Here is a 50094-nt window from a genome sequence, read left to right on the forward strand (position 1 = left end):
GGCACCAAAAAACAACAAATCCGTTGTCTACAACCCAATCGCCGTGTTGAGGTGCAGATTTATGTTGAGCAGTAGTTTTTGGTAGAATTGTTTAAAAAGATGCCACCCTAATGGGTGGTGTTTTTTATACATGGTAGATTGATACATGGTAAAACAATCTACCACCTTTTATTATGACATAGACCAAAATAAACATTTCATACACTCCAAAATTTTGTTAGAATAGGCAGTTTGGGCTTATTTATTTTTAATGAATGCCCAATTTGTATTTATTCTGATACTTTTTGATATTTCGATAGTTTTATCATTGGCTTTTGGTATTTTTTTAGTAAGGCATTTTTGTGTTTGATTTACACGGCTACGGTCCGATTTTACTCAAAGGCACATGGCTGACCATTCAGCTAGGAGCGACAAGTTTGCTGTTTGGTCTGCTATTTGGTTTGATGGGTGCAGGTGCCAAACTCTCTGGCATCTGGCCTCTGCAGCGTCTTGCTGACATTTATACAACGGTCGTGCGTGGCGTGCCTGAACTACTCATGGTGTTTTTTGTTTATTTTGGGGGCGAGGCATTACTACAACTCATCGCCAATCAAATGGGCTATACCGGTCGCACTGATTTGAGTAGGTTTTGGGCAGGTGTGACGGCATTGTCTTTGATGTTTGGTGCTTATGCCACCGAAGTCTTTCGCATGGCAATCCAAGACATTCCAAAGGGTCAATGGGAATCCGCCCAAAGTCTTGGCATGAGACCTGTTCAGACCATCAGACGCATCATCTTGCCACAGATGTGGCTGGTCGCCCTGCCTGGTCTTGGCAATCTGACTTTGGTTTTGCTCAAAGACACCGCCCTTGTCTCCTTGATTGGTTTGCAAGATTTGATGTACTATGCCACTCGTGCCGTTCAAAGCACCCAACAGCCTTTTACTTTTTATATCGTTGCAGCACTCATTTATTTGGCATTAACCACCGTCATCACTTTACTTTTGACGCATTTTGAGTGGCGTGCCAACCCCGCTGCTCGCTACGCCAAGTCCATGACCAAACACAAAGGGGGGCAAGCATGAGCCTAAATTGGGGTGCTATTATTGACCAACTGCCCACCATGCTACAAGCATCGGTTCTAACCATTGAGCTTGTGGTGCTGTCGTGTTTGTTTGGTTTGATTGTTGGCGTGGTTTTGGGGCTGATGCGTTCATCTAGGCATTTATGGATAAAAGCCCTGCCCTTTGCTTATATTTTCTTTTTTCGTGGCACCCCGCTACTCATTCAGATTTTCTTGATTTATCAAGGGCTAGGTCAGTTTGACTTCATCAAAGACAGCTTTCTGTGGGATCCGATTTTCTCCAAAGCCTACTGGTGTGCCATCATTGCGTTTACCCTAAATACCGCCGCTTATATCGCTGAGATTATCAGAGGCTCTATCGCTGCCATTCCTAAAGGCGAGCTTGAAGCAGCTGATGCCATCGGTATGTCAAATACCCAAAAAGTACGCCGCATCATCTTGCCTCGTGCCTTTGGTATCATGATTCCTGCATACAGCAACGAGGTGCTATTTATCCTAAAAGGCAGTGCATTGGCGGCATCCATCACACTGGCGGAACTGACTTATACCGCCAAAAATTTGGGGGCGGTCAATTATATGCACCTTGAAATGTACACCGCAGCAGGCATCATCTACCTACTGCTTGCGTGGATTTTGATGATTGGTTTTAGACTATTTGAAAACCACATCAATAAGCACAAACGCTACATACCACCAACCACCTAGCATCACAGCCAAACAAAAAGAGCGTTCCAAACGCTCTTTTTTAGTGCCAATACAGCCAAGGTTAAATGAACAAGGCGTTAATTTTCGCCTCATCAAATTGATACGACTGCCCACAAAAACCGCAGTCAAGTGCCAACACGCCACCATGTGCGTCCAACGCATTCAAGGCTTCTTCATGCCCTAACTGCAAAATCGCCCCCTCACTTTTTTGGGCAGAACAAGTACAACCAAAACTCAGCGGATTCGCCTCAGGAGTGACCACTTCTTCTTCATGATATAGACGATATAAAATTTCATCTGCCTGCAATTCTGTCAGCTCATCGGTCTTGATGGTGCCAGTCAATGCACTCATACGCTCCCATAGGTCTGGATCGTTTTCACGGTCTTCGTCCGTCTGCGGTAGTAGTTGCACCAAAATCCCACCTGCCACTTCATCACTGGTAGCAAGTTTTAAGAGAGTAGGAATCTGGGCTGACTGCTTTTGATAATGTGCCAAGCACTCTGCCAAATCATCACTGACACGCTCTACAATGCCTTGATACGCCTCGCCTCGCTCTGGATGGATACTGATGAACAGCACCCCCTGCCCTAGCTGACCGAACGCCTGACGACTGGTGTTGATATTCTGCCATGCCTGATTCTCTTTAAAACCTGCTAACGCACGCACGCACCCTGTGTGATCACACTCCGCCATCGCCCATGACAGCAGGCTTGTCTCATCTGATGATTGTAATTGTACAGACAGCCTGCCATTGATTTTTAGAGTACCAATCAATAAACTTGCCGCCACTAGCATCTCGCCAAGCAGTGCTTTGACGGCGGTGGGATAATTTTTTTTGGTGATGATGGTCTGATATGCCTCCGTTAAGCGTACCACATCACCACGCACAGGCGACCGCTCAATAAAAAATCGCTGGCGGTATTGGTTGGCAGAATTTGGGGTTTGAATGTCGGTCATAAGATTGCTTCTTTATTAGATACAGATGATGACTAAATGGGGACGACTTAAAAAAATACAAATCTGCATCCAACGGCTGACCGCCCTGCCATATTTTGTTATGAATACTGCCCATGACTGTGCTAAAATAGAACAAATGTAAGCTGATTTTATGTTTTGGTTTGATAAAATTTTGGCAATACCAAACCAAGCACACACCACCCCGTCACAACAATCAACAAGGTCATTTATGAGCATCCGCACAGACAAACAACCCCATTGGAAAAAATTCATCTGCCTTGCCTGCGGATATATTTATGATGAGCAAGCTGGCGACCCCACCAGCGGACTACCTGCTGGCACTCGCTTTGATGATATCCCTGACGACTGGCATTGCCCTGTGTGTGGCGTTACTAAAGATGGTTTTGAGCCTTATGATGAGCATCAAATCAGCAGTACTGACAGCACGCATAAACAAGGCGTTGTCATCATCGGTGCAGGCTTGGCTGGTTGGAGCGTGGTTGATGCCCTACGCACGCTAAATAAAGACATTCCCATCACGCTCATCTGTGCTGACTTGGGCGACCGTTATCATAAACCCATGCTATCTGTCGCCATCTCTCAGGGCAAGACCGCCCAAGAGCTTGTTCGAATCACAGCGGTACAATCAGCTAAAGACAACCAAATCACACTATTGGCAAACACTGTCGTTACTAGCATTGATACCGCCACACAAACAGTGCATACGCCTAGCGACAGCATAAGCTATGATCATCTGGTGCTTGCCATTGGGGCGACACCTGCCTATCCGCCTACCATCAACCCAAAAGCGACTTGGCATGTCAATAATCTTGAGCAATTTAGCAAACTACAAGCAACTCTTAATCAACAAGACACACCAAGACACATCGCCATCATCGGTGCTGGCATGGTTGGCACCGAACTTGCCGAAGACCTAATCAATGCAGGACATACCGTCAGTTTGATTGATGTTAATGCTTATCCATTATCTGCCATGTTGCCTGTGGTGGCAGGCGAACGCATTTTGGCTGCCATCATAAATAAAGGCATCAGTTGGCTAGGTTCAAGCATGGTAAAAGCCATCAGTGAGAACCAATCTGGCGGTCATGACATCACGCTACACGATGGCACAGACAGCGAGCAGACTGTACACGCTGATGAAGTGATTGTGGCGACAGGGCTTGTCATTGACGAGCAACTCCCCACCCAAGCAGGTCTTGACTTTGACAGACGCACAGGCATCGCCATCAATCCTGCCACCTTGCAGACGAGCGTGCCGAACATCTATGCCTTGGGCGACTGCATCAGCATCCATGGCACGCCTTGTCGCTATGTCGCACCACACCGAGCCCAAGCTACCGCCATTGCTCATGAAATCTTGGGCCTACCCCATGCAGGATACGAGCATAAAGCACCAATGATTCGCCTAAAAAATAAGAGCATCAATGTTACCGCCAATGGCAATCCACGAGCAGATGGTGATTGGCATATCATCAAAGATGATAAGGACGAGCTGTCTCTTGAGCTACATGATGGCGGTCAAGTCATCGCTAAAGCCCTACTCAAATCCCCTCAAAGCTAAACTCATCACTCACTCACAACCAAAATGAAACACCTTACACGCCATAAGGTGTTTAATTTTTGTAAATCATTGTCAATTTAGCCCCACACAGCACCAAAGTCCACTATAATAACAAGACCAATAAAAAGCATCTGTGATATTGGTCGTATTCTAAGCGATGAAGCTGTTCGCTTAATTTTTCATTGATTTTTTTTGATACTAAGGAATGTTTATGTGCGGTATCGTTGGGGCCATTCGTAGCCAAGCTAATGTTGTTGATTTTTTGACCGATGGTCTAAAACGCCTAGAATATCGAGGCTATGATTCATCTGGTATCGCTGTGTATAGCGAAAACGAAAACAAAATCAAACGAGTTCGCCGTGTTGGTCGTGTGGCACTCATGGAAGAAGCAGCCAAAGCCAAAGGGTTATTTAGCAACATCGGTATCGGGCACACTCGCTGGGCAACGCACGGTGGCGTAACAGAGCCAAACGCTCACCCACACATCTCAGGCGGTACGATTGCGGTGGTGCATAACGGCATCATTGAGAATTTTGAGGCGGAGCGTACTCGCTTAGAAGCATTGGGGTTCCATTTTGAATCCCAGACTGACACCGAAGTCATCGCCCACAGCATTCACCACGAATACACCCAAAATGGTGGTCATCTTTACCGTGCCGTTCAGACTGCCTGCTCTCGCTTTCATGGTGCTTATGCCATCGCTGTCATCACCCCAAACGACCCAACCAAAATGGTGGTCGCTCGCATGGGTTGTCCGCTACTCATCGGTTTTGGCGAGCATGAAGTATTCATTGCATCTGATGTGTCGGCGGTGGTGTCATTTACTCGTCAAGTCAGCTACCTAGAAGATGGCGACATTGCCCTACTTAGTGCAGACGGCATCGAAACCCTGCTAGATAAAGACGGCAACACCCCACAGCGTCAAATCAAAACCTCTCAGCTATCATTGGCAAGCCTTGAGCTAGGTCCATACAGCCACTTCATGCAAAAAGAAATCAATGAACAACCAAGAGCGGTTGCTGATACGGCAGAGATTTTCTTGGACGGTGGCTTTATTGCCAAGAATTTTGGCGAAAATGCCCCAGAGGTATTCTCCAAGATTAACAGCATTAAGATTCTCGCCTGCGGTACTTCGTACTATGCCGCTTTGACGGGCAAATATTGGCTAGAATCCATCGCCAAAATTCGCTGCGATGTTGAGATTGCCAGCGAATATCGCTATCGTGATGTCATCGCCGACCCAAGCGAGCTGATCATCACCATCAGTCAGTCAGGCGAGACACTAGACACAATGGAAGCCTTAAAATATGCCATCAGTGAAGGTCATGAATACAGCCTATCTGTCTGCAATGTCATGGAGTCCGCCCTACCACGCAATAGCACGCTTGCCATCTATACCCGTGCAGGGGCAGAGATTGGCGTAGCAAGCACCAAAGCCTTTACCACACAGCTTGTGATCTTATTTGGTCTGGCAGTAACCTTAGGCAGGTTGCGTGGACACATCAGCGATGAGCAGGTGGCACAATATGGCGAAGAGCTACGCCTACTGCCCGGTAGCATTCAGCACGCCCTAAATCTTGAGCCGCAGCTTTCTACTTGGGCACAAAAATTCGCCACCAAACCATCAGCATTTTTCTTAGGTCGTGGCATTCACTACCCAATCGCCCTAGAAGGGGCATTAAAACTAAAAGAGCTGACCTACATTCATGCAGAAGCCTATCCAGCAGGCGAGCTAAAGCATGGTCCGCTAGCACTTGTTGATGAAAATATGCCTGTGGTGGTCATCGCACCAAACGATAAGCTACTCGATAAAGTCAAAGCCAATATGCAAGAAGTCGGTGCAAGGGGTGGCGAGCTGTTTGTTCTGACCGACCTTGACAGCGACTTTACCGAGACCGAAGGGGTTCATGTCATCCGTACACCACGCCATGTCGGTGTGCTATCGCCCATCGTTCATACCATCGCCGTACAGCTACTGTCCTATCATGTCGCTTTGGTGCGTGGCACTGATGTTGATAAACCAAGAAATCTGGCAAAATCGGTAACAGTTGAATAGCCCATTAGCCCATACATAAAAAAGGCGAATTGCTTTATCAGCTCGCCTTTTTTATGTCTCATCAAATAACCAAAATACCAATCGCACAGTAACAAAAACTACATGGGCATTTTATAATCAATCTACACCAACCCCACCACCGCACTGATTGGTAGATGGTCGGATAAATTTGACCACGGAATGCCAGCATGAACAGTGGCGTGATGGACTTTTAGGTTTCGTACATAGATGCGATCAAGGCTTAATACAGGCATTTTGGCAGGATAGGTGGCAGGATACGCCCCATGAATGTCATAAAACGCCTCCATCATGCCTAAAGATTCTAAAACCTTGGTTGATTTTTTTGTCCAATCATTAAAATCTCCTGCCAAAATCAAAGGGGTATCTTTGTTGATATTGCCATCAATATAATCAATGATGGCTTGATACTGTTTCACTCTATCCATGTGAAGCAGGTTTAAATGAACACACAGCACCACGACAGGCACACCCCAGCCATCAGGATACACCTCACAATGCAACACCCCTCGCTTTTCTAGGCGAGTTACCGTGATATTGACATTATGCTTGGGGTCAAGTGGGTGGCAAGACAGCACAGCATTGCCATGATGACCGTGTTCGTACTGTGCATTTTTACCATAGCTGTCAGCATATGACAAATACTCACCAAACCATTCATGTTGCGACTGATTAGGATACTCATTAAAAGCAACCGCTCGTTTTAGGTTTTGTCCTTGTACCTCTTGTAAGCACAAAATATCAGGATTAAGGGACTTAATCGCCCCTGCCATGCCATCTAGCTTAACAAGGCGATTAAAAGGAGACATACCTTTATGGATATTATAACTGGTAACAGTAATGGGGTTCATGGGGCATGATATTTTTAGCAATAAACAAATCAGTCATTGTAGCACGATTTTTGGCACATTTTTTATCTGACTATCAATTTTATCTCAACTTCAAAGCTCCCAAAAACTGACACCCACAAATAGCACAGCCCAAACCAAAATAAAATCCCCAAAAAACACCGCCCGTCATTGCAAATTGTCCTACTCGCCCTTATAATTTTATAACATTTATTCATATTGGACATACCATGAGCATTGATTTTAACCACAACAACTTTGATTCACGCTTACGCTTAGTAGATTTTAGTAAAGCCAGCCCCCAACAACTTGCAGATGACATTACGCACGCACTTGGTGTTGCTCATGCGTTTTTGGATAAAATAGAGCAAGCAGAAACGGGCGGTATGCCACTTGCCATCATTGATGAATTTGACAGCCTAAACCACGCCATTCATCGCCCTTTTGGTGTGCTATCACATCTCAATAGCGTCATGAATAATGACGAGATTCGCCATGTTCATCACGAGATTTTGCCAAAACTCAGTGAGTTTGGTGTGCGTGTTGGTCAATCAAAACCTTTGTACGACTTGTATAAATCCGTGGAAAGCCAGTTGTCTGACAGTAACGACATCGCTCGTGTGCGTGCTGTCGCTCTTGCCTTGCAAGGCTTTGATTTATCAGGAGTGAGCCTACCTGATCACAAAAAAGCCCAATTTGCCGACATTCAAAGCGAGTTGTCGCTACTGTCTGCTAAGTTTTCAGACAATGTGCTAGATGCCAGTGCTGCTTTTGCCCTGCCACTAACACAGGCTCAATTAGACGGCATCACCCCAAGCGGACTTGCCCTATTAAAAGCAGCAGGCGACAACTACAAAGCCAAGCACCCCACAGCCACTTTGCCAACTGACTATGTCGCCACACTGGATATGCCGATGTATCTGGCAGTCATGCAGTACGCCACCGACCGCAACCTGCGTGAAACGCTATATCACGCCTACAACACACGAGCATCTGACCAGATGACTTTTGATGGCGAAAAAGACGGCAAGCCTAGCAAATTTGACAACAGCGACATCATGACACGCATTCTAACCTTGCGTGCCAAACAAGCTGCCCTGCTTGGCTTTGATAACTACACCCAAGTATCGCTCGCCACCAAGATGGCAGATACCCATGAAGAAATTGAAACTTTCTTATTAAATCTTGCTGATAAGGCACGACCTTTTGCTGAAGCGGACTTAGCACAAGTTAAAGACTTTGCCAAAACTTTAGGGATTGATGAAGTCCAACCATGGGACATTCCATTCATCAGCGAAAAGTTACAAAATGCCAAATACAGCCTAGACAACGAGGCAATTCGCCCTTACTTCCCTGTATCTGTGGTGCTAGAGGGTATGTTTGATATCATTGATACGCTGTTTGGTGTACGCTTTATTGCCAAAGATGCACCAACTTGGCATGATGATGTGCAGTTTTTTGAGGTGCATGACAAAGATGGCTTGATTGGTGGTGTTTACATTGACCTATATGCTCGTGCGGGCAAATCAGGTGGTGCATGGTTGTCAGATTTTCAAAACAAGCACGCCACCTTGGCAGGCGATGAGACTCTACCTGTATGCTTTGTTGTAGGCAACTTCTCGCCTGCCGTCGATGGCAAGCCAAGCCTACTGACCCATGACGAGGTTTTAACTTTATTCCATGAATTTGGTCACGCTCTGCATCATTTATTGACCAAAGTCAGTATCGCCGATGTCTCTGGCATCAGTGGCGTGGAGTGGGATGCGGTTGAGTTACCTAGCCAGTTTATGGAAAACTTTGCTTGGGATAGTGATGGCATTGCCAAAATCAGTCGTCATGTCAAAACAGGCGAGCCACTACCTAGTGATAAGCTATCTGCGATGCTTGCTGCCAAAAACTTCCAGTCAGGCTTGCAAACACTGCGTCAGATTGAGTTCGCTTTATTTGACCTGCGTATCCACACAGGTAATCTAGACAACTACGCCCAAATCTTAGACACCCTGCATAAAGTCCGCCAAGAGGTATCGGTCATCATACCACCTGCCAATAACCGCTTTGGTAATGGGTTTGCGCATATCTTTGCAGGTGGTTATGCTTCAGGCTATTATTCTTATAAATGGGCAGAGCTGTTATCGGCAGATGCTTTTGGCTTGTTTGAGGCGAATGCCGATACCGTAGGCGTGCTAAACCCTGCCATAGGTCAAGCGTTTTATCATCATATCCTAGCGATGGGCGGGTCACGCACAGCCAAAGAGAATTTCATGGCCTTTGCTGGGCGTGAGGCACAGATTGATGCCTTACTGCGTCATAGTGGCTTTACCGAGGCGGCGTGATGCGTTATCAATCCAACCGTCCAAAACGCCAGTTTCTCGCTGGCGTTGCCTGCCCAAAATGTCGCACCATGGACGCTATCGTACAGATTCAAGTTTTTCTCCCTGAATTTGACGAATGGATAGAATGCACTGCCTGCAACCACAGCGAACGCCGTCCCACCATCGATGAGACCGCCACCATGCGTGAACAAGATGGTTTCACACCTGATGGCGTGGGCGTGGTGAAGTTTAAATAAGTGAGCAACATCATGAACCTGCACGACATTCGAGAAGAATACAGCAAACAAGAATTGGACAAATCACACTGCCATGACCACCCCATTGAGCAGTTTAAGATTTGGTTAAACGAGGCAATGACCACTAAGGTCAATGAGCCTACTGCCATGAACATCGCTACCATTGATGCCAACGGTCGCCCAAGTAATCGCATGGTTTTATTAAAAGAAGTCAATGATGACGGCTTTGTGTTTTTTAGCAACTACCACAGTCGCAAAGGTCAAGCATTATCACACAGCCCTTATATCGCCATCACTTTTTTTTGGGCAGAATTAGAACGCCAAGTGCGTATTGAAGGCATGGTAGAAAAACTTGATGAGCAAGCATCTGATGAGTATTTTAACAGTCGTCCCTACACCAGTCGCATCGGTGCATGGGCAAGTGAACAAAGCCAAGTCATCAGCGACAAATCCGTCATCGTCAAGCGTGCTGCCATGTTTGGCATCAAACACCCCCTGCATGTGCCTCGACCAACACACTGGGGGGGCTATCTGGTGCGAGCAGATGCCATTGAGTTTTGGCAAGGTCGCCCCTCTCGCCTGCACGACCGCATTCGCTATCGCCTAGATGGCGATGATTGGGTGATTGAACGCCTTGCTCCTTAGGCTTGTGCATCATTAATAGCAACTGCGATATAGGCTGTAGAATGTAAACTAAAGCCCGACAGCTAAAGCAAGACTAGCGAACGACTCTACATCAAGATACAGCTTGTCAGATATATCTGGCATTGTTAAAAGCACACACCAATCAAAACAGGCACAAAAAGTAGCAGTCAAAAATTGGTTGACCCACCCAAGCATACAAAAAAATAAGGGCGGATATACGCCCCGATTTTGCCAACTGCTCTATGACCGCTTTGACTTACCAAAAATATTCTTAGCATTCATCTGCTCGATGGCGGTTGCGATGTCGCCATCATTTAAACTTGCTGTATGGCGAAGCAACTGCATCATGTCAGGAGTTAATACAAACTTGGCATTTTGGGCGATATTATCAATCCGCTCATCAAAGACTACCACACCTGTGTCATCCATCCGTATGTAACCTAGACGCTGCAAGGTGTCAATAAAACTTGTGAACAATGCCTTATCAAACATATCTGGCAAATCATCTGCATATAACACCGAGATTCGCTGTCCAAGTACATGGCACAGATTAACCACTTGCTCTGCCGTCAAGCGACCACTACCCTGCTCTGATAATAATGCTAATGCCATAAAATAGCGTTCAAGACTCTGCTGAGCGGCACTTGCCAATACGATGAGTTGTTGATAGCTATCCGAGTTGGTCTCAGGCACACCCAGAACACCATCACCCAAATCCACAATAACCGCTTCATCAATCAGCACAGACAAGATTTTATCGGTTAGCTTGCCAGTATTTTTTAGGGCGGTGTTTAAGAATAATTCGGCTTGCAAGAATGGATACATCAGCTCAACAATGGCGTCTAGCTTACTACGGTAAATGCGACCGTTACGCTGTACCAATGCCGCTAAAAAACTTGCCATGATGAACACATGCAAAATGTTGTTTCTAAAATAGCTCAGTAGCGGTGCTTGCTTGTCTGCCACACGAATCATATCACCCAAGACATGGGGCGTGCGTTCGATGAGTTTTAATTTTTCACCATAAGCTATAATCTCTTTGGGCGATAAATCCGTAATATAGGTATCTGCATCATAAGGTAAGGCGTTGGCGATGCGTTGATACAGGGCAAGCTGTTCGGTGCACTGCTCTTCATCTAAGGCGGCTTTTGGTGTGGACAACAATACCAACGCCAAAAGCGATACAGGATTAACCACCGCAGATTTATTGATATTTTGTAATACTTTTACGCCCAAGTTTTGTACCATGGCGTGGGTATTTTTGATGTTTGTTGGGCTTCGGTCTTGGGGCTTGACCGAAAATTTGGTTATAAAATCATCTAAATAAAGCGGTTCGCCAAAGGACAGATTCACCGTGCCAAAGACACGCTCAATCTTGCGTGCAGCTTTTAAAATCCCTAGCCAGTTTTCAGACTCCTTTGGTTTACCCTTTAGCTCACCCACATAAGTTGCCCCCTCCATGATGCGTTCATAGCTAATGTAAGTAGGGATAAATACCACCGGTTTGGCAGGCTCACGCAGATGGCTGTTTACCGTCATCGCCAACATACCCAGCTTCGGTGGCAACAAGCGACCCGAACGAGAACGCCCGCCTTCGATGAAATACTCCATCGGCACCGCCCTTTGCATCAGGCTATGTACATATTCTTTAAACACCGTGCTATAAAGAGCATTGCCTTTAAAGCTACGACGCATAAAGAATGCTCCACCATTTCGTAGCATCTGACCAAGCACAGGAATATTTAGGTTCTCGCCTGCGGCAATATGCGGAATACGAAGCCCTCGCTTATAAATCACATAAGATAACAGCAGATAATCCATGTGACTGCGATGGCACGGAACATAGACGACCTGATGGTCAGGAGCAAGTCGTCTGACTCGCTCAAAATTACGCACCTCAACACCATCATACAGACGAGTCCATAACCATGTCAAAAAATGGTCAAAAAATCTTAACACCGAGTGCGAATAATCGCTAACGATTTCGTTAATGTAGCCTGCTGCTTCTTTTTTAACAGCAGCGATGGATTTGCCAGATTCTACTGCTTGCTTTTCGATGGCAGCCAACACCACAGGTGATGATAAAATTTTTCCCGCTTCGTTGCGTCTATCGGATAAATCAGGGCCAACGATACTGGTGTGTTGCTTATCCAAAAACCCTTTTAACCTTAGATGAATGGTGCAAGGTAGATTGTCGCTCACCCCTGCTTTGGCATCTTTGATGAGTGTTTGTAGTGATTTAGCTTCAGAGAATCGCACAAAGGTATCACGCCCCATGACACCGATATTAAACAGCTGTTTAGGAATGCTAGGCGAACGCCACTCATCAGCAAACAGCAAGCGAAACATGGATTCTTCTTTATCAGGGGCACGCCCCCACAAGATGGTAACTGGTATCAAATTAACATCAAAATCAGGATTATTAAGACAAATCTCAACCAGTCTTTGTAAGCGTGGAGAGACACTTTCTTCACGGTCTTTGTTACGCCCACGCAAAAAAATCATCGCAGATGACTCCGCCAAAAGCAGATGATTGACCTGTGCCAAGGCTGATGGCAACTCCAGCTCATCTGTCATCATGCCCACCAACAGACTGTTTGAACGAGAGTAATCTCGTATCACATAAAAAGTCGGATTGTCATTGTCAATAACAGGTGCATGACCTATCACGGTCGGCTTAACCATCAAAGACAGGCTTTTTGCAGAGGTTTTGCGGTAGGCATTTGGACTCTCCCTTGTCTGTTTTGGGGTGGTTTTGGTGGTATCATGCTCATCATGTGCCGTCAGTGGCGATGCAGTTTTTTTTCCAAAACCTAGTAGGTTGGTCAATTTTGATTTGGGCAGTTTTAACATGGCTTGAATGTGTCGTTATGATTGGTGATATTTTACCATTTTTTATGGCATTGGGCGACAAAAGTTATCAAGAAAATCACCGAAATAATGCTAGAATAATGCACATTTGTACACATTTGTTATACCATCAAGGCAAGGACTCTGTTTGGTGGCAGATTGGGTAAATTGTTGGCAACCCTACGCACACAACCGTATTTTCGGCTATTTTTTGGATAGCATTCCCCAATCAGTCAGATGATTCATGTAAAATTCATACACAAAAAGGCAATATAATTACCCCCATAAATATTGACAATAGAAAAAGGCAATTAGATAATATCAGCTTTTTTAATTCGCACAAATCATCAACACAAGATAAATACCAAACAGGTCTGCATGATTGCTTGTTTTTTGTGTTTTAGCCTGCTTGTTTTTATTATTGAACATTATTCACCAAATAGTTAGTAGCTCTCTGCCATGACCCATATTTTTGCCAAAAGCGATGACCCACAAGATTTGGTCGCTGATTTATTACAAACCATCAACCTTAAGCAGACCACCACAGATGTCTTTGTCGGACCGAGCTTTGACTATGTAGGGCCTCGCATTTTTGGTGGTCAGGTGTTAGCACAGGCACTCATGGCGGCAGCGATGACGCTAGAACATGATAAGCCCTGCCACTCTTTGCATGGGTATTTTTTGCGTGGGGGTGATATCCGCTACGATGTGCATTATCAAGTTCGCCGTCTGCGTGATGGGCGCAGTCTATCCGCCCGAGAGGTCATCGCTGTGCAGTACACCCCCAATGATGCAGGCGAGCTGACCGAGCAGGTGATTTTTTCGATGATTGCATCATTCTCACCGATGGAAGGCGGACTTGAATACCAAAAGACCATGCCAAGCTATCCTGACCCACAGACACTGCTGAACGAACAAGAGCTTAAGTCGTCTTATGTGGACAGCATTCCAGATGCCCTAAAAACAAGATTCATGCGAAAACGCCATGTAGAAATCAAGCCCATTGAGGCAAGAGACCCAATCACGCCCAAACCCATGCGACCACGCCAAGCCAACTGGCTACGCATTAGCGAGCTAGGCGAGCATCCTGTAGCGGTACATCAGGCATTGCTAGCTTTTGCTTCTGATTTTTATTTGGTGGGGACAGGGCTGATGAGTCATGGGCTAAGCTACCTAAGTCGTGGATTGCAAGTGGCGAGCATTGACCACTCCATGCACTTTCATCGTCCCTTTGACATCAATGAGTGGTTGCTGTACGATATGTGGAGCGACACCACAAGTCATGCCAAAGGACTCAACCACGGACAATTTTGGCAAGCTGGCAAGCTGGTCGCCACCACACAACAAGAAGGTCTGATGCGTCTGCATTCATCATAGGTTTTATAGTTATTATGCCAAAACGCACATTACCCATCGTGCTTGGTGCTGTTTTTTTGACAGCGTGTAACAGCCCAGAAAGCACCCCCATCAATACATTGAGCGATAAACAAATCGCCAAACTCATTCCTGCTCGTGTGTCCGACAGGGCTTCTTGGGCAGGCGATATCGCACAGATATTTGACCAACTAAAACTACCCAAAACCACCCAAAACATCTGTACTGCCATCGCCGTCATCGATCAAGAATCCAACTTTCGTGCTGATCCGCCTGTTGCCAATTTGGGCAACTTGTCTTTAAAAGCCATCGATGAAAAGCTAGAAGCGAAGTTTGGCAAAATGCTTGCCAAGACCTTTCGTACCATGCTTGAGACCAAACCCTCTACCGAAAACAGCTTCATCAAGCAAATCAAACAAGTCAAAACCGAACGAGAGCTTGATGAACTGTACCAACAAATCTTTGATTATTTTACCAGTACTTATAAGGTCTCAGGGTTGGCACACATTACCAAACTGTCGGGCGAAGGCATTGATGAGCGCATCAATCCCATTACCACACTTGGTTCAATGCAGGTTCATATTGACTATGCTCGCACCCATCGTCGTAGTAGCATGGATGACCGCTCCCTAAGAGCTGACCTATATAGTCAATACGGTGGGCTATACTATGGCATTCACCGCTTGATGATGTACAAGGCAGACTATGACAAGCCTCTGTACCGCTTTGCTGATTATAATTCTGGTATGTATTCTAGTCGCAATGCCGCCTTTCAACAGCGTATCAGTAGCCTAAGTGGCTCAAAAATAGATATTGATGGCGACCTGCTTTTATATAATGGCGGTAGTATCAGCAGTAAAAAAAGCCAAAGCGAGACCGTGCTTATCAAACTGCTCACTAGTGGTCCAACACCATTGAGTGAACGGCAGATTCGCAGCGACCTAAAAAAAGAAAAGTCCAAAGACTTTGAGACAACACAGACCTACCGTGCCATCAACGAAATGTTCAAGAAAAAATACAAAAAAGAGCCAAGTTATGCCATCATGCCTCAAGTAATCATTTCAGGTCCTAAACTTAGCCGTGATTATAATACCAATTGGTTCGCCTCTCGTGTGGATAAACGCTACCAAACTTGCATGGCAACCGCCAAAAAATACAAAATCAAATCATAATCCAAAAAGACCGCAGTCAAGATAAGCCAACAGCATGAGCATACCAACCACCCCTACACGCACACCTGCCACACTCATCACAGGATTTTTAGGGGCGGGTAAAACCACTTTTATCAACGCCTTGCTGTCTTATAAAGATGATGAAAGATGGGGCATTTTGGTGAATGAATTTGGTAACATTGGTATTGATGGAAGTTTATTTGACACCAAAGACATTGATATTCAAGAAGTGAGTGGTGGCTGTATTTGTTGCAACAGTCAGCTACCCATGCAAGTGGCACTACTACAACTATTAAAACATCAGCCCACCCATCTCATCATTGAGCCAACAGGCTTAGCTCATGCAGATGAGCTGATAGAACAGTTTGAACTACCCCATTGGCAAAACACCCTTCGCCTAAATGCCGTCATCTGTATTCTAAATGCCTCACAATGGCAACAAGAACAATATCGCACGCACACCAGTTATCAGATGCACATTAAATATGCCGACATCATCATCGTCAGTCGTGCCGACACACTAAACGATGATGATTATCAGCAGATGATGAGTTGGGCTGATACCATCAATAATACCACCAAGATCATAAAGTTTGCTGATGATGCCTGCCTGCTTGACCTACTACATACCCCAAGAAAGGCACAGCAACCACACACAAACCCCCTGTCTATCAGACCGCCATCACAAATGGCATCACAGCATACCAACGATGGCACATCTTTACCCTATCGTTATCATGAGCGAATGTCAGGCTATGAAGTCGGTGGGTGGCGACTGCCTAAGTCGTGGCGATTTGACAGCTATCGACTACAAAAATGGCTACTTAATCTACCCAGCTACGCTCGTATTAAAGGCATCATGCACACCGATGAAGGTTGGCTGTCTTTGAACATCACGCCAGAAAGCATCACCATCAGCCCCACCACCAAAAGAGATGATGGTAAACTTGAGCTGATTTTGACAAACACTGTCTGCTGGGAAAGCCTTGATGATGAACTGATGGCATTTATTCTTTAAATTTCGTTATTTTCTTATCTATTTTCATTCCATAAAAAAAGAAGGAATACCCCCTCTTTTTTTATCTAACTTATCATAAAACCAACTGAACAAACCTCATCATGGCTATATCCAATCCCGATCTGCCTCATCGGCAGGTAGACGAGTAACAAGCACTTGGTCAATCTTATAATAGTCAATGTCCACCACTTCAAATTTAAGATTCTCATGCACCACAAAGTCAGCAGGTCTAGGAATCTTACGCAAGCGATACATGATAAATCCTGCCAATGTCTCATAATGATCCCAATCATCAAACTCTGTAATATCCAAAGCGTGCTTGACATCATCAATCGGTGTACTGCCATCAATCAACCAAGAATGCTCATCTCGCTTGATGATTTGTTGCTCCTCTTCAATGGGTGCGACCCAATCCCCCATCACAGTTATCATGATATCAGATAAGGTAATCACGCCAACCACAAGGGCGTACTCATTGATGGCAACAGCAAATTTTTCTTTACTAGCACGAAATTTATCCAGTAGCTCTGATAAAGTAAGCGTATCGGGGATAATCAGCACATTTCTAATCGCACTTTCATGGATATTTAAAATAGACTGGTTATTCAAAATTCGCACCAAGATATCTTTGGTGTCAATATAGCCAATCACATTATCAATACTCTCACCACACACCAAAAATTTAGAATACGGATATTCAGCAATCTTTTGGCGGATGCTCTCTTCGCTCTCGTCTAGTGTAAAATACACCACATCTTCACGCACAGTCATAGAAGATGGCACGGTACGCTCTTCTAGCTCAAAGACATTTTCAATAAAATGTTGTTCTTGTTGCAACACCACGCCCGCCTCCGCTCCTGCATCCATGATGGCAGAGACATCATCAAAGGTGATGCTTTCTTCTCGTACGGTATTGATTTTAAAAACACGAAATACCAAGTTGGCGATACCATTGATGACCCAGACAAGGGGTTTGACAATCCTAACCACGACAAGCACAGGGTCAATAACCATGAGTGCCATTTTTTCAGGGTTAATCATGGCAAGGCGTTTGGGAATTAGGTCGGCATACAAGATAAATAGTAGCGTTACCACCACGAAACTGGTAAAAAACGCAATGTTATCTAAATACTGCCCATCATAAAGATAGCTAATCCACTGAGCAAAATAAGGACGCAACGCCCCCTCACCCACCGAACCGCCCAAGATGGCAACAGCATTTAGACCAATTTGACTGGTGGCAAAAAAATCAGCAGAGTTTTCTTGCAGGTGCATGATTTTATCAGCACGGGCATCACCACCTTCACTGATGAGTTTCAATTTTAATTTTCTAGCACCCGCTAGGGCGATCTCCGAGATGGAAAAAAAGCTAGACACCAAAATCAAAACAGCAATTAAAAATAAATTTTGTAGTAATTCCATGTGAATGACGAAAGTATTAGGTAGATGAAAGATAGTTTATCAAGTTCATGATAAATTGCAAGTATCATCCGCACGCACCAAAAAGGGCGAACACTCGCCCTTTTATTATTTTGGTTGGCAATGAATAACTTGCCCCTTAATACCAGATGCCGAATCGGTCATCAAATACACATAAGCACTCATGATATCCTCAGGTGTTTTTAAGGTATTTGGGTCCTCACCAGGAAAGGCATGAGCTCTCATGTTGGTGCGAGTCGCCCCGGGGTTAATGCAATTAAAGCGTAGGGCGGTGTGGTTTTTGGTCTCTTCGGTAAAAATCGTGCTCATGCCTTCTACCGCTTGCTTGGATAAAGCGTACGCCCCCCAAAATGGTCGCACCTTCGCCACACCAGAGCTAGTAAACACCACCGAGCCACTTGGGGCAGACATCAGTAAAGGAAATAGCGACTGGGTCAGCATAAAGACAGCGGTGGTATTTACACGAATGACTTGCTCAAAAGTGATGGGGTCATACATTTCAAGCGGTGTTAATGCCCCCAAAATTGCAGCATTGTGCAACACCCCATCTAGTCGCCCAAACTCTTTTTGGATTAAAGTGGCAAGCTCATTCATCTGAGCAAAACTTGCATTTTGTAGATCCATTGGCAAGATGGCAGGCATGGCAAGCCCCAACTCTTCTATCTCATCATAGACCATCTCTAGCTTAGATTGTGTCTTGCCCAACAGTAGTACGGTCGCACCACACTTAGCATAAGTTAAAGCAACCGCCTTACCAATACCAGAGCCAGCCCCTGTTACCAAGATGATTTTATCTTTTAGGCAGGTGGTAGTCGGTGTGTAATGAATGATGTCGTGATGTGTTGTCATGATTGTATCTTTGATTAAAATTGTCAATATCAATGCTTAATTGAGTGCGATGGCTGTTTAATCAGTCCTTAAAACACTGTCATCTTAGCAGTTTATTATCTTAATGCCTGCCATGTTACGCTTTAGTCTTAGGCTCATGTTTGTCGTCAACAGCATCGTTGGCACAAAAGCATAAAAGTGCGTAGTTCTGATAAGCACATCAACAAGTGCCTAACAGCCATCACCAAGCTGAGCCAAAATAAATTCGCCAAGTTCATGTGTGCTTGCCACCACTTTATCCGCTCCCCACTCGTGTGGGTTCTCATTGGGGACAATATAACCAAACTCCACCGCAACCGTCATCATGTTAGCAGAACGACCTGCTTGTATGTCACGGATATGGTCGCCCACATAAATGCAGTGATCAGCAGTGATTTTTGTGTCATACTTATCATTTAAAAGGCTGACTGCCAAATACATCGGTTCAGGGTCGGGCTTGGTATTGACCACATCATCAGGGCAGACCAGTACACAGCAACGGTCGGTTAAGGCAAGTTTAGCCAATAATTGCTCGGCTAAATATCTAGGTTTATTCGTAACAATGCCCCAAGCCACACCTTGACGCTCAAGGGTCGTTAATAGCTCATCTAGTCCGTCAAAGAGTCGGCTATCCACACAGATATCCTGCTCGTAAAGGTCTAAGAATTCTTGGCGGTAGGCAAGCAATCTCTCATCAGTATCCATACTCTGAGCAAGCTCATCACCGAACATCAGGCGTACCATCGCCCTTGCACCTGCCGAAACTTGCTCACGAATGGCAACATCTGTTGGCGGTAAGTGGTCGTATTTATGACACATCTGCTTGATGATGCGGATAAAATCAGGGGCGGTATCAATGAGCGTGCCATCTAGGTCAAATAAAACAGCCTTGATTGTTGTCATGCTTACTTACCATCATGCTTTTTGGTAAATGCCATCATATAATTAACATCAACATTCGCATTAGATAGCCAAAATCTTTTGGTTAGTGGATTATAATGCAGTCCTGTCATATCCATGCGGTCAAAACCCGCTCGGATTGCCATTTGATCAAGCTCGGCTGGCGTGATGAATTTATGGTAATCATGCGTACCCTTATCCACCAATCTCAACACATACTCCGCCCCCAAAATGGCGAACAAATAGGATTTGGGGTTGCGATTGATGGTTGAGGCAACAAATACGCCACCAGCTTTTAATAGAGTAAAGCACACCTCAATGATGGCAGATGGATTGGGCACATGCTCCAACATTTCCATGCAAGTAACCACATCATAAACGCCCGCCTGCTCTTTGGCTAGCTCCTCTATCGCCACACATCGAAACGACAGGCTGTCTGCCATGCCAGTCCGCTCAGCATGAATCCTGCCAGCATGAAGGTTTTCTTCTCCTAGATCCACACCCAACACTTTCGCCCCACGCACCGCCATCGAATGCGACAAAATACCACCGCCACAACCAACATCCAGTACGCTTTTGTTTAACAGTGGTGAGCCATACTGCTCGTGTGCCTTATCTTCAATCCAGTTTAATCGCAACGGATTGATGTCATGCAAAGACTTAAATGCCCCATTTCTATCCCACCATTCATCGGCAAGACGGGTAAATTTACCAATTTCATCAAAATCAACATTCTGCTGTGCTGTGTGCATATTTATTCCAAGATTAGGCATACTGCCAATATCTTATCATCTTAGGCAAAATTAAGCAAAAATTTACGCTTCTGGCAATACATCTCTAACAATACGCACCAATAAACCACAACCATTAACCTGCTCACCAAAACACCACCAAAACCCACAAAAATGCCAAAGTATCACCCCAATCAGCCAAACACAGTCTATCAAATCGCATGAGTATGCAAAATCACCACAATCTGTAAGAGAGTGTTAATAAATCTGTTACTCTTTTTTACCAAAAATGCGGTAAACTATCGCAATATTTTTATTTGCATTATTTCAATGACGAGTCAAATTTGATAAAATGAGTAATCTTGACAATTTTTATCAATGAGTGCTAACAAAAGCGGGTGAAAGTTTCTTGCCCAATGCCGTTTTATAAGGATTTCCAATGAAATACATCCCAAAGTTCTCTCTACTGGTAACTGCCATCGCCTTAGCAGGTCAGGCATTTGCTGCCGATTTTGTTGAAGGCAAAGACTATCAAAAAGTCGCCAACCCTGAAAACATTGCAGGGGACATCATCGTTGTTCGTGAGTTCTTTTGGTATGGTTGCCCACATTGTTACGCCCTAGAACCACATATGCAAAAATGGGCAAAAACTCGTGCCAAAGATGTGGCATTTTTCCGCACCCCTGCCGCCATGAATCCTGTCTGGGAAGTGCCTGCTCGTGGTTTTTATGCTGCTCAGCAGATGGGGCTTGAAAACAAAACCCATCAAGCACTATTTGACGCTGTGCATAAAGATGGCAAAAGAAACATCATCTCTAATCAAGAAAATTTAGCGAACTGGTATGCTTCACAAGGTGCCGACAAAAGCAAATTTAACAGCTTCTACAACTCATTTTCCGTAAGCACCAAGATTGAGCGTGCCAAACAAGGGGCAACTCGCTACCAGTTGACAGGCGTGCCTGCGGTCGTAGTACATGGTAAATATGTCGTACCTGGTACAGATGAAAAAGTAACACAAGTTGTTGATTTTCTTATTAACAAAGTGCGTAATGAAAAACAATAACTCATACAAATCCCTTCAAAAACCAAGCCTGCGTTCTCATGCAGGCTTTTTTGTCGGCAATCGCTTACACTTATTGACGACATTTACCAATAGCAAAACATGGCTGATTTTGAGATACTATGCACACAGCGAAGGATAAGGTAAACGGAGCTACCAACTAAGGATAGATGCTGTAACATGGAGTAAACGCAAAGGGCAAGATCGCCGAAGGACTAAAGTAATAAAGCCGAGTGTTTGACATTCGGCTTTATTACTTTAGTCTAGTGCATTTATTCGCTTGATTACATTGGCATGGGCGATGATGCATGGACATTCATCACATTGATAAGATTGCCACTTCTTTGACATAGCTTGTAAAATCTGCTTCACTCTCCAACAATAGTTCATCATCACCTAAATGCTTGGCGTATGCTATCCACAATAACAACTGATAGACACTGTTGTATTCTGCCTTTTTAAACTGCTTAACAAACTGCTTCATCGCACCATCATCGTGTAGCTGTAAGCGAGATAACCACGCTTCAATCTTGGTGCGTTGCTCAGGCGTAAACAACATCTCAAATAAAGCCTGCGTCAGCACATGACGATCTTCTTCAATGATGAGTTTACCCACTCGCTTGATTTGACGGTTTTTGGCGGCAACACTATTGATTTGGATAAGGTGCTTTAATTCTTCCAAAAAATACTCACTGACAGGCAGATTGTCTAACTGTTTTTTGGATAAATTGGCAAGTGGCTCGCATAGAGCTTGCAGACGCTCATGAGCTTTTTTAATCTCGGTGCGAGATACTCGCATGTCTTGTTTTGACCAGTCGATGTTCATGGATATTCTCTTTTTGATTAACTGAATAAATTCACCAGTGGCGTTTTTCACGGTGCTTGACGATAACTGGCATATTGGCAGGTAATCTAAGCCTTAACAGCTCACCCACCATCTCATTGATATACACCGAGCGATGTTTACCACCTGTGCAACCGATGCCAATAGTAACAATATAGCGGTTATTATTTAAGAAGCTAGGCAACCATTTTTCCAAAAAGTCTGCGATGTCATGTGCCATGTCATCCACTTCTGGATAACCAGCAAAAAATGCCTTAACTTCATCATCACGACCTGTCTGCACCCGAAGACGCTCTTGCCAATATGGATTGGGCAAGATACGCACATCAAAGATAAAATCAGCGTCAATAGGTGCACCATTTTTAAAGCCAAAAGACAGCAGATTGACCACCACGACATTATCCACGCCGATGTGGTCTCTTACCTTTTCTTTTAGCTCGTGGATATTAAGCATACTGGTATCTATCTTAATATCTGCAAGGTTAGCGACAGGCTGTAACAACTCTATCTCTTTGGCCAGTGCGTTAGGCAGGCTATTGACAGTTGGCATGAGCGGATGCACACGGCGAGTCGCTCCAAAACGAGCCACCAGTACGCTCTCTTGGGTGGTGGCATACAACACCTTAACCGCATCGCCATATTTACTCATCAAAGTGGCATAAACCGCAGGAAAATTAGATAAATCCGCTTTCGGTGCACGCACATCAATGCCAAGTGCAACTTTTTTCATGTCGTTGCCAATCAAATCATCCACCGCTTGACCAACCAATGACAACAACAGATTATCAATGACATAAAAACCAAAATCTTCTAAGATATTGAGTATCGAGGTTTTGCCAGAGCCTGATCGCCCTGAGACGATGATGATTTGTGTATCTGTCATACAAAATTCCTTACCGTAGTCATCTGCGTTATGACAAGACCATCTCCAAATTATCCAAAAGCCTTGCACGCCCCGCAAAGACAGCTGCCAATATAACCAAATTTTTATCGTCAGGGCTAATCGGTTGTAGCCGATCATTTAAAAGCTCTAAATAATCAACTTTTAGATTTAGGGCTGTCAATTCATCATTGTACTTTTGAATGATATTGGCATAGTCAGCAAAATCTGCCTTTTGAATGTCGCTTTTAATTTTTTGCAAGGTTTGCTGAATGACTGGGGCAATTTTTCTTTGGTCATCAGATAAATAGCCGTTTCTTGACGACAACGCCAAGCCGTCATTAGCACGCACAACATCCACCCCAACGACATCAATGCCAAAATTTAATTCATCATTTAACTGGCGAATGATGGCAAGCTGTTGATAGTCTTTTTTGCCAAAGACCGCCACATCAGGACGCACAATATTAAAAAGCTTTGAAACCACCAACCCCACCCCATCAAAATGCGTAGGACGACTTTTACCGCATAAAACTTTGGTTATCTCACCGCTTAATACCTGTACATTCGGCGGATAAGTCGGATACATCTCTGCCACACTGGGTGCAAAAACGAAGTTAGCTTCAGCGTTTTGTAATTTTTGACAATCTTCATCTAGCGTTCGTGGATAGCTGTCAAAATCTTCGCCTACGTCAAACTGCGTAGGATTAACAAAAATACTCACCACAACAATATCAGCGTATTGTTTGGCGGTTTTGACAAGCTGAATATGCCCTGCGTGCAGATTACCCATTGTGGGGACAAGGGCGATTTTTTGATGGCGATGTGCCGTCAGTTGAGCTTGCAGGTCTGCAATGGTGTTAAGAATTTTCATATTCATCAAACTTTGACTTAAAAACTGTGTTCTACACTAGGGAATGAACCGTCCTTGACCGACCGATGATAATTAACAAACGCTCCTAAAATATCGCCTGTCGTATTGCCATCATCCTTTAAGAAGTCTTTAACAAATCTAGCAGGCTTGCGAGTATGCACGCCCAACATATCGTGCATCACAAGCACCTGACCATCTGTACCTGCACCTGCCCCAATACCGATAACAGGCACGGCAAACTGCTGAGTAACGATTGTAGCAAGGCTTGCAGGCACACATTCAAGCAAAATGATGCTCGCCCCTGCATTGACTAAAATCTCACAATCTTTAATAAGTCTATCCGCTTGCTCATCTGTCTTGCCTTGTACCTTATATCCGCCAAAGACATTAACCGACTGTGGTGTCAATCCTAAATGCACGCAGGTTGGCACACCGTTTTTGGCAAGAATCTCAACAATGGGTGCAAGCTCACTACCACCTTCAATCTTGACAACATTCGCCCCCGCCTGCATCACCGCACGACTGCTGACAATCGCATCATGAATCGTGGCATAGCTCATGAATGGCAAATCAGTCAAAATCAAGGCATGCTGATTGGCTCGTGCGACATTGGCGGTATGATAGACCATATCTGCCACCGTAACAGGCAAAGTAGAGGCCTGTCCTTGCACCACCATACCCAAGCTATCACCAACCAAAATCGCATCAATCTTAGCAAGTTCCATCAGATGGGCAAAAGACGCATCGTAGCAGGTCAAGCAACTAAACTTTTCGCCAGTTTTTTTAAATTTGGTTAGGGTGGATAAGGTAGTAGGAACTGTTGGTTTTTCGGCTAAGTAGGTCATATTATTTTTCTTGTTTTATCAATCCGTCATGACAAGAAGCGATGGGCAGTTCGGCAATTTTGATATCACCAATCACAAGGCTAGGGTCCAACTCAAGCAGTGGAATAACCACAAAATTTCTTAGCAAAATCTCTTTATGTGGCACAATTAAGCGTTCATTATGAATTATCTCATCGCCATACAGCAAGACATCTACATCAAGCGAGCGTTCACCCCAGCGTCTTAGCCGTACTCGCCCTGCACTATTTTCTAGAGCTTGACAAACATCAAGTAGCTCAAGTGGGGCAAGCGTAGTCTTAGCAGACAACACCGCATTAACAAAATCAGGCTGGTCGGTAACGCCATAAGCCTTTGATGAATACAACGATGACAACCTGACATCACAAAAACGCTCATCGGTCAGCAGGGCATCACGCACCGCCAAAATGTGGCTGATTGGGTCACCCAATTCATTAGCAATGTTGCCACCAAGCCCCAAATAAATCCGTACCATCTCCGTCATGATTGCACCCATTAGTCCTGCAATCGTGGTTTGGCGTTGGGTTTTTTGCGTTTTTTGGATTTGGTGGTTTTGTCGTTAGCACTGGCTTTTTTGGGCTGTTGTGTCTGCTTGGATTTTGGTTTGGCAGACTTCGCAGGCTGACCACTGACATCTGACTCAGTCAATCCAAGCAGCTTATCTTTGATGGATAATAGCGATGATGGCTGACGCTTACGGTAGCGGCGAGCAGGAATGTATGGCTCATCATTATTGAGTAGTTTTAAAAATTCTGCTTGCGTATAATTCACCTGCTCAAAAGTCGGCACAATCACCTCACGCAGGCGAGGCGTGGCTTTTTGGTCTTTTGGTAAAAACTCATCAAGGTTTTTGGCGACAAAGAGTGGCTTGCGAACCTGTGTCTGATCAGTTTCATCATACTCAGATGCTGATAACTGCTGTAGTTGTAACAGCTCATCATTCATGCCACTTCTTTGGCGGCGGCGTGATGGGGTGCCTGCAGTGCTACCACCATTGGCAAAAGCCTCAATCATCTGTGCTTTTTGGATAGCATCTGCATCTTGATAAGCCTGCCACCACTTGCCCATACCATTGGTCGACTCGGACAGTTCATGCTTATCATGCGCCTCTCTTACAACCAAAAAATCAAACGCCGCACGGAACTTGGCGTGACGCTCAAGAGTAGCAATATCACGCACACGAGGATTGGCAAGTTTGGGCTGCATTAGCCAAATACTTGTGATAAATTCTTCAGCAAATTTTGGAATGGCGGTTTTTAGACGCTGAGCGTCAATGACCTTGGCAGCAGATTTTTGCTGTGCTTCATAAAAAGGCAAGCCTTTTTTCTTAAGTTTGGCAAGCTGATGCAAATAATTTTCCCACAAAAGTGCCGCATAAAAAAACGCAGGATTTACCCCTTTGCCCATATTAACACGCTTATCGGTATTATTTGCAATAGCCATCATCAATGGTGTCGGCTGTTTTGGTGCATAGGTCATCAAGCTACTCATCGCACCATGTTGAAAAAGCAGTGGCAACAGTGGGGTCAGATAACCCCCCACAAACATTTTGACCGTCTCATCATATAAGCGATGAGCAGACACCTGCTCAAGTAGCGACCAGTTAGTCTCATGAAACTGCCGTGCCAACTCATCATCAAATTCAAAGCTCAATTTCGCCTTAAATCGCAAGGCACGAAGCAGACGCACAGGGTCTTCTTCTATTCGCACTTTAGCATCGCCTAGAAGCCTTAATACACCGCTTTTAATATCAGCAGTTGCCCCACAAAAATCAAGCACTTCGCCTTTGATTGGCTGATAATATAAAGCATTAACAGAAAAATCACGACGAGCAAAGTCTTGCTCTATCGTCCCCCAGACATTATCACGAGTAATCATGCCGTCTTCGGTGGTATGTGTGTCGTCCTTAGGCGGTGCACGAAAAGTCGCCACTTCTATCATTTCACGCCCAGAATAAACATGGGCAAGCTGAAAACGCTTACCAATGATACGACAACGACCGCCAAAAACTGCCTTAATCTCATGCGGACGAGCATTCGTCACTGCATCAAAATCCTTCGGCACAAGCCCCAAAAGACTATCACGCACACCGCCCCCCACAATATACGCCTCAAAGCCCGCCTTAGTCAAGGTACTGGCCACCTCAATAATGCTGTGTGGCAAAGCCGACTTGCTCAGACCAAGTGCTTTATCGTGATGCACAACCATTTTTTGTGTTTTCTTGGTTTTTCTGCTTCGGCTTGACTTATTGGATCTACCAAAGTTCGCTGGCTGATACGCCATGCTTAACTTCTCCTTGATGGTTATAAAATATTTTTTATGATAAAACCATCTATTTTAACTGTTATTGACAAAAAAAGCGACAACCGCCTCTTTTTTATCCAAAAATGCTGCCCAAACACCCATCTGATCAATCCAAAACACTCAATCGGTGCCTGTTTTTATCCAAAATCGCTTGCCCAATACCCTTTACCTGCATCAAATCATCTACCCGCTCAAACCGTCTTATCTGTGTGCGGTACTTGATGATGCGTTCGGCAGTGGCAACACCCACCCCTTGCAGGCTAGCAAAGTCGCTGGCAGTGGCGGTGTTAATGTTGATGGGCTTAGTGCGTGGTTTTTTAATGAGTTGCTCATAGGCACTGATGGCATCAAGATAGCATTGTTCTTTGGCGGTGGCGGTAGGTGAAAGAAAAACCGTAGCAATCACGCCCATGACAAGTAAGATGTTCAATCGTGCACACATACCATCACCGCTTTTCATCAGCCTTTGCCATGTTCCAATAGTTATCCATCTCAGCCAAGTCGCTTTCTGCTAGCGTTTTGCCTTGTGCCATCAACGACTGCTCAACATAGGCAAATCGGCGTTTAAATTTACTATTAGCATCTTGCAACGCCATTTCAGCGTCAATATCTAGATGACGAGCCAGATTGGTCAGCACAAATAACACATCGCCAAGCTCGCCTGCAATCTTGTCTTTTTGGGTTTGGTTTAGCTTGTCGGTCTGATAAGCAAAATCAGGCGTGGGCAATTCGGCTTGTAACTCGCCTAGTTCCTCTTGCAATTTACCCAATACACCACCCAGATTTTCCCAATCAAAACCCACCTTAGCAGATGATTTTTGTAAATTTTGGGCTGTCATCAGTGCCGTACCTGCCCTTACCTCTGATAGCAACCGTTTTGGACGATTTTTATTTTCGGCAGCTTTAATCTCGTTCCAACGGCGTTTGACATCTTCATCTGTTTGTAGGTTTTCTTTGTCAAAGACATGGGGATGCCTGCGTATCAGCTTTTCTTGCAAGGCATGAATGACATCACCCATATCAAATCTTCCTGCTTCAGCATATAGATGAGCATGAAAGATGACCTGCAACAACACATCGCCAAGCTCACCTTTAATATCATCTGTGGCAGATGGGCTTTGGTCATCATTGCTAATTGCCTCTATGAGTTCAAAAACTTCTTCTAGGGCGTATTTTTGCAAAGATTGGTTGGTTTGTTTAGCGTCCCAAGGGCAATCGGCACGAAGGCGTTTCATGAGAGCGACAAGGTCAGTAAAATTGGGCGTAGGAGTCATGACACCATCCAAAAATAAACCCCATGATAGCACATCATGGGATTTGATAAAAGAGATACTATTGAGCCAAATCAGCAAACAACGCCGTGGATAAGTACCGCTCGCCTGATGAAGGTATCACCACCACAATCATTTTGCCTGCATTTTCAGGACGACTTACCACTTGTAGGGCTGACCAAACGGCTGCTCCTGCACTAATACCCACCAAAATCCCTTCTTTTTCTGCCATCTGGCGAGCTGTGGCAAAAGCAGAGTCTGCCGTAACCGTGATGACCTCATCATAAATTTTGGTGTTTAAAATACTTGGTACAAAACCAGGAGCCAAACCTTGTAATTTATGAGGTCCTTTTTCGCCGCCACTAAATACGGGTGAATCAGATGGCTCTACTGCGATGATTTGCACGCTTGGTTTTTTGGACTTTAATACCTCGCCCACGCCTGTAATCGTGCCACCTGTGCCGATACCTGCCACCACAATATCCACCTGTCCGTCCGTATCATTCCAGATTTCTTCGGCGGTTGTCTCACGGTGAATCTTGGGGTTGGCTAAGTTATCAAACTGGCGTGGCATAAAATAGCCGTCTTGGCTTGCCAGCTCATTTGCCTTAGCAATCGCCCCACCCATACCCTCTGATGCAGGGGTTAGCACCAGCTCTGCTCCGTATGCACGAAGCAAAGCACGGCGTTCTAAGCTCATGCTCTCTGGCATGGTGATGACAAGCTGATAACCCTTAGAAGCACACACCATGGCAAGCCCGATGCCTGTATTGCCACTCGTGGCTTCTACAATTTTGGTATTTTTGTCAATCAAGCCATCTTTTTCAGCTTCATTAATCATAGAGATGGCGATGCGGTCTTTAACCGAGCTTGCTGGGTTGAAATACTCTAGTTTAGCAACAACACGAGCAGGCAGACCTTCAGTTAGGCGGTTTAACGCCACCAAAGGCGTGTTGCCAATGAGATCTGTGATGTTCTTAGCGATATTCATGATAGGTCTCCGATATATAATAGCATAATCATCATAACAAACTTTTCTTAAAATTTATAGGCAAAAAAAGTTAAGAGTTATTCTATTTTAGAATTTTAACAACCCATCATTTTTGTTGGTAAAAACATGGTAAAATTAAACTTATTTTTATTGATAATCAGGATAACCTATGACCACTTTTGCCCCCATCTCCATCTCCTGCTTTAAAGCATATGATGTGCGTGGCGAGCTTGATGTTAATTTAGATAGCACCATTGCTTATCGCATTGGGCGTGCTTTTGCCCAGTATTTAAACAATGGCAAAGACAACCCCGCCATCGTGGTTGGTTCAGACATTCGCCCCTCTAGCGAATGCCTAAAACAATCTGTCATTGACGGCATTACAGATGCAGGTGTTAATGTCATTGACTTGGGCATGACAGGCACCGAAGAAGTTTATTTTGCCACCAGCCACTACAACGCCATCGGTGGTGTTGAAGTAACCGCAAGCCACAACCCCATCAATTACAACGGTCTAAAAATGGTGCGTGAAAACTCTCGCCCCATCAGTGCTGACACAGGTCTGGCGGACATTCGCACCATCGCCGAAAACGGTGAGTTTGTACACGCCACCAAAGGCAAAGTTAGCCTAATTACCAACAAAACCGCCTATATTGACAAGCTCATGAGCTTCACCAACACCGCCAAATTTAGCCCAAAAAAAATCGTAGTCAATAGCGGTAATGGGTCAGCAGGTCCTGTGGTTGATGATCTTGAACAGCGTCTTGGCGATAAAATTGAGATCATCAAAATACACCACACCCCAGATGGTTCATTTCCCAATGGCATTCCAAATCCCATGATTACCGCCAACCAACAAGTCACTTCACAGGCGGTCATCGCTCACAAGGCAGACTTTGGTGTGGCGTTTGATGGGGATTTTGACAGATGTTTTTTGTTTGATGAACAAGGCAGATTTATTGAAGGCTCATACATCGTAGGTATGTTGGCCGAGGTCTTTTTAAAAAAACATCAAGGTCAATCCATCGTCTATGACCCTCGTGTGATTTATAACACCCAAAACATCATCGCCAACAATGGTGGCATACCTGCCATCAGCAAATCAGGGCATTCATTCATCAAGCAAGTCATGCGTGAAACAGGGGCGATTTATGGTGGCGAAATGTCTGCCCACCATTATTTCCGTGATTTCGCCTATTGCGATAGTGGCATGATTGTCTGGCTACTTGTCATTGAGCTTTTATCGGTAACAGGTAAAACATTATCAGAGTTGGTCAACGGCTATATTGCCGATTTTCCAAGTTCAGGAGAGCTAAACTTTCGCTTGGGTGCTTTGACCGCAGATGACATTTGTGCCAAACTTGAACAAACATACAAAGAATTTCACCCCACCAAAAACACCCTAGATGGTTTGAGTCTAGATTTTGGTCATTGGCGATTCAACCTGCGTTCGTCCAATACCGAGCCACTCATTCGCCTTAATATTGAAACCAAAGGCGACTCAACGCTCCTAACAACCAAAACCGATGAGATTTTGACGCTACTAGCAGAATCTGGAGCGGTGAGTGCCGATCATTAGGTGTATGCCAGTACAATAAAAGTCCTACCAACCGCAGGACTTTTATTATTTTTTTATGGCAGATTTGTTGTTAGAGTGCATCACACCGCCAAATCTGCCAAGTCTCCTTTATCTTCTAACCACGCCTTACGATCGGACGAGCGTTTTTTTGCAAGTAGCATATCCATGACACTACTGGTGCTGCCAAAGTCATCAATATCAAGTTGCACCAAACGGCGAGTATCAGGATTCATGGTTGTCTCACGCAAATGATCAGGGTTCATCTCGCCTAAACCCTTAAAGCGGGTAATTTGTGGCTTACCCTTAGACTTGGTTTGTTTCAAGATGGCGTTTAGCTCATTATCATCTAGGGCATAATGCACATCTTTACCAATGTCTATGCGGTACAAAGGGGGCATGGCAACAAACAAATGCCCTGCTTCCACCAGCGAGCGAAAATGCTTGACAAACAATGCACAAATAAGCGTAGCAATATGCAGTCCATCCGAGTCTGCATCCGCTAGGATACAGATCTTGTCATAGCGTAATTCAGATAAATCATCAGATGCTGGATCTACGCCTATGGCGATGGCGATGTCATGAATCTCTTGACTGGATAATACGGTGTCATGCGAAACTTCCCATGTATTTAGGATTTTGCCACGCAGGGGCAAGATTGCCTGAAAATGTCTGTCTCGGGCTTGCTTAGCAGACCCACCTGCACTGTCGCCTTCCACCAAGAACAACTCTGCACCGTCTTTGAATTCACCCTTACAATCAGCCAACTTACCTGGCAAGGCAGGACCTTGGGTGATTTTTTTTCGGGCGACTTTTTGGGCAGATTTTAACCGCTTGCCTGCTTTACTGATGGCAAGCTCAGCAATCGCTTTGGCAGTGTTAGGATAAGTATTTAACCACAGACTAAACGCATCTTTAGCAAGTGCCTGCACCAGTGGCGACGCTTCACGGCTTGATAAGCGTTCTTTGGTTTGACCGCTAAACTGCGGCTCAGCAAATTTTAAGGATAAAATATAATTAACGCCGTCCCACACATCATCAGCAGTTAGGCGAACATTTCTAGGCAAAAGGCTGTGAATCTCACAAAACTCACGCAAAGCGTCCGTAATCCCTGTGCGAAGTCCATTAACATGCGTACCGCCTTGTGCTGTGGGAATAAGGTTGACATAACTTTCACAAATGGGCGTGCCAGACTCAGGCAACCACGCAATCGCAAAAGTCGCTCCACCACGCTCGCCTGCTGTCGGCTCTCCACTAAAATAAAAAGGCACCTCAGGAATGATGGCAAGCTCGCCAAGCTGTTCGGTCAAATATTGCACCACACCATCTGTGTATTGCCAGCTTTCGCTGGTATCAGGCTCGATTTCGTTGATAAAGTCAATCTTTAACCCTGCTGATAGGACGGCTTTGGCTTTTAAGTTGTGCTTTAGGGCTTTGATGGAGAACTTAGGATTATCAAAATACTGCTCATCTACCCAAAATCGCACCTGCGTGCCTCGTTTTTTCTTGATGGCAGACGGCTGATTCATCAAGGGGCTGATCGCTGTGCCATGCTCAAAATTCATCTGATACTGTATGCCATCTCGCCACACAGTAACCTCCACACGCTTGGATAAAGCATTGACCACGCTAATCCCCACGCCATGCAGACCACCAGAGATGGCGTAATTATCGGTGGAGAATTTTCCTCCTGCGTGCAGACGAGTCAAGATAAGCTCCACACCTGACTGGTTAAATTCAGGGTGAATATCGGTGGGCATACCTCGTCCGTCATCAAGCACAGATAGCGAGCCGTCAGTATGCAGGGTAACAATGATATTTTTGGCGTGTCCAGCCAACGCTTCATCCACAGAATTATCAATCACCTCTTGAGCCAAATGATTGGGGCGAGTGGTGTCGGTATACATACCAGGGCGGCGGCGGACAGGTTCTAGCCCTTCTAGGACTTCTAGGTTTTGGGTGGTGTAGCTCATATGTATTGGAATGTTATGATGAAAGAGAGTATTTTAGCCGATTTTTGATTTAATTTGAATGCTTAGTTTAACTGATTGATTTTATTTATTTTTATTATGGCGTATTATCAAAAAGACATTTTTGATATCATCATCAGACTTACACTTTGAGTAAAGCACTTGTGGGCTTATGGCATATTTTATGGGATTTATAAAATACAATCTGACAAAAAAGGAATGCAACACTACATTCCTTTTTATTTAAAAACAGGATTATAAATCCTTGACGCTACTTGGTTTTGCCTCTAGTGCCTCAGCGTTGAGCTGTTGCATGAGCGGACTTTGATGAAAATCATAAACCGCTTGTTTATTTGATTCGCTTAGCGTCTCAAATACATCGGGCAGTCGCACACCAATCCAAATCAATGCACACATCAACACCTTATCGCCCCACGAGTTGCTGTCGGCCGATAGGGGTGCTAGATTTGGCAAAGTACCTTTTAATAACTCAGTGGAGCGAGCCACAAAGGGGTGAAGCTCTTGTCCTTCTGGTGTAAATCGCTGGATTGAAAAAGCACGCACACCCTGAGCCAAAATCCCAAATGCTTTGGCAATTGAAGGCAAATCGGTGCTGTTATTGGCATAAAATTGCGGAGCAATCGCCTGAATGATGAGCATGGTCTCAGTGATGACCTCGCCTGTATCTAAGAGCAAAGCTGGCACTTGGCTGAACGAATTGACAGAGACAAGCTCTGTAGGATTATCCCAAGGCATGACAAACTTTAATGCCAAGTCCACCTGCTCTAGCTTGGCAATCATAAGTAAAATACGAGTATAAGGCGAAGTGGTGCTGATGTATAAAGTGTGCATAAAAACTCCGTGATGATTAATTAGTGAATAATAAAACCCAGTCCATCACCTGCTGAACCTGACTATCGTAGTCGCTCATGCGGTGGTCGCCCCCATCTTGGGCGGTTACACCAACACAATGGCTTTCAAAAAAATCTTTGGTAGCATCAGCATCTAATAGTTCATCACCCATTTTTAATAGAACTTTGATTTTATTAGGATGCTTGACTGTTAGGCGGTGGTTTTCAAACCAACCAAGATCGGCATATTTGATTTGCCAACCGCCAGTTGTGCGATAAATCACGCTATCATTGCTAAGATCTTTGGTGTCAAAATTATCCTGCAAAAAGCGTCTGAATGACAAATCAGGGCGTATGCTTGGGTTTAGCAGGATACATGGCGTGCCTGTCATATCAGATAACAGCGTGGCAAAATAACCCCCAAGCGATGAACCCACCAGTACGCAGTTAGGGTGGTCATTGATGAGAGCCAAGATTTTTGCTACCACCTCATCAGGTGGACAATTCAAATCAGGACGAATAGTCTCAATGCCAACTTTCTTGGCATGGTCAGCAGTGATAATGGCTTTGTTGGCGTTAGGGTCGGCATCTAGTCCGTGTAGATAGATGATGGTCATAAGTTTTTCCAAATCAACATTAAAATATTGATAAAATTAAAAAAAATTACTATAGTAATCTTTGAATAAATTTTAGATGTGCCATTATGTTACAATTTGAGCTGTTCGCCATTGATACCCCCTGTATTGGTGTCTGCACCATGAACAAAAAGGGCTACTGTATCGGTTGCCTACGCAATCGCACCGAACGCCAATCATGGCATACACTCAGCGATGGCGATAAGCATAAGATTTTGATGCTCATCACCAAAAGACGAAAACGACTGCTAGAAGCCAAACAACAAAAAAGACAAGGCGAGCTAGATTTTTGGGAAGCGATTCAACTTGAACTGACCGATTAGTCTCTTGTCCGTACCTCAAGCAGTTCAATCTCAAAGGTTAAATCACTATTTGGCGGAATGCTCCCCACCGTTCGCTCACCATAGCCAAGATGGGCGGGCACGACAAGCTGTCTTTTGCCACCAACTTTCATCGGCTCGTATTCTGACAAATCAAAGGTCAGCCCCCATTTCTCCAGTAGCTTTTTGCCCACATCACTACCTAGCACACCCAAATCCCAGCCCTTAATGACACGCCCTGTGCCAATGACGCACTCGAAGGCTTGTCCACGCTGATGCGAGCTATCAAACACCGTGCCGTCCGACAAATAGCCTGTATAATGAGCGGTAATAAGTGCCCCTCGTTCGGCTGATTTTCCTGCACCAATGACAAGGTCGGTTATTTTAAATGCAGTCATGATAACTCCCGAATAAACTCAAATCGTGGCACAGTTTGCTCACCAATTTTGATATTTTCTATAAACATCGCCAACGGTCGTACCCACACCCCATAATCACCGTATAAGGCACGATAAACAACGAGCCATTCGCCAGTTTCAGAATGACAAGCGGTGTGTAGAACCTGATAAAGATTGCCTTTATGGTGGCGGTAAATACCCAACTTTAGCTCATTCATCACGCACCCGAACCTTAGCCACCGTCTGCACGCCACACGCATCGCTCAATAAAAACACCTCACAGTTTTTTGGGCGAATGGCAAGTTCATAAGCACGAAATGCGGCCATATCCATCATGCGAAGACCATCGTCATGGAGAATCTGCCACATGAGCATACCAATCCACATACCATGCGTAAACACCACATAAGTGCCATCAGGCAACTCATCAAACATCTGTCGAACTTGACGCACACGCCCAACAAAATGCTCAAAACTGTCGCTTGCCGTACCGTCTTGATAGGCGGTATCGCCCTGCTGCCAAAACGCCTCTGCAGTAGCAACCAAATCTTCAAAAGACAAGTCTTTAATACGCTCAAAATCTAAATAATCAAACTCGTGCAACGCTTCAATCACACTTGCCGTTTGCCCTGTCGCCATCAGGTATGGCTCAGCTGTCTGAGCAGTACGCACATAATGAGAGATAAACACCCCATCAATGTGCGGTAGATGCTCACATAGCCAATCCGACAGCTCCAAAGCCTCTACCTTACCCACCTTAGTCAGGTTAATCAGAGAGTTTGGGCGAATGGCGAGCCGAGCATTAGATTCGCTTTGGGCATGGCGGACTAGATAGATTTTTTTCATAAGCATCTTGTTGATTTAAGGTGGTTTTAAAAACCCATTCATTATCATACTGCCTAGCAAACAACCAAAACCAAACAGCATGTATGATGGCAATCAGATATTTTTTCTAGCAATTCTGCTTAACCATCTTGCAACATCATCATGCAAAATTAAGCCACACTCACCCTAGCATACGCCTTTTTGCCTGCTTGTATTACAACCGTTTGCCCCACACTTAAAGCAAAAGATGCGTCCACAACTTGCCCATCGACCTTAACCGCCCCACGAGAGAGCATGTCTTTAGCTTGGGCAGAGTTTTTGGCAAGACCGGCTTGATTTAGCACTTGAGTGATGAACAACTTATCTTGACCGTCTGCCAAGTTTAACGCCACTTCTGGCAAATCAATCGGTAACTCGCCATCTGCCAAACGATTACCTGCCGATTTATGGGCATTCTCCGCACTTTCTTTATCATGGAATCGCTCAATCAATTCCAACGCCAAAATGCGTTTAATCTCTTGTGGGTTGCGACCGTTCGCCATTTCATCAAGTAGGGCATTTACTTCACTCATCGGCTTAAAACTTAGTAGCTCAAAATAACGAGCAATCAGCGTATCGGGCATTGACAGAATCTTTTGGTACATCACGCCAGCACTCTCATCAATGCCAATATAATTACCAAGCGATTTAGACATCTTGTTCACGCCGTCCAAGCCTTCTAATAAAGGCATGGTTAAGCAGACTTGAGCCTCTTTACCATAGCGACCTTGTAGGGTACGCCCCATCAGTAGGTTAAAGGTCTGGTCGGTGCCGCCAATCTCCACATCAGCATCCATCGCAATGCTGTCGTAGCCTTGTACAAGAGGGTATAAAAATTCGTGAATGGCGATGGGTGTTTGGTTGGCATATCGCTTTGAAAAATCATCTCGCTCAAGCATACGAGACACCGTAACCTGACTGGCAAGACCAATCATGTCGCCTGCTGACATTTTGGAAAACCACTCAGAGTTAAAGACGATTTTGGTTTTATCTTTATCCAAGATTTTAAAGACTTGCTCGGCATAAGTCTTGGCATTGCGTCTGACATCCTCTTCGGACAATGGCGGACGGGTGGTGTTCTTGCCTGTAGGATCACCGATACGAGCGGTATAATCACCAATCAAAAATAACACCTCATGCCCCAAATCCTGAAAATGACGCAGTTTATTTAGTACCACCGTATGCCCAAAATGCAAATCAGGGGCGGTAGGATCCATGCCGAGCTTGATACGCAAAGGGCGACCCAATGCCAATTTTTTTAATAAATCTTCTTCTGAATAAAGCTCAACCACGCCTCGTTTTAACAGTTCAAGCTGTTCTTGGGGCGGTAAAAAGTTTGACATGATACACCTATTTATAAAAATTAATTATCGCCCTAGTATAGCAAACTTTTTCTTGTGAAAGAATGCCCAAGTTGGGATTTTCTTTGCCATTGTACGCCCTTAGCTTTATAATAAGCACAGACAACTTCGCTTTTACCATTAGTGATATGCAAAATTGGCAAAAACAAGGACCCAAAAAAGCCTTATAATATCAGCACATTTTACTCAAGCAACGATTTTTCAAGGAATTTTTATGACAATCAATACTTTTTATCTACCAACATGGTTTTCGCCTAAATTGATTGCAGGTATACAGCGTGGCATTGAAAAAGAAGGACTGCGTATGCGTCCCGATGGTTTTGCCGCCAAGACCCCACACCCCACCAAACTCGGCTCTAAACTAACCCACCCTTATATCACGACCGATTATTCAGAAAATCTGCTTGAACTCATCACCGAGCCGTTCTCATCCATTAAAGAAGCCTTGGACATGCTAAGAGAACTGCATGTGCTGGTACATCGCTCATTAGATGACGAACTGATGTGGCCTCTTTCCATGCCCTGCATGACCTCAGATAATGATGAAGACATTCCACTAGCGGATTATGGCACAAGCAACATCGGTAAACTAAAAACCCTATACCGCTCAGGGCTTGGCGTGCGTTATGGCAGAAAAATGCAGACGATTGCAGGACTGCATTATAATCTGTCGGTAGGTGATGACTTGTTTAAGACTTGGTTTGATTGCCAAGATGAAAGCCTTGATTTTACCCAATTTAAAAATAACAAATACCTTGCTCTTATTCGCAACTTTAAACGCCTAACACCGCTTGTACTATACCTACTGGGGGCAAGTCCTGCAGTTTGTGCATCATTCATCAAAGGTCGCAATCATAACCTTGTTCCACTCTTTGAGGGTAGCTGTACTTATTATCAGCCTAACGGCACTAGCTTACGCATGGGCAAGCTAGGCTACACCAACAGCGTCCAAGAGGACCTAAACATCGAATACAACGACCTAGATGAATACATCAAAGGACTGCGTGCCGCCATTGGTACGCCGTTTGCCGATTTTACCGCCCTTGGTGTAGATGACGAACATGGCAATCCTCTACAGATCAATGACCACATTTTGCAAATTGAAAATGAATTTTATAGCCCCATTCGCCCAAAACAAATTACCAAATCTGGCGAAACACCGACTGCAGCCCTTGATGCTCGTGGCATCGCTTATGTGGAATTTCGTGCCATTGACCTAGACCCATACAGCGACATCGGTATTCGTATGCAGACCGCTTGTTTCTTAGAAGTACTAGCAATATACTGCCTGCTACTTGATTCGCCTGCTTTATATAAAGACGAAGAAAAACGCCTACAAGCCAATATTGACACTGTGGTCAATCACGGTCGTAGCACAGGCGTGGTCATCAAAACCGAGTCAGGCGATATGTATCTGCACGACTGGATTGTCAAACACCTAACTAATATGCAAATCATCGCCGATGCCTTCGATCATCATCATGGTGGCAATGCCTACCGTGAAGCATTGGCAATGATGCAAGGCAAGGCGACCAACCCAGAGTTTACACTCTCTGCCCAAATTGAAGCAGATAGCCGCCGCTTAGGTGGCACTTGGGAGCTGGGCAAATTGCTCGCTAAAAAACACCAAGAACAACTACAAAAACACGCTTTAAGTCAAGAGCACGAAGAACGCTTTGCTAAGCTCGCCACTGACTCCATCGCAGAACAAACCGCCATCGAACAAAAGGACAGTGTGTCATTTTATGAGTACATTCAGACTTATCGTCAGTGATTTTTTAGTTCATTTAAGAAAATTTATGGCTTATCGTCAATGCAACGCCTTGCTACTTGCCATCTGTATGGTAGGTAGCGTATTTGCCATTGGCTACCTTCAACACACCCTAGGGCTTGAACCTTACCCTTTATGCATCTTTTAGCGAATTGGGCTTTGGGTGATGGGTAGCTTTGCTTTGCTCGGACTGATTTTTAATCCAAAAAGAAAAAGCACTCGCCTAGTGCTGTGGCTAGGCTCGCTCATCGGCACGCTATGGGGAACAGCACGCCATGTTTGGCTACAACACTTACCACCCGACCAAGTACCTACCTGCGGTCCAGGGCTAAACTACTGGGTGGAAACCCTGCCCATCATGCAGGTCTTTGAGCAGGTATTAAAAGGCTCAGGGGAATGTGCCAAGATTGACTGGACTTTTTTGGGGTTATCCATTCCCATGCAGACACTGATTTTGTTGGTTCAGTTGGGCAGTATCATCAAAAAACACTCAAGCTGATTTTTAAAATTCAAACAAATCATCATCAAAATCACAAACGCCATGCACGCCAACACCATTTAACAAATAAAAAAACCGCCCTTGATAAAAAATTTGTTATAATTTGCCAAATTACCAACATTGCTATAAGGCATCATCATGCACATTCATTTTTTGGGTATCTGTGGGACTTTCATGGGGTCTCTTGCTCTGATTGCTCGTAGTCTTGGACATACCGTTACAGGCTCAGACACTGCCATTTATCCGCCCATGAGTACACAGCTTGAGCAAGCTGGCATTGAGATTTTAGAAGGTTATGATGCCGCCCATCTTAATCTTAGCCCTGATTTGGTCGTGGTGGGCAATGTCTGCAAGCGTGGCATGGAAGCGGTTGAATATATGCTAAGCCATCATCTGCCATACACTTCAGGTCCGCAGTTTCTTTGCGAGCATGTCTTACAACATCGCCATGTTCTAGCAGTGGCAGGCACGCACGGCAAGACCACAACCACGACCATGCTGTCTTGGATTTTGCAGTACGCAGGGATTGACACAGGCTTTTTAATCGGCGGCGTGCCACTTGTCAATACTGATGATGAGCGACTAAAATCCGCCTTTGCTCACAGTTCACATCTTGGCAAAGATTACTTTGTCATTGAAGCGGACGAATACGACTCTGCATTTTTTGACAAACGCTCCAAATTCGTGCATTACCGTCCAACAACTGCGATTTTAAACAACTTAGAATACGATCATGCTGACATTTTCCCTGATTTAAAGGCGATTCAGACTCAGTTTCATCACATGATTCGCATGATTCCAGCAACAGGGCAAATCATCATGCCTGCCAATACCAACAGCCTAGAAGAGACGCTTAACATGGGCGTGTGGACACCTGTATGGCGAACCAGTATTGATGGCGATTCAGATTGGCAAGCCAGCCTAATAAAAGAAGACGGCTCGCTGTTCCATGTGAAACACGGCGATGATAATGGCACGGTCAGTTGGAATATGAGTGGCACACACAATGTCCATAATGCCTTAGTTGCCATCGCTGCAGCCCATCATGTCGGCGTCAGTGTGAGCAAGGCGTGTGAAGCATTATCAAACTTCGGTGGCATAAAACGCCGCATGGAGCTGATTGGTGAGATAAATGGCATTCAAGTCTATGACGATTTCGCCCACCACCCTACCGCCATCACCACCACTCTAGACGGTGCCAAGAAAAAGCTAAACGGTCGCACCATCTGGGCAGTCATTGAGCCACGAAGTAACACCATGAAGCTTGGTAGCCACCGTGAGCAACTTGCTCCTTCTGCCTTGCTTGCTGACCATGTGCTATGGTATGAGCCTGAGAATTTGACTTGGGGACTGACCCAAGCCATCGGCAACACACCCAATCAATTAGTACTAACCAGTACCGATGCCATCATCAACCATCTGGTCAAGCACGCCAAATCAGGCGATGTCATTATCATCATGTCCAATGGTGGCTTTGAGAGCATTCATACCAGATTGCTTGATGCACTACACAAATAATCCACCTTTGATAAAGCCATCTAAAAATCCGAATGCCCAACGAAACATTCGGATTTTTTATGAACTACGATAACATTTAGGACGCTAACAATGCTCGACCTTCAAACTGCTCAAAAATCGCACGCTCATCATCACCCCATGCCATTTTTTTACCATCACTATCTGCCTTAACCATCACCGACTCAGCTGTCGCTACAATGGCAGATTGAGCAATACTATAAAACACCTTTTCAAAAACAATGCTTGTATTACCCAAACTTTTGGTACGCACACCGATAAGCAGTGTGTCAGGATAGGTAACAGGGCGTTTGTATTGGCAACTGCTTGCCGCCAAAATGGTCATGATGTCGGTGCGTGTTTGTACCATGCCTGCCGCCCGCAGATAGCTAATGCGTGCCGATTCAGCATAACGGTAAAATGCCACATTATTGAGATGATGAAAGCCATCCATCTCCCCCCAAGCCACAGGCTGTACATGTACGCTAGGGTAGTCCGCCAACTCTGATGGGCGGTCATCGCCTGTCAATATCGGCTTGAAAATTCCTTGAGCCTCAATCATTTAAACATCCGCCTTTGGTTTAAAACCTGCTGGGCGTTCATAATCACCATTATCCAAAAACAACTCTCGTTGTTCAGCAAGATATTTTTTGGCATCTTTATTCACCATACTTAGGTGCTTTTCATTGATGAGCATGGTCTGTAACTCAATCCATTCATCCCATGCTTTTTTTGAAACGGTGTTTTGGATTTCCTCACCTTTGGTATTGGGGAATGGTGGAGCAGATAATTTAGGCAACTCCTGCTTGTATTTACGACACATAACAAGGTTGGCTTTAGGGTTAAAGATTTCCATGACATTCTCCAAGTGATAAAACCGCATTATAACAAATGTAAATATTTTGGCAAAACAGCACAACGCCCATCAACATACAAATCAAACAAGATGACAAAGCCTAACAATCCAGTTTTGATACCCAAATACGCATCAAAACCTTATAACCAAGCAGTGTTCATACAAACTGTGATTTTTGATGAGTTAATCATCTAATTTTATTCTTGCCACGCTCAATCGCCTGTAACACCTGCTCTGGGGCAGTGCCGCCGATATGATTACGGGCGTTTAGTGAACCCTCTAAAGTCAAGCAATCAAAGACATCATCGCCGATAAGCGGACTAAAACCTTTTAATTCATCAAGGCTAAGCTCACTTAAGTCCACGCCTTTTGATACACCCAACGCCACCGCCGAGCCGACCACTTCATGAGCATCACGAAACGGCAAGCCTTTTTTGACGAGATAATCCGCCAAGTCAGTCGCTATGGCATAGCCTTTCATTGTGGCGGTACGCATATTTTGTTCGTTTGGCGTAATATTTGGCAACATATCAGCAAAGGCGATGAGCGAATCTGTCAGTGTATCCACACAGTCAAACAAAGGCTCTTTATCTTCTTGGTTATCTTTGTTGTACGCTAGGGGCTGATTTTTCATGAGCGTAAGCAAGGTGGTGAGCTGTCCGAATACACGGGCGGTCTTGCCACGCACAAGCTCTGGTACATCGGGGTTTTTCTTTTGGGGCATGATGGATGAGCCAGTGCAAAAGCGGTCAGGAATATGAATAAAACCAAACTGTGCCGACATCCACAAAATCAACTCTTCACTCATGCGAGATAGGTGCATCATCAAGATACTGGCGTTGGCAGTAAATTCAATGGCAAAATCACGATCAGAAACCGCATCTAGCGAGTTCTCACAAATCCCCTCAAAACCTAGCAACTGTGCGGTCAATGTGCGGTCAATCGGATAAGTCGTTCCCGCTAAAGCTGCTGAGCCTAATGGCATTTGATTGATGCGTTTGCGAGTTTCAACAAATCGCTCGCTATCACGACTAAGCATTTCAAACCACGCCATGACATGATGAGCAAAACTGACAGGTTGGGCAGTTTGTAGATGAGTGAAACCAGGCATGATGGTATGGGTGTGGCGACTTGCCAAATCAAGCAATCCATGTTGCAATTTGCCAATCAAACCGACAATCTTATCAGTTTCATCACGCAGATATAGACGAATGTCTGTCGCCACTTGGTCGTTTCGGCTACGACCTGTATGTAGCTTTTTGCCAACATCACCAATCAAGGCGGTCAGACGACTCTCCACATTCATGTGAACATCCTCTAGCTCCACACGCCATTTAAACTCACCACGCTCAATTTCGCCTTGAATTTGGGTCAAACCCTCCACAATTTGACGACTTTCATCCTTAGTGATGATACCACATTGCCCCAACATGGTAGCATGAGCAATAGAGCCTTGTATGTCCTGATGTGCCATGCGTTTGTCAAAACTCACAGAAGCGGTAAATTCTGCCACAAATTTATCAGTAGCCTCGCTAAAGCGTCCGCCCCACATACTAGAAGTGTTATTAGTCATGGTATTGCCTTATCATTTATTGATGGATAATAGAATTGGTCAATGATAAATTATAGCACAGCCCACATACAAATATCGGCACGAATATGGGAAAATTCATACAAAAATGCTATGATAGCCCCAATTTATCCGCCTTAACCACCCATGATTCTTCTGCTCATCAGCACACACGCCCCACTCATTCGCCATGCACGCCAATTAGCAAGCGATGACGCTCACACACTCATCACAGCTAGCACCGTAACAGGTGCCGTCAAAGCCTGCAAGCTACATCAGCCAGTCATTATTCTGCTAGACATTGATAGCGTTGATGTCTTATCTTTTGTGCAACAATTAAGTGTTCTGTACCGCCACAGCACTCAGCCTACTCTTATTATCCTAAGCCAAGTGGCACAGCCCTGTGATGGGGTGTTAGAGCTTGGCATTGGTGGTTTTACTCGCTATGATGATACCCAGATGCCACCACTTGCATCACTCATCAGCCATGCACAAAGACCAACTTTAGCTCAGATTCCACCCCAACAATCTGCCATCATTATTCGGAGCCATCGTGGCAATGAACGCATTTTGATTGATGATATTTGGTATTGCCAAGCCGAACAAAAATACACCAAAATACACCACAGACACGGCATCACACTCACTGACAAAACCCTAAAATCACTTGAGACCACTTATTCTAACGATTTGATTCGTATTCATCGGCACACCCTAGTTGGCATTCGCCACATTCAGCAAATCAGCTCTGCCAATGGTCACAAGTCATACAATAACAGTCGCCATGACAATAATCATGACGGCGACAAACCGCAAGATAAACACTGGCTATTGCTCTACCCCCTTGATGAGCCATTTGCCATCTCCAGACGCTGCCTGCCCAAGCTAAGATTAAGATTGTCAGACTTGATAAACTCCCAACAAACAACCAATGTGCCACCATGACATCACCATGATTTAATCAAAAACTGATGGGCAGGCTCCAAACCCACACCAAGCCACCAAAAGCCATTTGCCCAAATGCGATTATTATGGTTAAATATTAACAGTTTTTAAACTTTAATCTTTCAAATATCAGACCGCCCAAAGAACAGCGACTCAATATGAACACTTCAATAACTAATCCAGAAATAACCATTCCAGACACCCTAACTATCGCCACTCGCCAATCGCCACTGGCACTATGGCAAGCTCATTTTGTCAAAACCACCCTAGAGACACTCTATCCAACCATGAAGGTTGAGCTACTAGAAATGGTAACTAAGGGTGATAAAATCCTAGACACTCCGCTTGCCAAAATCGGTGGTAAGGGTCTGTTTGTCAAAGAACTAGAGACCGCTCTATACGAAAAGCGTGCCGACATCGCTGTGCATTCACTAAAAGATGTACCAATGGTGCTACCAGAAGGGCTGACTTTAGGAGCTTATCTCGAACGACACACGCCGACAGATGCCTTCGTGTCAAATACATATGAGTGCTTGGACGACTTACCCAATGGGGCAGTTTTAGGCACATCAAGCCTACGCCGTGAATGTCAAATTGCTCACGCCTATCCGCATCTCAACATCAAATCCCTGCGTGGTAATGTTGGCACTCGCTTAGCCAAACTTGATGCCGGCGAATACGATGCCATTATCCTAGCCACCAGTGGGCTTGAGCGATTAGAACTGCACGAACGCATCCGCCATGAGTTAGACGACAGCCTAAGCCTGCCTGCGGTCGGTCAAGGAGCATTAGCGATTGAATGTCGATCTGATGATGAGATGATTTTACAATTACTTAGCGTACTAAACCACCCATCAACTCGCCTGTGCGTTCTTGCCGAGCGTGCCATGAATCGCACCCTTGAAGGAGGCTGTCAAGTACCGATTGCAGGCTTTGCCACCATCTCTGGCGACACCCTAACGCTACGAGGGCGTGTGGGTAGTATTGATGGCAAAACTCTCCTAAAAAGCGAAGGTTGTATCACCCTTACTCACAGTAGTGATGATGAGCTTACCGCTGAAAGGTTGGGTGAAAGTCTTGCCAAAGACCTGCTTTGCCAAGGTGCAGACGCCATCTTAAAAGAAGTCTATGGTAAATAAACCATTATTCATCAACACTCGCCCCATCCATCGAAGCCATGAGTTAAATCAGCTTGGTGATGGTTGCGTGCAAATGGTCAACCTACCCTTGCTTGCCATTAACGACTTATCGCCAAACGCTCAAGAACAAGCTATGCTTGATGCCCTGATGAATGGGGTCTATCAAGCCTTAGTCGTTACCAGTGCTGAGGCTGCCAAGCGTGCCATCAGTCATCTAAGGACGCTAGGGCATCAGCACGCAGATGATTTGCCCAAACTTATTGCCACACCCACCATCGCTGTAGGCAAGGCGACCGCTAAGGCATTGTATGACTTTGGCTTATCTGTCGCTCTCCCCACCATCGCCAACAACGAAGGTATGCTAGCAATGCCAGTAATTGATAAATTGCAGGCAGGGGATAAAATACTCATCTGGCGTGGGGTCGGTGGTCGCAGGCTATTGCACGACACACTGGCAGGCAGGGGCGTACAAGTGGATGCAATGGCGTGGTATGAACGAGTCGCTCCCCATGATTTGGCACAAAATTATCACGCCATCGCCCCACAACTGGCTTATGCCAACACCCACAATATACCCATTTTTATGCTCATCGCCAGTCAAATGGCATTTGAGCATTGGCAAAACTTAGACAGTCCTTTTGCCAACAACATCCATTATCTGACGCTTGGCGTACGACTATTTGACATTGTCAAATCCGCCAGCCCTACCACCTGCGTACATCTGATTGATGAATTGAGCAGCAATCATCTTAAAAAGGTTATTGCAGATATTCACAAAAGTGTTTTATCATCTTAAAAACAAACCAAGCACAAGCCCATCTGATATCAACCAACTATCCTTACAAGTTTTGCACCATAAATACCGCCACAAGTGGTGAGTCGGTCTGCTTTGCTTAAAAATCATCTTTTTAAGCAACAACTACAAACAAAAAACCCTGCGTCATTTTAGAATAATTTAACCAATACGGCTTGAAATTTTACACCACAACCTTTATCAATAAGAAAAATTTAACCCAATCGGAGGACGCCATGAACGAACAAGAACAAACCCAAGGCCCAATCTTAAATGACAACCAAGAAAAGCCAGAATCAAACGAGACAGACGAGCTTGCCAAACTGACCGCAACCATTGAGACACTAGAAAACGAAGTCAAAGAAGCTAAAGAAGCCGCCGCTCGTGCCAATGCCGAATCCTACAATGCCCAACGCCGTATGGAGCAAGAAACCGATAAGGCCAAAAAATTTGCCCTACAAAAATTCGCCAAAGAGCTACTTGATGTCGTAGATAACCTAGAGCGTGGACTTGAAGCAAGCGAAAAATCAGGTGCCGATGAGAGCGTACTAGAAGGTCTAAAGCTCACTCATAAATCTTTGCTTAGCGTCCTTGAGAAAAATGGCGTGGTAGCAGTAGGTGAAGTTGGTGAGACTTTCAACCCCGACTTACACGAAGCGGTAGGCATCTTCCCTGATGCAGACAAAGACACCATTGGGCAAGTGCTACAAAAAGGCTACACCTTAAATGAACGCACATTAAGACCTGCAATGGTACTGGTGGGAGCATAATTCCGCTGTAGATACTCGCCATTGCATCAGGCTGAGCTTATCTTATATTGAGTACTGATTGCTACAGCCAACCATAAATGGTGTTTCTTTTATGGATTTTGTTTTAAATTTCAATGGCTTAAAACAAAATTTTTATAAAAATTTTTGAAAAATTTGTCAATTTTTCTCTTGAAAATAAAAATTTGACACAAATATATAAGACAAATTTGGCAAAACTCATTCACTGCCAAAATCAACTAACAAATCGGAGAAGAATCATGAGTAAAGTCATCGGTATTGACTTAGGTACTACCAACTCTTGTGTGGCCGTTCTAGAAAATGGTAATGTAAAAGTCATTGAAAATGCAGAAGGTGCTAGAACCACACCATCTATCGTTGCATTTAAAGACGGTGAAACACTGGTTGGTCAATCTGCCAAACGCCAAGCAGTTACCAACCCACAAAACACTCTATTTGCCGTAAAACGCCTAATCGGTCGTCGTTATGACGAACAAGCAGTACAAAAAGACATCGGTCTTGTACCTTACAAAATCGTTAAAGCCGACAACGGCGATGCGTGGGTAGAGGTCAATGGTAAAAAACAAGCTCCACCACAAATCTCTGCCGAAGTCTTGAAAAAAATGAAAAAGACTGCCGAAGACTATCTTGGCGAGAGTGTAACCGAAGCGGTGGTGACTGTGCCTGCTTATTTTAACGACGCTCAGCGTCAAGCCACCAAAGATGCAGGACGAATTGCAGGACTTGATGTTAAACGAATCATCAACGAGCCAACCGCTGCTGCTCTTGCTTTCGGTCTTGACAAAAAAGGCGGAGACCGCACGATTACTGTCTATGACTTAGGTGGTGGTACATTTGATGTGTCTATCATTGAGATTGCCGATGTAGATGGCGAGCAACAGTTTGAGGTTTTAGCGACTAATGGCGACACCTTCTTAGGTGGTGAGGACTTTGACATTGCCTTGATTGACTACCTTGTAGAAGAGTTCAAAAAAGAACAAAATGTCAATCTAAAAGGCGATCCGCTAGCCATGCAACGCCTAAAAGAAGCTGCCGAAAAAGCCAAAATTGAACTGTCAAGCTCAACTTCTACCGAAGTGAACTTACCTTATATCACCGCCGATGCCACAGGTCCTAAGCACTTGGTAGTCACCATCAGCCGTGCCAAACTAGAAGCCCTAACCGAAGAGCTTGTGGCTCGCACCATCGCTCCTTGCAAGATTGCCCTAGAAGACGCAGGTCTATCAGCGAGCGACATTGATGATGTCATCTTGGTTGGTGGTCAAAGCCGTATGCCATTGGTTCAACAAAAAGTACAAGAATTTTTTGGCAAAGAGCCTCGTAAAGACATTAACCCTGACGAAGCGGTGGCTATCGGTGCTGCCATTCAAGGTGCGGTACTCTCTGGCGACAAAAAAGATGTCTTGCTACTTGATGTTACACCACTAACATTGGGTATTGAGACCATGGGCGGTGTGATGACAGCCATCATTGAGAAAAACACAATGATTCCTACCAAAAAATCACAAGTGTTCTCAACCGCTGCCGACAACCAACCAGCGGTAAGCATTCAGGTGTATCAAGGCGAGCGTAAAATTGCCAACCAAAACAAACTGTTGGGCAACTTTGACCTAACCGATATTCCGCCAGCACCCCGTGGCGTGCCACAGATTGAAGTTACCTTTGACATCAACGCCGATGGTATTATGAATATCTCAGCCAAAGACAAAGGCACTGGCAAATCACAATCTATCCAAATCAAAGCCGACAGCGGTTTGACGGATGAAGAGATTGAACAAATGGTGCGTGATGCTGAAGCCAATGCTGAAGCGGACAAGAAATTTGCCGAGCTTGCAGATGCACGCAATGAAGCAGATGGTCGCATCAGTGCGGTGCAAAAAGCCCTAAAAGAAAATGGCGATAAAGCCACCGATGAAGAAAAACAAGCGGTAGAAACAGCAATCAGCGAGCTAGAAATTGCAACCAAAGAAGATGATGTGGACGCAATCAAAGCCAAGCTAGAAGCCCTTGATAACGCATTCTTGCCAATCGGCACGAAGATTTATAGCCAAGAGCAAGGCGGTGCAGGTGCGGACGCAGGTCAAGCACAGCAACAAGCCAAACCTGCTGATGACGGCGTGGTAGATGCTGAGTTTACCGAAGTTAAAGATGATAAATAATCTTTAGTCGTTAGGCAAAAACGAAACACCGCTCAATTTGATTGGGCGGTGTTTTTTCGTGTGGCGATATGGATTTTGAACCGCACCCCAAAAGTTAGACACTCTAACCTTTGGGGTGCTTTTCTATGGCAAAATACACAACCAACTTTAAGTTGTCTGCAATAGCATATTATCAGGGCAGACACAGCTACAAACAAACTG

At 44.8% G+C, this 50094-nt stretch carries 47 protein-coding genes and 1 pseudogene; 22 read left to right on the top strand and 26 right to left on the bottom strand.

The genetic code is table 11. The features are described from left to right. Window positions 1–341 precede the first annotated feature (341 nt). Together ACERC6_RS08930 and ACERC6_RS08935 are read left to right on the top strand one after the other, a co-directional pair. The gene (locus ACERC6_RS08930) at window positions 342–1064 is read left to right on the top strand and encodes an ABC transporter permease (protein ID WP_373628804.1); all 723 of its coding nucleotides are present in this window, start codon (window positions 342–344) and stop codon (window positions 1062–1064) included. After that, a complete protein-coding gene (locus ACERC6_RS08935) occupies window positions 1061–1768 on the top strand; it encodes an ABC transporter permease (RefSeq protein WP_373628803.1) in 708 nt (235 codons plus the stop codon). Before ACERC6_RS08930 ends, ACERC6_RS08935 begins: the two co-directional genes overlap by 4 nt. Before the next feature lie 61 nt (window positions 1769–1829). Here the strand turns inward: ACERC6_RS08935 and ACERC6_RS08940 are convergent, their stop codons facing one another. After that, on the bottom strand, window positions 1830–2726 hold the full coding sequence (locus ACERC6_RS08940; RefSeq protein WP_373628802.1) for an Hsp33 family molecular chaperone HslO: 897 nt from the start codon (window positions 2724–2726) through the stop codon (window positions 1830–1832). Window positions 2727–2955: 229 nt separating this feature from the next. Between ACERC6_RS08940 and ACERC6_RS08945 the strand changes: the two genes are divergently transcribed. Further along, complete coding sequence (locus tag ACERC6_RS08945) at window positions 2956–4308, top strand: FAD-dependent oxidoreductase (RefSeq protein WP_373628801.1); 1353 nt, start codon at window positions 2956–2958, stop codon at window positions 4306–4308. A 211-nt stretch (window positions 4309–4519) separates the two neighbouring features. Continuing rightward, window positions 4520–6364 carry a glutamine--fructose-6-phosphate transaminase (isomerizing) gene (gene glmS, locus ACERC6_RS08950; RefSeq protein ID WP_373628800.1) on the top strand — a complete coding sequence of 615 codons (1845 nt, stop codon included), beginning with the start codon at window positions 4520–4522 and terminating at the stop codon, window positions 6362–6364. A 122-nt stretch (window positions 6365–6486) separates the two neighbouring features. Here the strand turns inward: glmS and ACERC6_RS08955 are convergent, their stop codons facing one another. Then, window positions 6487–7233, bottom strand: a complete 747-nt coding sequence (locus tag ACERC6_RS08955; protein WP_373628799.1) for an endonuclease/exonuclease/phosphatase family protein — start codon at window positions 7231–7233, stop codon at window positions 6487–6489. Between the two features lie 227 nt (window positions 7234–7460). Here ACERC6_RS08955 and ACERC6_RS08960 point away from each other — a divergent pair, with 227 nt between their 5' ends. The 3 genes from ACERC6_RS08960 to pdxH are packed head-to-tail and all read left to right on the top strand — an operon-like array spanning window position 7461 to window position 10444. Further along, complete coding sequence (locus ACERC6_RS08960; RefSeq protein WP_373628798.1) at window positions 7461–9563, top strand: M3 family metallopeptidase; 2103 nt, start codon at window positions 7461–7463, stop codon at window positions 9561–9563. After that, window positions 9563–9799, top strand: a complete 237-nt coding sequence (locus ACERC6_RS08965) for a YheV family putative metal-binding protein (protein ID WP_284673579.1) — start codon at window positions 9563–9565, stop codon at window positions 9797–9799. Before ACERC6_RS08960 ends, ACERC6_RS08965 begins: the two co-directional genes overlap by 1 nt. A 12-nt stretch (window positions 9800–9811) precedes the next feature. Next, the gene (gene pdxH, locus ACERC6_RS08970) at window positions 9812–10444 is read left to right on the top strand and encodes a pyridoxamine 5'-phosphate oxidase (protein WP_373628797.1); all 633 of its coding nucleotides are present in this window, start codon (window positions 9812–9814) and stop codon (window positions 10442–10444) included. Between the two features lie 240 nt (window positions 10445–10684). Here pdxH and plsB read toward each other — a convergent pair whose 3' ends face one another. Beyond that, a complete protein-coding gene (gene plsB, locus ACERC6_RS08975) occupies window positions 10685–13129 on the bottom strand; it encodes a glycerol-3-phosphate acyltransferase (protein ID WP_373630522.1) in 2445 nt (814 codons plus the stop codon). Window positions 13130–13753: 624 nt separating this feature from the next. Between plsB and ACERC6_RS08980 the strand changes: the two genes are divergently transcribed. The 3 genes from ACERC6_RS08980 to ACERC6_RS08990 are packed head-to-tail and all read left to right on the top strand — an operon-like array spanning window position 13754 to window position 16858. After that, window positions 13754–14671, top strand: a complete 918-nt coding sequence (locus ACERC6_RS08980) for an acyl-CoA thioesterase II (RefSeq protein ID WP_284673582.1) — start codon at window positions 13754–13756, stop codon at window positions 14669–14671. A gap of 14 nt (window positions 14672–14685) precedes the next feature. Beyond that, entirely contained in the window at window positions 14686–15840 is a 1155-nt protein-coding gene (locus tag ACERC6_RS08985) for a DUF1615 domain-containing protein (protein ID WP_284673583.1), read from the top strand. A 34-nt stretch (window positions 15841–15874) separates the two neighbouring features. Continuing rightward, a complete protein-coding gene (locus tag ACERC6_RS08990; protein WP_373628796.1) occupies window positions 15875–16858 on the top strand; it encodes a GTP-binding protein in 984 nt (327 codons plus the stop codon). Window positions 16859–16963: 105 nt separating this feature from the next. Here the strand turns inward: ACERC6_RS08990 and ACERC6_RS08995 are convergent, their stop codons facing one another. The 4 genes from ACERC6_RS08995 to ubiG all read right to left on the bottom strand — a co-directional run bounded on the left by ACERC6_RS08995 (window position 16964) and on the right by ubiG (window position 20817). After that, on the bottom strand, window positions 16964–18280 hold the full coding sequence (locus tag ACERC6_RS08995; protein WP_284673585.1) for a hemolysin family protein: 1317 nt from the start codon (window positions 18278–18280) through the stop codon (window positions 16964–16966). Window positions 18281–18385: 105 nt separating this feature from the next. Further along, complete coding sequence (locus tag ACERC6_RS09000; RefSeq protein WP_373628795.1) at window positions 18386–19147, bottom strand: YciK family oxidoreductase; 762 nt, start codon at window positions 19145–19147, stop codon at window positions 18386–18388. A gap of 210 nt (window positions 19148–19357) precedes the next feature. Then, entirely contained in the window at window positions 19358–20068 is a 711-nt protein-coding gene (locus tag ACERC6_RS09005; RefSeq protein ID WP_284673587.1) for an HAD family hydrolase, read from the bottom strand. A gap of 2 nt (window positions 20069–20070) precedes the next feature. Further along, on the bottom strand, window positions 20071–20817 hold the full coding sequence (gene ubiG, locus ACERC6_RS09010) for a bifunctional 2-polyprenyl-6-hydroxyphenol methylase/3-demethylubiquinol 3-O-methyltransferase UbiG (RefSeq protein WP_373628794.1): 747 nt from the start codon (window positions 20815–20817) through the stop codon (window positions 20071–20073). Window positions 20818–21235: 418 nt separating this feature from the next. On the opposite strand from ubiG, the gene ACERC6_RS09015 reads away from it, so the two are divergent. Next, complete coding sequence (locus ACERC6_RS09015) at window positions 21236–21859, top strand: thiol:disulfide interchange protein DsbA/DsbL (protein ID WP_284673589.1); 624 nt, start codon at window positions 21236–21238, stop codon at window positions 21857–21859. Next, on the top strand, window positions 21846–21998 hold the full coding sequence (locus tag ACERC6_RS09020; RefSeq protein WP_373628808.1) for a hypothetical protein: 153 nt from the start codon (window positions 21846–21848) through the stop codon (window positions 21996–21998). Before ACERC6_RS09015 ends, ACERC6_RS09020 begins: the two co-directional genes overlap by 14 nt. Window positions 21999–22175: 177 nt before the next feature. On the opposite strand, the gene yjgA is transcribed toward ACERC6_RS09020, so the two are convergent. From yjgA to cysK, 9 genes are all read right to left on the bottom strand, one after another. Further along, the gene (gene yjgA / locus ACERC6_RS09025; RefSeq protein WP_284673590.1) at window positions 22176–22682 is read right to left on the bottom strand and encodes a ribosome biogenesis factor YjgA; all 507 of its coding nucleotides are present in this window, start codon (window positions 22680–22682) and stop codon (window positions 22176–22178) included. Window positions 22683–22713: 31 nt separating this feature from the next. After that, the gene (gene rapZ, locus ACERC6_RS09030; RefSeq protein ID WP_284673591.1) at window positions 22714–23583 is read right to left on the bottom strand and encodes an RNase adapter RapZ; all 870 of its coding nucleotides are present in this window, start codon (window positions 23581–23583) and stop codon (window positions 22714–22716) included. Window positions 23584–23611: 28 nt separating this feature from the next. Then, window positions 23612–24454, bottom strand: a complete 843-nt coding sequence (gene panC, locus ACERC6_RS09035; RefSeq protein ID WP_373628793.1) for a pantoate--beta-alanine ligase — start codon at window positions 24452–24454, stop codon at window positions 23612–23614. 17 nt (window positions 24455–24471) lie between these two features. Beyond that, window positions 24472–25299, bottom strand: coding sequence for a 3-methyl-2-oxobutanoate hydroxymethyltransferase (gene panB, locus ACERC6_RS09040; protein WP_373628792.1), 828 nt, complete (start codon window positions 25297–25299; stop codon window positions 24472–24474). 1 nt (window position 25300) lies between these two features. Further along, entirely contained in the window at window positions 25301–25792 is a 492-nt protein-coding gene (gene folK / locus ACERC6_RS09045) for a 2-amino-4-hydroxy-6-hydroxymethyldihydropteridine diphosphokinase (protein WP_373628807.1), read from the bottom strand. A 20-nt stretch (window positions 25793–25812) separates the two neighbouring features. Beyond that, window positions 25813–27525, bottom strand: a complete 1713-nt coding sequence (gene pcnB / locus ACERC6_RS09050; protein WP_373628806.1) for a polynucleotide adenylyltransferase PcnB — start codon at window positions 27523–27525, stop codon at window positions 25813–25815. 202 nt (window positions 27526–27727) lie between these two features. Continuing rightward, window positions 27728–28081, bottom strand: a complete 354-nt coding sequence (locus tag ACERC6_RS09055; protein ID WP_284673595.1) for a ComEA family DNA-binding protein — start codon at window positions 28079–28081, stop codon at window positions 27728–27730. Then, the gene (mazG, locus tag ACERC6_RS09060; protein ID WP_373628791.1) at window positions 28068–28895 is read right to left on the bottom strand and encodes a nucleoside triphosphate pyrophosphohydrolase; all 828 of its coding nucleotides are present in this window, start codon (window positions 28893–28895) and stop codon (window positions 28068–28070) included. The genes ACERC6_RS09055 and mazG overlap by 14 nt, the downstream gene beginning before the upstream one ends. A 58-nt stretch (window positions 28896–28953) precedes the next feature. Next, window positions 28954–29883 (bottom strand): cysteine synthase A, encoded by a 930-nt coding sequence (gene cysK / locus ACERC6_RS09065; RefSeq protein ID WP_373628790.1) that lies wholly within the window; start codon window positions 29881–29883, stop codon window positions 28954–28956. Window positions 29884–30052: 169 nt separating this feature from the next. Between cysK and ACERC6_RS09070 the strand changes: the two genes are divergently transcribed. Next, a complete protein-coding gene (locus ACERC6_RS09070; RefSeq protein WP_373628789.1) occupies window positions 30053–31462 on the top strand; it encodes a phosphomannomutase CpsG in 1410 nt (469 codons plus the stop codon). 80 nt (window positions 31463–31542) lie between these two features. Here the strand turns inward: ACERC6_RS09070 and parE are convergent, their stop codons facing one another. The 3 genes from parE to ACERC6_RS09085 form a co-directional block, all read right to left on the bottom strand. Beyond that, window positions 31543–33432: a DNA topoisomerase IV subunit B gene (gene parE, locus ACERC6_RS09075; RefSeq protein ID WP_373628788.1), complete on the bottom strand. Its 1890-nt coding sequence runs from the start codon at window positions 33430–33432 to the stop codon at window positions 31543–31545. A 252-nt stretch (window positions 33433–33684) separates the two neighbouring features. Then, on the bottom strand, window positions 33685–34281 hold the full coding sequence (locus tag ACERC6_RS09080; RefSeq protein WP_284673609.1) for a glutathione S-transferase: 597 nt from the start codon (window positions 34279–34281) through the stop codon (window positions 33685–33687). 16 nt (window positions 34282–34297) lie between these two features. Further along, window positions 34298–34897 carry a YqiA/YcfP family alpha/beta fold hydrolase gene (locus ACERC6_RS09085; RefSeq protein WP_373628787.1) on the bottom strand — a complete coding sequence of 200 codons (600 nt, stop codon included), beginning with the start codon at window positions 34895–34897 and terminating at the stop codon, window positions 34298–34300. Window positions 34898–34983: 86 nt separating this feature from the next. On the opposite strand from ACERC6_RS09085, the gene ACERC6_RS09090 reads away from it, so the two are divergent. After that, on the top strand, window positions 34984–35238 hold the full coding sequence (locus ACERC6_RS09090; protein ID WP_284673616.1) for a DUF1289 domain-containing protein: 255 nt from the start codon (window positions 34984–34986) through the stop codon (window positions 35236–35238). Here the strand turns inward: ACERC6_RS09090 and ACERC6_RS09095 are convergent. From ACERC6_RS09095 to tyrS, 4 genes are all read right to left on the bottom strand, one after another. Beyond that, the gene (locus ACERC6_RS09095; protein WP_284674635.1) at window positions 35235–35636 is read right to left on the bottom strand and encodes an FKBP-type peptidyl-prolyl cis-trans isomerase; all 402 of its coding nucleotides are present in this window, start codon (window positions 35634–35636) and stop codon (window positions 35235–35237) included. The two genes, ACERC6_RS09090 and ACERC6_RS09095, sit on opposite strands and share 4 nt — an antisense overlap. Further along, a complete protein-coding gene (locus ACERC6_RS09100; protein ID WP_373628786.1) occupies window positions 35630–35851 on the bottom strand; it encodes a DUF1653 domain-containing protein in 222 nt (73 codons plus the stop codon). The genes ACERC6_RS09095 and ACERC6_RS09100 overlap by 7 nt, the downstream gene beginning before the upstream one ends. Next, on the bottom strand, window positions 35844–36479 hold the full coding sequence (locus tag ACERC6_RS09105) for a histidine phosphatase family protein (protein ID WP_373628785.1): 636 nt from the start codon (window positions 36477–36479) through the stop codon (window positions 35844–35846). The genes ACERC6_RS09100 and ACERC6_RS09105 overlap by 8 nt, the downstream gene beginning before the upstream one ends. Window positions 36480–36628: 149 nt before the next feature. Then, window positions 36629–37840, bottom strand: coding sequence for a tyrosine--tRNA ligase (tyrS, locus tag ACERC6_RS09110; protein WP_373628784.1), 1212 nt, complete (start codon window positions 37838–37840; stop codon window positions 36629–36631). Between the two features lie 232 nt (window positions 37841–38072). On the opposite strand from tyrS, the gene gshA reads away from it, so the two are divergent. The 3 genes and pseudogenes from gshA (at window position 38073) to mpl (ending at window position 41646) form a co-directional block, all read left to right on the top strand. Then, window positions 38073–39632, top strand: a complete 1560-nt coding sequence (gshA, locus tag ACERC6_RS09115) for a glutamate--cysteine ligase (RefSeq protein ID WP_373628783.1) — start codon at window positions 38073–38075, stop codon at window positions 39630–39632. Window positions 39633–39657: 25 nt separating this feature from the next. Continuing rightward, a pseudogene (locus tag ACERC6_RS09120) lies at window positions 39658–40128 on the top strand (disulfide bond formation protein B). Between the two features lie 138 nt (window positions 40129–40266). Continuing rightward, complete coding sequence (mpl, locus tag ACERC6_RS09125) at window positions 40267–41646, top strand: UDP-N-acetylmuramate:L-alanyl-gamma-D-glutamyl-meso-diaminopimelate ligase (protein ID WP_373628782.1); 1380 nt, start codon at window positions 40267–40269, stop codon at window positions 41644–41646. A gap of 76 nt (window positions 41647–41722) precedes the next feature. Here mpl and ACERC6_RS09130 read toward each other — a convergent pair whose 3' ends face one another. The 3 genes from ACERC6_RS09130 to argH all read right to left on the bottom strand — a co-directional run bounded on the left by ACERC6_RS09130 (window position 41723) and on the right by argH (window position 44072). Beyond that, window positions 41723–42205: an acyl-CoA thioesterase gene (locus tag ACERC6_RS09130; RefSeq protein ID WP_373628781.1), complete on the bottom strand. Its 483-nt coding sequence runs from the start codon at window positions 42203–42205 to the stop codon at window positions 41723–41725. After that, complete coding sequence (locus ACERC6_RS09135; RefSeq protein WP_373628780.1) at window positions 42206–42499, bottom strand: oxidative damage protection protein; 294 nt, start codon at window positions 42497–42499, stop codon at window positions 42206–42208. Window positions 42500–42686: 187 nt separating this feature from the next. Further along, window positions 42687–44072: an argininosuccinate lyase gene (argH, locus tag ACERC6_RS09140; protein ID WP_373628779.1), complete on the bottom strand. Its 1386-nt coding sequence runs from the start codon at window positions 44070–44072 to the stop codon at window positions 42687–42689. Window positions 44073–44216: 144 nt separating this feature from the next. Here argH and ACERC6_RS09145 point away from each other — a divergent pair, with 144 nt between their 5' ends. The 5 genes from ACERC6_RS09145 to dnaK all read left to right on the top strand — a co-directional run bounded on the left by ACERC6_RS09145 (window position 44217) and on the right by dnaK (window position 49893). Continuing rightward, a complete protein-coding gene (locus ACERC6_RS09145; RefSeq protein WP_373628778.1) occupies window positions 44217–45014 on the top strand; it encodes a LytR/AlgR family response regulator transcription factor in 798 nt (265 codons plus the stop codon). Between the two features lie 158 nt (window positions 45015–45172). After that, complete coding sequence (hemC, locus tag ACERC6_RS09150; protein ID WP_373628777.1) at window positions 45173–46153, top strand: hydroxymethylbilane synthase; 981 nt, start codon at window positions 45173–45175, stop codon at window positions 46151–46153. Beyond that, window positions 46143–46949, top strand: coding sequence for a uroporphyrinogen-III synthase (locus ACERC6_RS09155; protein ID WP_373628776.1), 807 nt, complete (start codon window positions 46143–46145; stop codon window positions 46947–46949). The genes hemC and ACERC6_RS09155 overlap by 11 nt, the downstream gene beginning before the upstream one ends. Window positions 46950–47146: 197 nt before the next feature. Next, a complete protein-coding gene (gene grpE, locus ACERC6_RS09160) occupies window positions 47147–47716 on the top strand; it encodes a nucleotide exchange factor GrpE (protein WP_373628805.1) in 570 nt (189 codons plus the stop codon). A gap of 257 nt (window positions 47717–47973) precedes the next feature. Continuing rightward, window positions 47974–49893: a molecular chaperone DnaK gene (gene dnaK / locus ACERC6_RS09165; protein ID WP_373628775.1), complete on the top strand. Its 1920-nt coding sequence runs from the start codon at window positions 47974–47976 to the stop codon at window positions 49891–49893. The last annotated feature ends 201 nt before the right edge of the window (window positions 49894–50094 follow it).

Source organism: Moraxella sp. E33BD (genome assembly GCF_041807865.1).
Taxonomy (GTDB): Bacteria; Pseudomonadota; Gammaproteobacteria; order Pseudomonadales; family Moraxellaceae; genus Moraxella; species Moraxella haemolytica.

Coding starts and splice junctions, on each gene's coding strand:
- ACERC6_RS08935 (WP_373628803.1), top strand. CDS start 1,061: ATGAGCCTAAATTGGGGTGCTATTATTGACCAACTGCCCACCATGCTA.
- ACERC6_RS08940 (WP_373628802.1), bottom strand. CDS start 2,726: ATGACCGACATTCAAACCCCAAATTCTGCCAACCAATACCGCCAGCGA.
- ACERC6_RS08945 (WP_373628801.1), top strand. CDS start 2,956: ATGAGCATCCGCACAGACAAACAACCCCATTGGAAAAAATTCATCTGC.
- glmS (WP_373628800.1), top strand. CDS start 4,520: ATGTGCGGTATCGTTGGGGCCATTCGTAGCCAAGCTAATGTTGTTGAT.
- ACERC6_RS08955 (WP_373628799.1), bottom strand. CDS start 7,233: ATGAACCCCATTACTGTTACCAGTTATAATATCCATAAAGGTATGTCT.
- ACERC6_RS08960 (WP_373628798.1), top strand. CDS start 7,461: ATGAGCATTGATTTTAACCACAACAACTTTGATTCACGCTTACGCTTA.
- ACERC6_RS08965 (WP_284673579.1), top strand. CDS start 9,563: ATGCGTTATCAATCCAACCGTCCAAAACGCCAGTTTCTCGCTGGCGTT.
- pdxH (WP_373628797.1), top strand. CDS start 9,812: ATGAACCTGCACGACATTCGAGAAGAATACAGCAAACAAGAATTGGAC.
- plsB (WP_373630522.1), bottom strand. CDS start 13,129: ATGGTTAAGCCGACCGTGATAGGTCATGCACCTGTTATTGACAATGAC.
- ACERC6_RS08980 (WP_284673582.1), top strand. CDS start 13,754: ATGACCCATATTTTTGCCAAAAGCGATGACCCACAAGATTTGGTCGCT.
- ACERC6_RS08985 (WP_284673583.1), top strand. CDS start 14,686: ATGCCAAAACGCACATTACCCATCGTGCTTGGTGCTGTTTTTTTGACA.
- ACERC6_RS08990 (WP_373628796.1), top strand. CDS start 15,875: ATGAGCATACCAACCACCCCTACACGCACACCTGCCACACTCATCACA.
- ACERC6_RS08995 (WP_284673585.1), bottom strand. CDS start 18,280: ATGGAATTACTACAAAATTTATTTTTAATTGCTGTTTTGATTTTGGTG.
- ACERC6_RS09000 (WP_373628795.1), bottom strand. CDS start 19,147: ATGACAACACATCACGACATCATTCATTACACACCGACTACCACCTGC.
- ACERC6_RS09005 (WP_284673587.1), bottom strand. CDS start 20,068: ATGACAACAATCAAGGCTGTTTTATTTGACCTAGATGGCACGCTCATT.
- ubiG (WP_373628794.1), bottom strand. CDS start 20,817: ATGCACACAGCACAGCAGAATGTTGATTTTGATGAAATTGGTAAATTT.
- ACERC6_RS09015 (WP_284673589.1), top strand. CDS start 21,236: ATGAAATACATCCCAAAGTTCTCTCTACTGGTAACTGCCATCGCCTTA.
- ACERC6_RS09020 (WP_373628808.1), top strand. CDS start 21,846: ATGAAAAACAATAACTCATACAAATCCCTTCAAAAACCAAGCCTGCGT.
- yjgA (WP_284673590.1), bottom strand. CDS start 22,682: ATGAACATCGACTGGTCAAAACAAGACATGCGAGTATCTCGCACCGAG.
- rapZ (WP_284673591.1), bottom strand. CDS start 23,583: ATGACAGATACACAAATCATCATCGTCTCAGGGCGATCAGGCTCTGGC.
- panC (WP_373628793.1), bottom strand. CDS start 24,454: ATGAAAATTCTTAACACCATTGCAGACCTGCAAGCTCAACTGACGGCA.
- panB (WP_373628792.1), bottom strand. CDS start 25,299: ATGACCTACTTAGCCGAAAAACCAACAGTTCCTACTACCTTATCCACC.
- folK (WP_373628807.1), bottom strand. CDS start 25,792: ATGGTACGGATTTATTTGGGGCTTGGTGGCAACATTGCTAATGAATTG.
- pcnB (WP_373628806.1), bottom strand. CDS start 27,525: ATGGTTGTGCATCACGATAAAGCACTTGGTCTGAGCAAGTCGGCTTTG.
- ACERC6_RS09055 (WP_284673595.1), bottom strand. CDS start 28,081: ATGAAAAGCGGTGATGGTATGTGTGCACGATTGAACATCTTACTTGTC.
- mazG (WP_373628791.1), bottom strand. CDS start 28,895: ATGACTCCTACGCCCAATTTTACTGACCTTGTCGCTCTCATGAAACGC.
- cysK (WP_373628790.1), bottom strand. CDS start 29,883: ATGAATATCGCTAAGAACATCACAGATCTCATTGGCAACACGCCTTTG.
- ACERC6_RS09070 (WP_373628789.1), top strand. CDS start 30,053: ATGACCACTTTTGCCCCCATCTCCATCTCCTGCTTTAAAGCATATGAT.
- parE (WP_373628788.1), bottom strand. CDS start 33,432: ATGAGCTACACCACCCAAAACCTAGAAGTCCTAGAAGGGCTAGAACCT.
- ACERC6_RS09080 (WP_284673609.1), bottom strand. CDS start 34,281: ATGCACACTTTATACATCAGCACCACTTCGCCTTATACTCGTATTTTA.
- ACERC6_RS09085 (WP_373628787.1), bottom strand. CDS start 34,897: ATGACCATCATCTATCTACACGGACTAGATGCCGACCCTAACGCCAAC.
- ACERC6_RS09090 (WP_284673616.1), top strand. CDS start 34,984: ATGTTACAATTTGAGCTGTTCGCCATTGATACCCCCTGTATTGGTGTC.
- ACERC6_RS09100 (WP_373628786.1), bottom strand. CDS start 35,851: ATGAATGAGCTAAAGTTGGGTATTTACCGCCACCATAAAGGCAATCTT.
- ACERC6_RS09105 (WP_373628785.1), bottom strand. CDS start 36,479: ATGAAAAAAATCTATCTAGTCCGCCATGCCCAAAGCGAATCTAATGCT.
- tyrS (WP_373628784.1), bottom strand. CDS start 37,840: ATGTCAAACTTTTTACCGCCCCAAGAACAGCTTGAACTGTTAAAACGA.
- gshA (WP_373628783.1), top strand. CDS start 38,073: ATGACAATCAATACTTTTTATCTACCAACATGGTTTTCGCCTAAATTG.
- mpl (WP_373628782.1), top strand. CDS start 40,267: ATGCACATTCATTTTTTGGGTATCTGTGGGACTTTCATGGGGTCTCTT.
- ACERC6_RS09130 (WP_373628781.1), bottom strand. CDS start 42,205: ATGATTGAGGCTCAAGGAATTTTCAAGCCGATATTGACAGGCGATGAC.
- ACERC6_RS09135 (WP_373628780.1), bottom strand. CDS start 42,499: ATGGAAATCTTTAACCCTAAAGCCAACCTTGTTATGTGTCGTAAATAC.
- argH (WP_373628779.1), bottom strand. CDS start 44,072: ATGACTAATAACACTTCTAGTATGTGGGGCGGACGCTTTAGCGAGGCT.
- ACERC6_RS09145 (WP_373628778.1), top strand. CDS start 44,217: ATGATTCTTCTGCTCATCAGCACACACGCCCCACTCATTCGCCATGCA.
- hemC (WP_373628777.1), top strand. CDS start 45,173: ATGAACACTTCAATAACTAATCCAGAAATAACCATTCCAGACACCCTA.
- ACERC6_RS09155 (WP_373628776.1), top strand. CDS start 46,143: ATGGTAAATAAACCATTATTCATCAACACTCGCCCCATCCATCGAAGC.
- dnaK (WP_373628775.1), top strand. CDS start 47,974: ATGAGTAAAGTCATCGGTATTGACTTAGGTACTACCAACTCTTGTGTG.